Source organism: Pseudomonas petrae (assembly GCF_021728295.1).
Classification (GTDB): Bacteria; Pseudomonadota; Gammaproteobacteria; order Pseudomonadales; family Pseudomonadaceae; genus Aquipseudomonas; species Aquipseudomonas petrae.
In genome coordinates this window covers 57,672-115,342 of the sequence record NZ_JAKJXE010000008.1, presented here as the reverse complement: position 1 = coordinate 115,342, position 57,671 = coordinate 57,672, and the positions used below count along the sequence as shown (strand labels likewise).

The following is a 57,671-nucleotide window of genomic DNA, read 5'->3' as shown; positions in this document are numbered from 1 at the left end:
CAGGAGATCGCGCGGTGCAGGCCGGCGGCGTATCCGTCGATGAATTCGCTCGGCATGCGCTTGGGTTTGCCCGACGACAACTCGATGCAGACGAAGGTGGTTTGCGCACGCAGCAGGGTCACGCCGTCGCTGGGACGTTTCAGCTGAAAGCGGCGGGTCATCTTCAGGCGCTGGTCCCAGTCGACGATCCAGGTCGCCAGTTGCAGCTGGTCATCCTCATAGGCGCTGGCCAGGTAGTCGATCTCATGCCGGACCACGGCCATGGCCCGGTCGAGTCGGCGGTACTCGGTCAGGTCCAGGCCCAGCCGCTGGGAATGCCGCCATGCGCAGCGTTCTAGCCAAGTGACGTACACGGCGTTGTTGGCGTGACCCAAGCCGTCGATATCTTCCTCGCCTACCTGCAGATCGATGACGAACGGCGTTTCCAGATCCCAGACCATGTCTTCCTGCCCTATCAAATTCATCACCGGAGCAGTGTAACCAAAAGCATCGGACAAAACTGATGCCGACCCCAATGGCCTCTTCCCGGCTGAAGCCGGTCCTACGGGTGCGCGGTGTTTTCGTAGGACCGGCTTTAGCCGGGAAGGCGTCGGATGTCACACCGCAGAATCGATGGTGTCGCGCTGGCCTCTTCCCGGCTGAAGCCGGTCCTACAAAGGCGCGGGGATTCAGTGGGATCCCGTTTGAGCCAGGAAAGCGCTGCGCATTCCGCAGGACTGGCTTTAGCCGGGAAAGCGTCGGATGTCACCCCGCAGAATATGGTGTCCAGACCAGCCTCTTCCCGGCTGAAGCCGGTCCTACTACAGGAATGCAGGCGACACAGAATGTCCTGACTGACTCAGAGCACCGCCGACTTCGCCGCCCTCAGCACGCGATCCGACAGCTCACTCGGCCCCAGGGCTCGGGCGAGTGCCAGACCGCCGACCATCAATGCGATGTCGGCCAGGGTCTTGTCGGTTTCTTCAGGGCTGGCGGCGAGTTGCGCCACCATCAGTTCGACGTGTTCGGCCAGGGCGTTGCGGAAGTCGTCGGACAGACGCGCCATCTCCCCTATCGCCGTCGGCAGCGGGCACGCGTGCTCCTGGGCGTCGCGGTGCCTGCGCGACAGGTAGAACGCCGCCAACAGCGCGCGGCGTTCCTCACCTGGCAGTTGATCGTCGATGCCGGCGACCATCTCACGGCGTTCGGCCAGCAACTGGCTGAACGCTTCAAGCATCAGCGCTTCCTTGCTGTCGAAATGCGCGTAGAAGCCGCCCACCGTGAGCCCGGCTGCGCCCATGATCTCGTTGACGCTGGGCTCGATCGGGCCGCGCGCGATCAGTGCAGTGCTGGCAGCAGTAAGAATACGTTCGCGGGTCTGTGCTTTTTTATCGTTCATGACCGCCTCCGGGATGATGGCGATAATATTATCTTCATCATCTGCTTTGGCAAGGACGCATCAGGCATTTGAGATGACTGACAGGCGGATTAGATGAGAGATGAACGAAGACGAGGTAAACAAAGAAGGAACTGAGAACTCAAACCCCGGAAAAACAAAAGGGCCATTCAATAATCGAATGACCCTTGGTCTCGCAGAGCGAGAAATCGTGGCGTCCCCTAGGGGACTCGAACCCCTGTTACCGCCGTGAAAGGGCGGTGTCCTAGGCCACTAGACGAAGGGGACGTAACCCTTGCGTACCGCATCAGTGCTGGTTCCGAAGCGGGACAAACTTCAAGGCAATAAAGCGAACCTTGAAGCTTCTAATTTGGTGGAGCTTAGCGGGATCGAACCGCTGACCTCCTGCATGCCATGCAGGCGCTCTCCCAGCTGAGCTAAAGCCCCACAATACACTGACAGAGAACGCCGCGTTACCGCGTGTTTCTGCGTTGCCGTGTGGACGGGGCGCATATTAAGTGCGACCCACAAAGCTGTCAAACTCTTTTTCAAACAATTCCAAAAGAATTTTCCGGGATAACAATCACTTACCGCCTCCCGGAAAACCGGCTCACGCCGGGCCATTGGGCAATTGCTCAATGGCCCGGGCTCACTCAGGTAGCCACTCAGCCAATGGCGCCGAGCAGCTTTTCCCACTCTTTGTTCTCTTTCTTCGACACGCCGCCCAGCATGTCCAGCGTTTGGCGCAGACGGAAACGGGTCAGGTCCGGGCCCAGAATCTCCATCGCGTCGGTGACCGATACCGAGTTCGCCTGACCGGTAATGGCGGCAAACATCAGTGGCATGGCGTCACGCAACTTCAGCTCCAGGTGCTCGACCACCGCCTGAATGCACCCGGTGATCTTGTCCTTCTCCCACTGACGCAGGGATTCCAGCTTCCACAGAATCAACTGAATGACCTGGCGCACCTGTTCTGGCGACAGCTTCTTGTGCTCGAAAAGCCTGGCGTCCGGCGTCACGCCACCGGCGAAGAAGAAGCCGCCCAGCGGGGCGATCTGGCTGAAGGTCTCGACGCGTCCCTGAACATGGGGCGCGATCTTCATCATGTAGTCGCTGTTGAACGCCCACTTCTGCACGCGGGTGGCGAACTCTTCCACTGGCAGTTCACGCAGCCATTGGCCGTTGAGCCATGACAGTTTCTCGATGTCGAAAATCGGGCCGCCCAGGGACACGCGGGTCAGGTCGAAGTGCTCGACCATTTCGTCCAGCGAGAACTTTTCGCGCTCGTCGGGCATCGACCAGCCCATGCGGCCCAGGTAGTTGAGCATCGCTTCCGGCATGAAGCCCATGCGCTCGTAGAACGTCACCGAGGTCGGGTTCTTGCGCTTGGACAGCTTGCTCTTATCCGGGTTACGCAGCAGCGGCATGTAGCACAGCGCCGGTTTTTCCCAGCCGAAGTATTCGTAGAGCAGGATCAGCTTCGGCGCCGACGGCAGCCATTCTTCGCCGCGCAGCACGTGGGTGATGCCCATCAGGTGGTCGTCGACGACGTTGGCCAGGAAGTAGGTCGGCAGGCCGTCGGTCTTCATCAGGACCTGCATGTCCATGCGGTCCCACGGGATTTCGACTTCGCCACGGAGGAGGTCCGGCACCACGCAGACGCCTTCGCTCGGGACCTTCATGCGGATCACATGGGGTTCGCCAGCGGCCAGGCGGCGCTCGACTTCTTCTTTCGACAGCAGCAGCGCGCGGCCGTCATAACGCGGGGTTTCGCCCCGGGCGGTCTGCTCGGCGCGCATCTGGTCGAGCTCTTCGGCGGTGCAGAAGCACGGGAAGGCATGACCGGCATCGACCAGTTCCTGCACGTACTTCTTGTAGATGTCGCCGCGCTCGCTCTGGCGATACGGGCCATGGGGACCGCCTACGTCGGGGCCTTCGCTCCACTCGATGCCGAGCCAGCGCAGGGCGTCGAAAATCTGTTGTTCGGACTCGCGGGTCGAGCGCAGTTGATCGGTGTCTTCAATGCGCAGGATGAATTCGCCGCCATGCTGCTTGGCGAAGCAATAGTTGAACAGCGCGATGTAGGCCGTGCCAACGTGGGGGTCGCCGGTGGGCGATGGCGCGATGCGGGTGCGAACGGTGGTCATGGAAAATCCCGGATAGGTCGAACAAGCCGCGAATGTTAACAGGCGCGGCCTGCGCGGCTCCAGCCTCGGCGCTGACGGACTGCACAATCGTGGCGATGACGAGACGGGCGGCCCTGCCCTCAGCGCCCTGAGCGAGTTGCAAGGCGTCTCGCAACGCATGCCACGCCATCAGTGGCGGTCATGATCGCGACGATGGCTAGGTGCCAGACCGCCAATCCTGATAAATTTGCTTACATTCCAATCATCCAGAACGCCCATGCCCGCCCAACTCAAGCGCCGCCTGTTCATCTTCCTCGGGGTGGTCCTGCTGATCGCCCTCGCCTTCTTCGCCCAGTGGTACCTGAAGGGACGCTTTCACGAGTCCACCGACAACGCCTACGTACAGGGTGAAATCACCCGGGTGTCCAGCCAGCTCGGCGCGCGGATCAACGAGGTGCTGGTGCAGGACAACCAGCACGTGGAAAAAGGCCAGTTGCTGGTGCGGCTTGAGCCGGATGATTTCCGCCTGGCCATCGACCGGGCTCAGGCGACCCTGGCAACCCGCGAAGCGGAACGCCTGCAAGCCCAGAGCCGATTGACCCAGCAGTCGAGCCTGATCGCCGCCAGCGATGCGCAGGTGCAAGCGAATCAGGCGACCCTTGGGCGCACGCAACTGGACCTGGCGCGGCTGCAAAAGCTGCGCACCCCGGGCTTTGTCTCGGAAGCGCAGGTCACGACCATGACCGCCGACAGCAACGTCGCTCGCTCCCAGGTCACCAAGGCCCAGGCCGATGCCCAGAGTCAGCGCCAGCAGGTCAACGCGCTGAACGCCGAGATCAAGCGCCTCGACGCGCAGATCGCCACCGCCCGCGCCGACTTGGCTCAAGCGCAGATTAATGTGCAGCGCACCGAAATCCACTCGCCCCTCAGCGGGCTGGTCGGCCAGCGGGCGGCGCGCAATGGTCAGTTCGTTCAGGCCGGCGCGTATCTGCTGTCGATCGTGCCCGACGAGGACATCTGGGTCCAGGCCAATTTCAAGGAAACCCAGATCGAGCACATGGAGATCGGTCAGATCGCCCAGCTGACGTTCGACAGCTTTCCCGGCACGCCCATCGAGGGCCGCGTCGACAGCCTGTTTGCCGCCTCCGGTGCGCAGTTCAGCCTGCTGCCGCCGGACAACGCCACCGGCAACTTCACCAAGGTCGTGCAGCGCATCCCGCTCAAGCTGACCTTCGCGCCGGACAACCCGCTGCACGGCAAGATCCGCCCGGGCATGTCGGTGACCGTTTCGGTCGATATCCGGCCGGCGAACGACCCGCAACGTGGCCGGTGACGAGCTGATCCGCCCGGTCGGCGAACCGACCCGGCGCGACTGGATTGCCGTGATGAGTGTGATGCTCGGCGCATTCATGGCGGTGCTCGACATCCAGATCACCAACTCGTCGCTCAAGGACATTCAGGGCGCACTGTCGGCGACGCTGGAAGAAGGCTCGTGGATTTCCACGTCCTACCTCGTCGCGGAAATCATCATGATCCCGCTGACGGCCTGGCTGGTGCAGTTGCTCTCGGCGCGCCGGCTGGCGGTCTGGGTGTCGGTGGGGTTTCTGCTGTCGTCCCTGCTCTGCTCGATGGCCTGGAGCCTGGAGAGCATGATCATGTTCCGCGCCATGCAGGGCTTCACTGGTGGCGCGTTGATCCCGCTGGCGTTTACCCTGACCTTGATCAAACTGCCGGAGCATCACCGGGCCAAGGGCATGGCGCTGTTTGCCATGACCGCCACCTTCGCCCCTTCCATCGGCCCGACCCTGGGCGGCTGGCTGACGGAGAATTTCGGCTGGGAATACATCTTCTACATCAACATCCCGCCGGGGCTGGTGATGATCGGCGGGCTGCTTTACGGGCTGGAAAAAAAAGCCCCGCACTGGGAATTGCTCAAGAGCACCGACTACGCCGGCATCGTCACGCTGGGCGTCGGGCTGGGCTGCCTGCAGGTGTTTCTTGAAGAGGGGCATCGCAAGGACTGGCTGGAATCGAACCTGATCGTCGGCCTGGGCAGCATTGCGCTGGTGAGCCTGATCAGCTTTGTGATCATTCAGCTTTCCAAGGCGAAACCGTTGATCAACCTGGGCATTCTCGGCAACCGCAATTTCGGGCTGTCGAGTATTTCCAGCGTCGGCATGGGCGTCGGCTTTTATGGGTCGATCTACTTGCTGCCGCTGTACCTGGCGCAGATTCAGGGCTACAACGCGCAGCAGATCGGCGAAGTGATCATGTGGATGGGCGTGCCCCAGCTATTCCTGATTCCGCTGGTGCCGCAACTGATGAAGGTCATTTCGCCCAAGCTGCTGTGTACGCTGGGGTTTGGTTTGTTCGGGCTGGCGAGCTTTTCGTCCGGCGTGCTCAATCCGGATTTCGCCGGGCCGCAGTTCAACCATATTCAGATCGTGCGGGCGCTCGGTCAGCCGTTGATCATGGTGACCATCTCACTGATCGCAACGGCGTTTATTCAGCCCCAGGATGCGGGGTCGGCGTCGAGCCTGTTCAACATTCTGCGCAACCTGGGCGGCGCCATCGGCATTGCGCTGCTGGCAACGTTGCTGGATGCGCGGACCAAGACCTACTTCGACTATTTGCGTGAATCGATCTCCCCCGCCAACCCGCAAGTGGCCGAGCGCATGGCGATGCTCACCGACCGGCTGGGCAGGGAAACAGCGGCGTTGGGCAAGCTCAGCGAGATCGCCCATCAACAGGCAGCGATCATGGCCTACAACGACGCGTTTCATTTTGTCGGGATTGCGCTGGGGGTCAGCATGCTGGCGGTGTTGCTGACGCGGAAGCTGCCGTCGGGGGTCAAGAGTGGCGCGGCCCATTGATTAATCAGCGGTCTGGCGCGCGTCTGTAGGAGCGCGCTTGCCCGCGAAAGCGTCAGACCGGCCACCTCCTTGGTGATTTGAATCAATGCAATCTCTGTAGGAGCCGGCTTGCTGGCGAATGCTGTGTGTCAGTCGCCGGGGGGGTGACGGGTAGAACGCGTTCGCCAGCAAGCCGGCTCCTACGGATTGAATGGCGCCGTGACGACAGTCTGCGCCATCACGACAGTCCGCGCGTTCTCGCGGCATCACACCGCCAACAACCGCTCCCGCAGTTTGCCGATCTCGTCGCGCATCTGTGCCGCGGCCTCGAACTCCAGGTCGCGGGCCAGTTGGTACATCTTCTCTTCCAGCTGACGAATGCGTTTGGTGATTTCGCTCGGCGAGCGCAGTTCGGCTTCGTACTTGGCGTTTTCTTCGGCGGCCTTGGCCATGCCCTTGCGCTTCTTGCTGCGCGAACCGGGCACGGTGGCGCCTTCCATGATGTCGGCGACGTCCTTGATCACGCTTTTCGGCGTGATGCCGTTGGCCAGGTTGAAGGCGATCTGCTTCTCGCGACGACGATCGGTTTCGCCAATCGCGCGCTCCATCGAACCCGTGATGCGGTCGGCGTACAGAATCGCCCGGCCGTTGAGGTTACGCGCGGCCCGGCCAATGGTCTGGATCAGCGAGCGCTCGGACCGCAGGAAGCCTTCCTTGTCGGCATCGAGAATCGCTACCAGCGACACTTCCGGCATGTCCAGACCTTCGCGCAGCAAGTTGATCCCCACCAGCACGTCAAAGGTGCCCAGGCGCAGGTCGCGGATGATCTCGACGCGCTCGACGGTGTCGATGTCCGAGTGCAGGTAACGCACGCGCACGCCGTGGTCGGCCAAGTAATCGGTGAGGTCTTCGGACATGCGCTTGGTCAGCGTGGTCACCAGTACCCGTTCCTCGATCGCCACGCGCTTGTGGATTTCCGAGAGCAAGTCGTCGACCTGGGTCAGCGCCGGACGGATTTCGATCTGCGGGTCGACCAGACCGGTCGGCCGCACCACCTGCTCAACGATGCGGCCCGCGTGCTCGGCCTCGTAGCTACCCGGCGTCGCTGACACGAAAATGGTCTGCGGGCTGACGTTTTCCCACTCATCGAAACGCATCGGCCGGTTGTCCAACGCGGACGGCAGGCGGAAACCGTACTCCACCAGCGTTTCTTTACGCGAGCGGTCGCCCTTATACATGGCGCCGACCTGGGGCACGCTGACGTGGGATTCATCGATCACCAGTAGCGCGTCAGCCGGCAGGTAGTCGTACAGCGTCGGCGGCGGCGCGCCGGACGGACGGCCGGACAGGTAGCGCGAGTAGTTTTCGATGCCGTTGCAGTAACCCAGTTCGAGGATCATCTCCAGATCGAAACGAGTGCGCTGCTCCAGACGTTGCGCTTCCACCAGCTTGTTGGCGCCGCGCAGGTATTCCAGACGTTCCTGCAGCTCGACCTTGATGCCTTCCATCGCGTCCAGCAGCGTTTCGCGCGGGGTCACGTAGTGGCTCTTCGGGTAGAAGGTGAAGCGCGGCAGCTTGCGAATCACTTCGCCGGTCAGCGGATCGAAGGCGGAGAGACTTTCGACTTCGTCGTCGAACAGCTCGATGCGGATGGCTTCCAGGTCCGATTCCGCCGGGAAGACGTCGATCACGTCGCCGCGCACACGGAAGGTCGCGCGGGCGAAATCCATGTCGTTGCGGGTGTACTGCAGATCGGCCAGACGGCGCAGCAAGGCGCGCTGATCGAGCTTGTCGCCGCGATCCACGTGCAGAACCATGCGCAGGTAGGTTTCCGGACTGCCCAGACCGTAGATGCACGACACTGTGGTGACGATGATCGAGTCCTTGCGCTCCAGCAAGGCTTTGGTCGCCGACAGGCGCATCTGCTCGATGTGGTCGTTGATCGACGCGTCCTTCTCGATGAAGGTGTCCGACGACGGCACGTAGGCTTCTGGCTGGTAGTAGTCGTAGTAGGAAACGAAGTATTCGACGGAGTTGTTCGGGAAGAACGCCTTGAACTCGCCGTACAGCTGGGCGGCCAGGGTTTTGTTCGGCGCCAGCACCAGGGTCGGGCGCTGCACTTGCTGAATGACGTTGGCGATGCTGAAGGTCTTGCCCGAACCGGTTACACCCAGCAGGGTCTGGTGCGACAGCCCGGCGTCGATGCCTTCAACCAACTGACGAATCGCCTCCGGTTGATCGCCGGCCGGCTCAAAACGGGTAACGAGCTGAAACTCGGACATAACGTACCTCTGGACGGGCCGCTGCCAGATAAATCCTGCAGCAACGCAATTGAGCACGAACGGCTGATCCCGCCACGGAAAAGACGTACATAAAAGAAGTGATGGGACTACAGGTGGAGTCGACCGCGCCACCTTTCAAGCCACCCTCCGCAGATTAGTCCGCAGCACTGGACTAACGGTCGAAAAATTTCGCGAAAAACCCTGAAAAACCTGCCCGGGACTGTCGCCCGCAGTGGCGCGGGCCTTTATACTTGCTCCCCGTTTGTGCACCGCTCTAGTGCAATCGGCTGGAGCGACGCGACCCATTCACTCCCCCACTCAGAGCCCCCGCACAATGAGCCTGTTCTCCGCTGTCGAAATGGCACCACGCGATCCAATCCTGGGCCTCAACGAAGCATTCAACGCCGATACCCGTACGACCAAGGTCAACCTGGGTGTCGGCGTCTACAGCAACGAAGAAGGGAAAATTCCGCTGCTGCGTGCCGTTGTCGAAGCGGAAGAAAACCGGGTGGCTCAACACCTGCCCCGCGGCTATCTGCCGATCGACGGCATCGCCGCCTACGACAAGGCTGTGCAAACCCTTCTGTTCGGCGCCGAGTCGCCGCTGCTGGCCTCGGGTCAGGTGATGACGGTCCAGGCGGTCGGCGGCACGGGCGCGCTGAAGATCGGCGCTGACTTCCTCAAGCAGCTTTCCCCTGACGCCGTTGTGGCGATCAGCGACCCGAGCTGGGAGAACCACCGCGCGCTGTTCGAAACCGCCGGTTTTCCGGTGCAGAACTATCGCTATTACGCCGCCGCCACCCATGACGTGAACCGCACGGGGATGCTGGAAGATTTGCAGAACCTGCCGTCCGGCTCGATCGTCGTGCTGCACGCGTGCTGCCACAACCCGACCGGCGTTGACCTGACGCTGGAAGACTGGAAGAAGGTGCTTGAGGTGCTGAAGGCCAAAGGTCATGTGCCGTTTCTGGACATGGCGTATCAGGGCTTCGGTGACGGGATCGACGAGGACGCGGCGGCGGTGCGTCTGTTTGCCGACAGCGGCCTGACGTTCTTTGCTTCCAGTTCGTTTTCGAAGTCGTTTTCGCTGTATGGCGAGCGGGTCGGCGCGTTGTCGATCGTGACGGATTCGAAGGAAGAGGCGGCGCGGGTGTTGTCTCAGGTGAAGCGTGTGATCCGCACGAACTATTCGAACCCGCCGACCCATGGCGCGTCGATTGTGGCGGCGGTGTTGAACAGCCCTGAGTTGCGTGGCAAGTGGGAGGAAGAGCTGGGCGAGATGCGCTTGCGGATTCGTGGGATGCGTGAGGAGATGACGCAGCGTCTGGCGAATAATGCGGCGGGGCAGGATTTCAGTTTTGTCGCGCGGCAGCGGGGGATGTTTTCGTATTCGGGTCTGACGACGCCGCAGGTTCATCGTCTGCGCAGTGAGTTCGGGATTTATGCGTTGGATACCGGGCGGATTTGTGTGGCGGCGTTGAACAAAACGAATATCGGGGCTGTTACAGCGGCGATCCTGGCGGTTATCTAACCGCTTAGGATTTCAGATCGAGATCAGAAGCGTCTGCCTAACGGCAGACTGTTTCGCCTTCGGCGAGTTACTTTTGAAAAGCACCAAAAGTAACCAAAAGTGCCTGCTCTCGGTTGGGCCCTTCCTTCGTCAGGGTTCCTTCACTCCGGTCTCGCTCCGTGGGCCCGCCGCCATCCGCCATCCATGGCGGGGGGCGGCTCTCGCGGCATCCATGCCGCTCGGCCCACTCCACGAGACCTGCGTTCAGCCTGCACCAAAGTCGCGATTGGCGGTGTTTGAGCCTTTTGCGTATGAAGATCAAAAGCAGATCAAGGGCTTCCCGGCTGAAGCCGGTCCTACGAGTGCGCGCGGTGTTTCAGTGGGACCGGCTTTAGCCGGGAAGAGGCCGGTGTGGGCGCTGGCATTGCTGATCGTTCCCACGCTCCGCGTGGGAACGCATCCTGTGACGCTCCGCGTCAGATCCCTCGCCTGATGCACATCTTCTGCAGGACGCGGAGCGTCCGAGGCGGCATTACCACGCGGAGCGTGGGAACGATCGGAGATGAGCGTGCGGTAACCCCGACTGTAGGACCGGCTTTAGCCGGGAAGCTGTTGATCTGCTTTTGATCTTGATCTTCAAACACATAACGTCCAGACGACACCTATCGCGACTTGGGTGCAGGCTGAACGGAGGTCTCGCGGAGTGGGCCGAGCCGCATGGATGCGGCGAGAGCGCCGCTAGGACATGGATGTCCGTTCGGCGCGGGCCCACGGAGCGGGACCGGAGTGAAGGTACTCCGACGAAGGAGGAGCCCAACCAGGAGCAAAGCGTTTTTGGTTACTTTTGGGGCGCTTTTGCCAAAAGTGACCCGCCGTAAGGGCGGAACCGTAACAACAGCACACCGAGAAAACGGATATACACACAACCATCCGAAACGACTACGCCTTCTTCCTGTACGCCATCGAATCATCAATCCGCTTAAGTATGTACTCCCCCGCCGCCACTGCCGGATAAAGACTCGCCCCCGCCTCAATTCCCAAATCGCAAGGATCAACAACGGCCCCATACGTCGGGTCATAAAACGTCGCGATCGAATACCGCTCATGCCCTGACTGATTGATCACCCGATGCAAGGTCGACCGGAACCGATCGTTCGACCAACGCGCCAGCAAATCCCCCACGTTCACCACCAGACTGCCCTCGATCGGCGTCGCGTCGATCCACGCCCCGCTGCCCAACTCACGCACCTGCAGACCGCCGCTGTTGTCCTGATGCAACAACGTGATACAGCCATAATCCGTATGCGGCGCGACGCCGAACTGATCGGCTTCGGCCCGGGGTGGATGGGGCGGGTAATAGACCATCTGCGTCCGCTGCAAACGCTTGCCGTATTTCGGCGCAAAGAAATCGGGCTCGATGCCCAAGCCCACGGCCACTGCCTTCAACAGATCAGCGCCCGCCTTGCCGATCTCCTCGTAATACGCGTCCAGCGCCACCCGCAACGCCGGCATGTAATCCGGCCACTGGTTCGGCCCGCGCAACGCCTCCCCCGCCAGCACGCTCGGGTCATCCTCCGGCAACTCCAGGCCGATGCTGAAAAACTCCTTGAAATCCGGCTTGGTCGCCTCGTACATCAGCGCCCCGCCCAACGCATGCCAGCCGCGGTGGCGCTTGTTCACCGCAACCTGGCGCTTCACCTCCGGCGCGAAGGCGAAAAAGGTTTTTGCCGCCACCATGGTCTTGTCGATCACCTGCCGGGGCACGCCGTGGTTGATGATGTAGAAGAAGCCGCTCTCACTGCAGGCGCTGCGAATGGCTTCACCAGCACGGCGGATCGCGGCATCGTCGCCTTCGCGGACGCCGGCCATGTCGATGATCGGGAGGTTGGCGGTAACGGTCATGGCAGACTCCGGGCGCACGAAATAGACTGGGCGGTATAGACCGGATCAAGCATTTACTGTGCCGCGCCGTGTACCACGTTGTTCGGAGGACTGGCTTCAACCGGGAATGCGGGAGTGCGTCCACACTCAATTCTGCGGTGTGACATACGACGCTTTCCCGGCTAAAGCCGGTCCTACAGACACCTTGCGATCAAAGGACTGGCTTCAACCGGGAATGCGCCAGTGCGCGCACCCTCAATTCTGCGGTGTGACATACGACGCCTTCCCGGCTGAAGCCGGTCCTACAGACACCTCACGATCACTAGGTAGGACCGGTTCAGCCGGGAAGCTTTTAGCGTCCTTAATCTACCGGCGTCGATCAACTGGCCTGCATCTTGCCTCAGCTGTCTATACAGCCTCCCCGCTTTCAGGCACGCCTCACCCCTGACGCGAATTGATCGAGTGGATTCCATGAGCGACCTGCAACAAACCATTAGCCAGTTGCGCCAGGCCCTTGGCGATGCTCAGGTGCTGACCGGCGAGGCCATCAGCCCGCGTCATTACAGCGACTGGACCCGCCACGCGCCGGCCTGCCCTGCCGCGCTGCTCTTGCCGACCAGCACCGAACAGGTCTCCCTCGCACTGCGCATCTGCCACGCGGCGGGCCAAAGCGTAGTGCCCCAGGGCGGCATGACCGGGCTGGCGGGTGGCGCTGTTCCGCGCACCACCGATATCGCGCTGTCGCTGGATCGCCTGCGCGGCATCGAGGAGATCGACACGGCGGCCGCGACCGTCAGCGTGCGTGCGGGCACAACGCTGGAGGACATCCAGCACGCCGTGGCGGACGCCGGCTTTCTGTTTCCGCTGGACCTGGGCGCCCGCGGCTCGTGTCAGATCGGTGGCAACATTGCTACCAACGCCGGCGGCAATGCGGTGATTCGTTACGGCATGACCCGCGACCTGGTGCTCGGTCTGGAGGTGGTGCTGGCGGACGGGCGTGTGCTCGACCTGATGAACAAGATGATCAAGAACAATTGCGGTTATGACCTAAAACAGTGCTTCATCGGCAGCGAAGGCACCCTTGGGGTGATTACCCGCGCAGTGTTGAAAATGGCGCCGCCACCCGCCCCGGCCACCACGCTCCTCTGCGCCCTACCCGATTACCCGAGCGCCGTCGCCCTGTTGCGGCGGATTCAATCGAGCGTCGGCACGCCCCAGGCGTACGAGTTGATGTGGCAGGACTTCTTCCGCCTTGGCGTGTCGTGGCTAGAGAAGCCCGTCGCGCCGATGCCCGATCACCATCCGCTGTACGTGCTGCTGGAATCGTCCGCCCCCGGCAATGCGCTGGAGCAGACCCTTGAAGCGGCGATCGAGGCCGGCGAAGTGGTCGACGCCATTCTCGCGACCTCCCAGGCCCAGGCCCGCGGGTTGTGGAAGATTCGCGAGGCCACCGCCGAGTTTCCCCAGCGCATGGCGCCGCTGAATTTCGACATCAGCCTGCCCATCGGCCGCATCGGTGAGTTCGCCAAACGCTGCCGTGAGCGCATCGACGCACGTTGGCCGGGTAACCGAAGCGTGTATTTCGGCCACATCGGTGACAGCAATCTGCACCTGACCGTGGACTGCAACTCGCTGCCGCAGCCCGCGCCGGTGCTGGAGATCGAGGAGCTGGTGTACAGCGCCGTCGGCGAGCTGGGCGGCGCGGTGTCGGCCGAGCATGGCATCGGCCTGCTCAAGCGCGAGTTTCTCCATCACTCGGTCAGCGCGCAAGCGTTGCGGGTGATGGCTGAACTCAAGCGCAGTTTCGACCCCAACGGCATTCTCAATCCGGGGAAGATCCTCGGCTGATAACCACCTGCCGGTTGTATATACCGGTATGGCACGCTAACTGCAGTTGCAGACGCCAAAGCAACACCATGCACCCGTTGACCGAAGATCCCGCAGCATCGACGCAACACGCCGCATCCACCCAGGAGCCACCCCATGTCACTCGACTCTGTGTTCCGCAGGACATTTAACCGCTTGAGTATCGCTGCTGCACTGGCGCTGCTGCCTCTGGCAGTGCTGCCATCGTCGGCGCACGCCGATCAACTGGCCGATGTGAAGAAGGCCGGTGAGCTGGTGGTCGGCACCGAAATGCAGTTCGCGCCCTTCGATTTTCTCGAAGCGGGCAAGCAGAAAGGCTTGAATGCCGAGCTGTTCGAGGCGCTGGGACAGGAAATGGGGGTCAAGATCAAGTTCCTCGACCTGCCGTGGCCGAGCGTGCTGCCCGGCCTTGAGGCGAAAAAATTCGACGTGGTGGCCGGTCCGATCATCGTGACCAAGGCGCGCAAGGAGCGTTACCACTTCGTGTCGCCGATTGCCGAAGCGACCGTGGCCCTGCTCGCCGGGGCCAAGGACGACAGCATCAGCAAGCCTGAAGACATCGCCGGTAAAACCGTCGGTGCCGGCAAGGGCTCGGCACAGCTGGAAGAGCTGAAAGCCTTCGCCGCGACCCTCCCGCAGAAGGTCACCATTCGTGAATACGTCGACAATAATCAGGCCTACGCCGACCTGGCCGCCAAGCGCATCGTCGCCGTGGCCAACTCGCTGCCGAACATCTCCTTCGTCGCCGCGCAGAAGAGCAATCTGTACAAAGTGGTGCAGCCGCCGTTCGGCAAGAAATCCTACTTCGCCTACCTGGGCCGCAAGGACGCCGATGCCGACAGCCTGATCGCCGCGCTGGATGCTGCCCTGACCAAGATGCATGACGACGGCCGCCTGGCGGCGCTGCAGAAGAAATGGCTGGGCGCGGAAATGGACGTGCCGAAGGGTGATTTCGAACCGACGTGGTGAGGTTTGATTCCATTGCATCAAGCACGATGAACACCCCGGTCGCTCCTACAGGATCTGCCTCAAGCACACAGCGGAGTACCCACCGTGTTCGATTGGCCCTTGCTGCAGCAAAACGCGCCGCTCTTGCTTGGCGCCCTGTGGGTGACGTTGCAGGTGTCGATCGCCGCGCTGGTGTTCGGCTTTGTCATCGGCATCGTCGTCGGCAGCCTGCGCCTGTCGCCGATCCCCCTTCTGCGCCGCCTCGGTGGCGCCTACATTTTCGTGTTCCGCGGCATTCCGCTGCTGGTGCAATTGCTGTTCATCTATTACTTCCTGCCCCGGGTCGGCCTGCCGAACGTCTCGCCCACGGTGGCGGCGATCATCGGCCTGTCCCTGGCCGCCGGCGCGTACATCGCCGAGATCATGCGCGGCGGTTTTCTTGCGATTCCCGGCGGTCAACTGGAGGCCGCCGGGCTGTTGGGCATGAGCGACGCGCAGATGCTCATGCGTATCCGCGTGCCCCAGGCCGTGCGCCTGACGCTGCCGGCGCTGGTCAATGAAATGATTCTGCTGATCAAGGCTTCGTCGCTGGTCTCGGTGGTCGGGCTGGCCGACCTCACCCGCACGGCGCAGAACCTGGCGGCCAGCGATTACATGTTCGTCCAGGACTACCTGATGCTCGCCGGCTTCTACTGCCTGATCAACGTGCCGCTGGCGTATGCCGCGAGCCTGCTCGAACGAAGCCTGAAGGAGCGCACGGCATGACCTTCGACCCGAGCATTTTTACCGACCACCTGGGCGATATCGGATCCGGGTTTCTGGTCACCCTCGGCACCTGGAGCAGCGGCGTCGTGCTCGGCCTCGCGCTGGGCATGCTGATCGCGGTCGCTCAGGTGTTCGGCAACCGCTTCGTGCGCGCGCCATTGCGGGTGTTCATCGAGCTGATCCGCAGCACGCCGTTTCTGGTGCAGCTGTTTCTGGTGTATTACGGCGGGCCGTCGTTCGGCATCAGCCTCGACCCGATCCCCGCCGGCATCCTCGGCCTGGGGGTTTACGGCAGCGTGTACTTCGCCGAGATCTTCCGCACCGGCTTCGAGTCGGTCGCCCGGGGTCAGCTGGAAGCCGCCGATTGCCTGGGCATCACCCGCCTGCAATGCATCTGGCGCATCCAGGTGCCGCAGATGCTGGTGATGATTCTGCCGGCGCTGGTGAACATGGTCACGGTGTTGTGCAAGGAAACCGCCGTGCTGTCGATCATCACCATTCCCGAGCTGACGATGGTGCTTACCGGCATCGGTTCGGAGACCTTCGCCTTCGTCGAAACCCTGCTGATGTTGTGCATCGGCTACCTGATTCTGGTGGAGCTGTGCTCGCGGCTGGGCATGCTGCTGGAAACCCGCGTCGGCCGTTTCATGAGCAGGCAACCGCGATGAACAGTCTTCTGATACCCGGCGGCAACGTGGCCGCCCCGACCCGCGAAACGACCCGCGAATCCCTGGATGAACCTATGAAAACCAACGGCGATCAGTCGCCCGTGCTGACCCTGAGCCAAGTGGGCAAAAGCTTCGGCAATCTGCGCGTGCTGAAGGGTATCGACTTGCAGGTGCAGCGCTCGGAAGTGGTGTGCCTGATCGGCCCGTCGGGCTCGGGCAAGAGCACCTTGCTGCGCAGCATGGCTTTTCTTGAGGAATACGACGAAGGCGAGATCCGCATCGAAGGCCAGTTGCTCGGCTGGCAGGACACCGACAAGGGCCGTCGCCGCGCGCCGCAATCGCAGATCAACCAGGTGCGGCGCAACGTCGGCATGGTCTTTCAGCAGTTCAACCTGTGGCCGCACATGACCGCCCTCGGCAACGTCTGCGAAGCCTTGCGGCGGGTGCGCAAACTCTCGGCCGACGAAGCGAAAAAGCGCGGCATGGCGATGCTCGACAAGGTTGGCCTGGCGCACAAGGCCGAAACGTATCCCGCGCAACTGTCCGGGGGTCAGCAGCAGCGGGTGGCGATTGCCCGGGCGCTGGCGATGGAGCCGCACATCATGCTGTTCGACGAGCCCACCTCGGCCCTCGACCCGGAACTGGTGGGCGAAGTGCTGCAGGTGATGAAGACCCTGGCGAAGGAAGGCATGACCATGGTCGTGGTTACCCACGAGATGGGCTTTGCCGCCCAGGTCGCCGACTCGGTGATTTTTCTCGATCAGGGCGAAATCGTCGCACGTGGCACGCCCCAGCAGATTTTCCACAACGCCGAGCAACCCCGGTTGCAGCAGTTCTTGCAGAACTACCTGGACCGCAACGCGTTCTGGCAGGACGCCAAGGCGTGATGCGCTTTTTTTAGGGCCGTCAACGCACGCCTGTTCGGCAAGGGAGAAAAACGATGGACAAGCCGGCACCCCAGGCCCTTTATCGGCGGGCGAAATCCTTCGTTCACGGCAAGCTGTCGTCGGGGGAATGGAAGCCCGGCGACCTGATTCCGTCGGAGAACCGCCTGGTGGTCGAGCTGGGCATGTCACGGATGACTGTCAACCGGGCGTTGCGCGAGCTGACCGAAGAAGGCCGCCTGCTGCGGGTGTCCGGGGTCGGCACCTTCGTCGCCGCCTGCAAGCCGCAATCCAACCTGCTGCGCATCACCAACATCGCCGACGAGATCCTCGCCCGCGGCCATCGCTATCGCTGCCAGGTGCTGCATCTGGCACGGGAATCGGCGTCGATGCCCATCGCCTCGGCCCTCTCGCTGGCCACCGGCGCGTCGGTGTTTCACCTGTTGTGCGTGCATTACGAGGACGACGTGGCGGTGCAGCTGGAAGACCGTTACGTCAATCCCCACGCCGCGCCGGAGTTTCTGCAGCAACCCTTCGGCGATGAGCTGCAGTCAGCGCGTTACCTGTTGCGGATCATTCAGCCCGATGAAATGGAGCACATCGTCGAGGCCAGCCACCCGAGCGCCGAGGAGCTCAAGCATTTGCAGATCGAGCCCGGCGAGCCGTGTCTGGTGCTGATGCGCCGCACCTGGAACAGCGGCAGAGTGGTGACCTACGTGCGCTTGGTGCATCCGTCGTCGCGCTATCGGCTGGGCGGTCGCATGCCGGTGACCGGCGCCTATCGCGATAGCTGAACCGTCAGGCTGCCGGGCAGCACATTGATCGAACCCTTGCGCGCCATTGCCCTCGATATCTGTAAGTCCTGTGAACGGGACATGACAGCAGAGGTGCATATGGCTACCCAGAACAATGATCAAACCGTCAACCGCAACGACCCGGCGATCAATTCAGAGACGCCCGACAGCAGCCTGGCGCAGAACGATGCGCTGAAGAACCAGAGCGGTTCGCAGAGCCAGTCCGAGGACGGCGCGCAGAGTCAGGAGAACAATGGCAACCTGACCGGCGAAAACAGCTTCACCCCTGATTTCGAGCCTGAAGAGCATGAGTCGCCGGACACCACCAAAGAGGAACGGCAGACCGGTGAGCTGGATAAGGACATTGATACGGCGGGGGGTTGAGGTCGGTCACTTAATGCCTGCCTGACCCCATCTGGAGGAGCCGGCTTGCTGGCGAACGCGTCGGATCAGTTATGAAACGGGCGGCCGACACAGCATTCGCCAGCCAGCCGGCTCCTACAGTTGAGTGCAGCGTCGCCACTCCCGCCACTCCGCGCCGCACATCGTCGTCATCCGCTCTGTTCCGCGCATCTTTCATTGCATAGCACCCTAACAAAACGGCACCATCACGCTTTCGTCTGCGCCTGCAGACCTGCCTGAAGTTCATCCCCGGAGCGTTGTCGATAATGGTCCAGCCCGTCACTCAGGATGCCCCGCGCGTCGGTCATACACTCACACCTCGCGAATTCCGCGGCATGGCGGCGATTCTGATGTCCATCGCCCTCGCCACCCTCGACACCGCCATCGCCAACACCGCCCTTCCCGCCATCGCGGCTGACCTGAACGCCTCGCCGGCAGCGTCCGTGTGGATCATCAACGCCTACCAGCTCGCTGCCGTGGCCACGCTGTTGCCGTTCGCGGCGCTGGGCGGTGTGCTCGGCCATCGCAAGGTGTATCTGGGCGGGCTGATTCTGTTCGTGGTGTCGTCGGCGCTGTGTGCGCTTTCCTGGTCATTGCCCACGCTGACCATCGCCCGCGTGCTGCAAGGCATCGGCGCCAGCGCGATCATGAGCGTCAACGCCGCGCTGATCGGCTCGATTTTCCCCCACGAACGGCTGGGGCGCGGCCTGGGCATGAACGCGCTGGTGGTCGGCACGTCGTTTTCCATCGGCCCGACCGTGGCCTCGCTGGTGTTGTCGGTGGCAAGCTGGCCGTGGCTGTTCGCGATCAACCTGCCCATCGGCCTGTTCGCCCTGGTGTTTGCCTGGAATTCGCTGCCCGCGACCCGTCTCGGCACGCTAACGTTCGACCGCGTCACCGCCGTGCTCAACGTCATCACCTTCGGCGCGCTGATCTTTGCCTTGAGTCAGGCGGCACAGCTGGGTTCCATGACCAGCGTGCTGATCGCCCTGGCGATCTTTCTGGCAGGCGGCGCGTTGATGCTCAGGCGCGAGGCCGGGCACCCTGCGCCGATGTTCCCGCTGGATTTGCTCAAGCGGCCGATGTTTGCGCTGTCGGCCCTGACGGCGTTCTGTTCGTTCGCCACCCAGGGGCTGGCCTTCGTCTCGCTGCCGTTCTTTTTTGAAAGCACCCTGGGCCGCGATCCGGTGCAGACCGGGTTTCTGATGACGCCATGGTCGGTGGTGGTGGCGATGATCGCGCCGTTTGCCGGGCGCATGTCTGACCGTTATGCGCCGGGGCTGCTCGGCGGGATTGGCCTGGCCATCCTCTGTATCGGGATGATTTCCCTGGCAAGCATGCCGGCCGACGCCAGCGTGATGTCGATCATCGCGCGGATGATTCTGTGCGGCATCGGCTTCGGTTTCTTCCAGGCGCCGAACCAGAAAGCGCTGATGACCAGCGCGCCGAAAGAACGCTCCAGCGGCGCCAGCGGCACGATTGCGACGGCACGCCTGATCGGTCAGGCCACGGGCGCGGCGTTGGTGGCCTTGAGTTTCGGCATTTCCAACACCCACGGCCCGGTGCTGGCATTGAGCATCGGCGCGGGCTTTGCCGCAGTGGGCAGTGTGGCAAGCGGCTTGCGGCTGGTGACGAAGAACACGGCCAATCCGCGGGTTTAATTTTCGTCAATCAAGCCCGGGCAGGATCAGGCAATCATCGCGTAGGACTGGGTCATCGGTTTGGCGCGCAGGGTTCCTACCATGGGGGCCTACGACCAACGGCTTAGGCCTCGTGAGGAAACGCACAATGAGCACATCAAAAACCCTGTTCATCACCGGTGTCAGCAGCGGCTTCGGTCAGGCGTTGGCGCAACAGGCGCTGGCGGCGGGTCATACCGTAATCGGCACCCTGCGCAATGAAGACGCCGTGCAGGCATTCGAAGCCCAGGCACCCGGTCGCGCCCACGGCGTGCTGCTGGACGTCACCGACTTCGACGCCATCGACCGCGTGGTCACCGAGGCCGACAACGCGTTCGGGCCCATCGACGTGCTGGTCAACAACGCCGGCTATGGCCACGAAGGTATTCTGGAAGAGTCACCGCTGGAGGAATTGCGTCGGCAGTTCGACGTCAACGTGTTCGGCGCAGTGGCGATCATCAAGGCCTTTGTGCCGCTGTTCCGCCAGCGCCGCAGCGGGCACATCCTCAACGTCACCTCCATGGGCGGCTTCATCACGATGCCGGGGATTTCCTACTACCACGGCAGCAAGTTCGCGCTGGAAGGCATTTCCGAATCCCTGGGCAAGGAGCTGAAGCCGTTCAACGTATTCGTCACTGCGGTGGCGCCGGGTTCCTTTCGTACTGACTGGGCCGGGCGCTCGATGCAGCGTACCGCGCGGCAGATCACCGACTACGACGCCAGCTTCGACCCGATTCGCAAGGCCCGTGAAGAACGCAGCGGTAAACAGCCGGGCGATCCGGTTAAAGCAGCCGACGCGATGCTCAAGCTGATCGACAGCAAGAACCCGCCCGCGCATTTGCTCTTGGGCAGCGATGCACTGAAGCTGGTGCGGGAAAAGCTCGCGCAGCTGGAAGCCGAGTTTGCGGAATGGGAAGAGGTTTCGCGCTCGACGGATGGGTGACAGACGTAAATGCCGCCGACTGATGCAAAAACTGTAGGAGCTCGCTTGGTCTGGGCCGCATCCGGACGAAGGCGGTGTGTCTGTGACATTAGCCTCGTCTGACAAACCGCATTCGCGGGCAAGCGCGCTCCTACAGGGTGCGCGTCAGCCAGCAAGAGTGACGTCTGGTCCGACAACAGAAATAGGCTAAACCCCGCCGCGACTGAATATCCGAATGACTTCATCCAGATGTCCCGCCATCGCCTGCCTTGCGGCTTCCGCGTCGCGGTTTTGCAGGGCGTCGAGGATCAGGCGGTGTTCGTGCTCGGAGCGGAACGGCATGTCGTCGGAGGTGTAGTGCGCCTGCAAGCGCTGGAACATGCTGCCGTACTGATGCCCGAGCAGGTGCTTGATCATCAGCGCATAGGCCGGATTGCCCGAGGCCTGGGCGATGCGGATGTGGAACAACCGATCGCCCGGGTGGGTATGGGAATGCTCGCGGTTGTCGCGGGCGTTGCGTTCGAAGGCCTCGCGGATCGCTTCGAGCTCTTCATCGCTGGCGTTCTGCGCCGCCAGCGCGGCCGCTTCCGGCTCGATCAACCGACGGGCCTGAAGCAGGGCAAACGGCGGGATCTCCGCGCTGAAGTCCACCTCGATGCCCAGCTCCGGATCGACGTCCTTCCACTGATCGCGGGTGACCTGGGTCATCACCGGTTCATCGGACAGCTTCTGCCCCGGCGGTTCGCAGACCAGCACGCCATTGCCCACGCGCACATCCACCAGCCCGATCACCTCAAGGGCAATCATCGCCTCGCGCACCGACGCCCTGCTCACCCCCAGCATCTTCGCCAATTCACGTTCGGCCGGCAGGCGGCTGCCCGGGGGAAATTCGCCGCTGTCGATCAGCGCGCGCAGCTGATCCGCGATCTGGCGATAAAGTCTCTGGTTATCAATTACTTGGATTGGCATCGGGAATCGGCTCGGAAATTTACAGCGCACTGGATCGACAAATGACCTTGTTGCGGTCCATGACAAGTGCTAAAAACAGGACCAATGGCCTGACCATTGGAGCGCTGCAGTGAGCGGAGCATAGCAAAACCCAATGGGGTTCGCGTGCATCGTCTTCGCCTGAATGCGGGCTCTGTGGCCCGGTCAGCTGACCTGAGCCGCTCGATAGCCACACAGGTCGTCCCAACAATAAAAACAAGGGATCATCATGGACCTCACCGGTAAGCGAGTGCTGATCACGGCCGCCGCCCAGGGCATCGGGCAAGCCAGCGTCGAGGCTTATCTCCAGGCCGGCGCAGAAGTCTTCGCCGTCGACATCAACGGCGCAGCGCTGGACCACCTCCAGGGCGCCCACAAGCGTGTGCTCGACGTCACCGATCACGCCGCCATCGAGCGGCTGGCCGCCGAAGTCGGTGCGCTGGACGTGCTGTTCAACTGCGCGGGCGTGGTGCACAGCGGCAACATCCTCGAATGCTCCGACGACGACTGGCGCTTCGCCTTCGACCTCAACGTCACCGCGATGTACAAGATGATCCGCGCATTCCTGCCGGCAATGCTGGCCAACGGCGGCGGATCGATCATCAACATGTCGTCGGTCGCCTCGGCCATCAAGGGCGTGCCCAACCGCTTCGCCTACTGCGCCAGCAAGGCCGCCGTGATCGGCATCACTCGTTCGGTCGCGGCCGATTTCGTCGGGCAGAACATCCGCTGCAACTGCATTTGCCCGGGCACCGTGGAATCCCCCTCCCTGCGTCAGCGCGTGGCCGATCAGGCTGTGCGTGAGGGCCGGGAAGAGGCCGAGGTGTACGCGGCGTTCGAAGCCCGCCAGCCCATGGGACGCCTGGGTACGCCCGAGGAAATCGCCCAATTGGCGCTGTACCTCGGCTCGTCCGCCAGCGGTTTTACCACCGGCACCGCGCAGATCATCGACGGCGGCTGGAGCAACTGAGCCCGCCCGCCAATCCCGTGCAGCCCCATCACACCGAATTCTGATCACTCAATCCTGATCATTTACCCGATTATTTAACCGATTATTTAACCGATTATTTACCTGCAGAGGACACCCCATGAAATTGCTGCGTTACGGCGAACCCGGTCAAGAACGCCCAGGCCTGCTGGACAGCGACGGCCGCATTCGCGATCTGACCGATCTCATCGGCGACCTGTCGGGCAGCGCGCTGAGTCCGGAAAGCATCGCGCACTTGCAGTCCCAGGACGTCAACAGCCTGCCGCTGGTTGAGGGCAATCCGCGCCTCGGCCCGTGCGTGGGCAAGATCGGCAAGTTCATCTGCATCGGCCTGAACTACGCCGACCACGCTGCTGAAACCGGCGCGGATATCCCGAAAGAGCCGATCATTTTCAACAAGTGGACCAGCGCCATCGTCGGGCCCAACGACAACGTGGAAATCCCGCGCAACTCGAAGAAGACCGACTGGGAAGTCGAGCTGGGCGTGGTCATTGGCAAGGGCGGTCGGTACATCGACGAAGCCGATGCGCTGGAGCACGTGGCGGGTTATTGCGTGATCAACGACGTGTCCGAGCGTGAATTCCAGATCGAACGCGGCGGCACCTGGGACAAGGGCAAGGGTTGCGACACCTTCGGCCCGATCGGTCCGTGGCTGGTGACCCGCGATGAAATCGCCGACCCCCATCAGCTCAACCTATGGCTGGAAGTCGACGGCAAGCGCTATCAGAACGGCAATACACGGACGATGATTTTCCAGATCCCCACGCTGGTGAGCTACCTGAGCCAGTTCATGAGCCTGCAACCGGGCGACGTGATTTCCACCGGCACGCCGCCGGGCGTGGGCCTGGGCATCAAGCCGGAGCCGGTGTTCCTGCGCGCCGGCCAGACCATGCGTCTGGGCATCGAAGGGTTGGGCGAACAGCAGCAACTGACCGTCGACGCCTGACCTGTAGGAGTGACCGGGGTGGCGCTCCACCTTGCTCGCGAAGAGGCCAGTACGTTCTCTGCATCTTCATCGGCCGCAGAGAAGCCTCGCGAGCAAGCTCACTCCTACAAGGGTTTCATCCGTTTGAGATCCATGGGGTGCCAAGCAGACAGTTTCTCCCGAATTCCCAAGCAAGCGCGCTGCCCATAACCATGCCAAAGGGACCCGCCATGACCACCATCACCGCCTTGCGCGTTGAAGACATTCGTTTCCCCACGTCGCAATTGCTCGACGGCTCCGACGCGATGAACCCGGACCCCGATTACTCGGCGGCCTACGTCATTCTCGAAACCGATCACCCCACCCTTCAGGGCCACGGCCTGACGTTCACCATCGGCCGAGGCAACGAGATCTGCTGCGCCGCGATCAAGGCCCTGGCGGGCGTGATGGTCGGCTTGAAGCTGGAGTGGATCGCCGAAGACATGGGCCGTTTCTGGCGCCACGTCACCAGCGACAGCCAGTTGCGCTGGATCGGCCCGGACAAGGGCGCGATTCACCTGGCGACCGGCGCCGTGGTCAATGCCACCTGGGACCTGTGGGCCAAGTCCGAGGGCAAGCCGGTGTGGCAACTGGTGGCGGAAATGACCCCGGAGCAACTGGTGCGCTGCATCGATTTTCGCTACATCACCGACTGCCTCACGCCGGACGAAGCCCTGACGCTGCTGACCGAGCGCGCCGAGGGCAAAGCAGAACGGCTGCAAGCGCTGCTGGCCGAGGGTTACCCCTGCTACACCACGTCGGCGGGCTGGCTGGGTTACCCGGACGACAAGCTGCGCCGGCTGTGTCAGGAAGCGGTCGATGGCGGCTTTTCCCACATCAAACTGAAGGTCGGCCGCGACCTGCAGGACGACATCCGCCGCGTGCGCATCGCCCGGGAAGTGCTGGGGCCGGATCGCCATTTGATGATCGACGCCAATCAGGTCTGGGAGGTCGGCGAGGCCATCGACTGGGTCCGCGAGCTGGCGTTCGCCAAACCGTGGTTCATCGAAGAACCGACCAGCCCCGACGACGTCGAGGGCCATCGCACGATTCGTCTGGGCGTGCACCCGGTCAAAGTGGCGACCGGCGAAATGTGCCAGAACCGCATCGTCTTCAAACAGCTGATCATGCGCGGCGCCATCGATGTGGTGCAGATCGACGCCTGCCGCCTCGGCGGGGTCAACGAGGTGTTGGCGGTGATGCTGATGGCCGCCAAATACCAGCTGCCGGTCTGCCCCCATGCCGGCGGCGTCGGGCTGTGCGAGTACGTGCAGCACCTGTCGATGATCGACTTCCTGTGCATCGCCGGCACCCATGAAGGGCGGGTGGTGGAGTTCGTCGATCACCTGCACGAACACTTCGAAGACCCTTGTGTGATTCGCGATGCGGCGTACTTGCCGCCGACCGCGCCGGGGTTCTCGATTCAGATGAAGGCCGCTTCGCGCGAGCAGTACGCGTACAAGGGCTGAACACACCGCCGGACCCTTGTAGGAGCGCGCTTGCCCGCGAATGCGTCCGTTCAGACGCTGCTGAGTCGCCTGGCCCATCTGATTCGCCAGCAAGCCGGCTCCTACAGATGCGCGCGCCGTAGAGATTGCATCAGGCATGAAACGGACGGAGTACAACAACAATGTCGTCCCGACACTCAAGCGTTCCGGCACTGCCCTTGCGGGTGGATGCCCATCAGCATTTCTGGACTTACACCGCGCAGGACTACCCGTGGATCGACCCGCGCCATGGGGCGTTACGACGGGATTTTCTACCGGACGATTTGAAACCGCTGCTCGATCAGCAGGGCATCGATGGCTGCGTCGCGGTGCAGGCACGGCACAGTGTCGACGAAACGGACGCACTGCTGACCCACGCCGCCGAGCATCCGTGGATCTTCGGCGTGGTCGGCTGGGCGGACCTGCGCGCGGATGACCTCGACGCGCAACTCTCGCGCTGGGCCGACGCGGCAAAACTGGTCGGCCTCCGTCACCTGGTCCAGGACGAACCGGCACCGTCGCTGTTCCTCCACGACCCGGCCTTCGCCCGTGGCATGGGGCAAGTACAAGCCCGGGGACTGGCGTACGACGTGCTGATAAAAGACAAAGACCTGCACGCCGCCACCGACTTCTGCCAACGCCACGACCGGCATCACCTGGTCCTCGATCACCTCGGCAAACCCGATCTGTCCCGGGAAGACCCCGTCGCCTGGGCCGATCGTCTTGCCCCGCTGGCCGCCCTGCCCCATGTCGCCTGCAAGCTCTCCGGGCTGATTACCCAAGCCGACTGGCAGCGCTGGCGACCGGTGGAGCTGCTGCCGTATTTCTATCTGGCGCTGGAATTGTTCGGGCCGCAACGACTGATGTTCGGCTCCGACTGGCCTGTCTGTCTGGTGGCGGGCAATTACAGCGACGTGCACCAATTGTTCGAAACCGCCATCAGCTCGCTCTCCGTCGATGAGCAAAACGCGCTGCGCGGCGGCACCGCCATTCGCCTTTACGGCCTGCAAGGAAACTGCCCATGAATCTGCACCTGCAAGACAAGGTCATCATCGTCACCGGCGGCGGCTCGGGGATTGGCGCAGCCATCTCGCTGGGGCTGGCCGAAGAAGGCGCAATCCCGGTGATCTTCGCCAATCAGCCGCTGCCCGCCGAACTCGCGGCGGAACTGGACAGGCGCCAGCCGCAGACCCTGTTCGTCCAGGTCGAGCTGCGCGACGAGGCCGCTTGCGCGGCGGCGGTGAGCAAGGTGCTGGAGCGTTTCGGTCGCATCGACGGGCTGGTCAACAACGCCGGGGTCAATGACAACGTCGGGCTGGAGGCCGGTCGCAGCGCGTTCATCGAGTCGCTGGAAAAAAACCTCATTCACTACTACGTCATGGCGCATTTCTGCGTCGACGCGCTGAAGGCCAGCAAGGGTGCCATCGTCAATATCGGTTCGAAAACCGCCCTCACCGGCCAGGGCGGCACCAGCGGGTACACCGCGTCAAAAGGCGCGCAACTGTCGCTGACCCGGGAATGGGCCGCGTCTTTGCTGAGCGATGGCGTGAGGGTGAACGCGGTGATCCCGGCCGAAGTCATGACGCCGCTGTACGAACGCTGGATTGCCGGTTTCGACGACCCTGACGCGAAGCTGGCAAAGATCGTCAAGAAAATCCCCCTCGGCCAGCGCATGACCACGCCGACGGAGATTGCCGACAGTGTGCTGTTTCTGCTGTCCCCGCGAGCGTCCCACACCACCGGGCAATGGCTGGTGGTGGACGGCGGCTATACGCATCTTGACCGGGCTCTGACATGAGCACTGAGACACGCGCGCAGCGGTTCTGTCTGGCGCTGGACCTTGCCGATGACGAAAGTCTGATCGCCGAGTATGAGCAGTTGCATCGGCGCATCTGGCCGGAGATTGCCGCACACCTGCGCGGCCAGGGCGTGCTGGACATGCAGATCTGGCGGCTGGGCACGCGGCTGTTCATGGTCATGGACACGGCCCCCGGCTTTAGCGCCGACGCGATGGATCAGGCGTCGGCGGCCCATCCCAAGGTGCAGGAATGGGAGGCGCTGATGTGGCGGTTTCAGAAGCCGACGCCGTGGACCGAGCCGGGGAATAAATGGCAGCCGATGGCGCGGATTTTCAGCCTGTCGGATCAGCCGCCTTGAAGCGCTTCAATGGTAGGAGCGCGCTTGCCCGCGATTGTGCCGGCACATTCAACATCACTGGCGGCTGACGTATCGCAATCGCGGGCAAGCGCGCTCCTACAGGTCCGTGAAGTGATGCGATCCCGGCGTTAACCAAACATCCGCTTCATCACGCAGCACGCTTCAACAACAACAAAAAGGAGAGCGTTATGTTGACCAAACACAGCAAAGTCCAGGCACCAGCGTACCGGCACGCTGCGCCGTCGGTGCGGGTGGCGTTGATGCTGGTGACCAGCCTGTTTTTCCTCTGGGGCCTGTCGTACGGGCTGCTTGATGTGCTGAACAAGCATTTTCAGGAAACACTGCACGTCAGCAAGGCCCAGTCCGGGCTGCTGCAAGCCGCGTACTTCGGCGCATACTTCATCATCGCCCTGCCCGCCGGATTGTTGATGGACCGCTTCGGCTACAAGGCCGGGATTCTGCTGGGCCTGTGCCTGTACGCCGCCGGCGCGCTGTTATTCATGCCGGCGGCCAACGCGGCGAGCTTCCCGTTTTTCCTGTTTGCGCTGTTCGTCATCGCCCTGGGGCTGGGCTGTCTGGAGACGGCCGCCAATCCCTACGCCACCGTGCTGGGCGATCCGAAAGATGCGGAGCGGCGGCTCAACCTGGCGCAGTCGTTCAACGGCCTCGGCCAGTTCGTCGGGCCGCTGCTGGGGGGCGCGTTGTTCTTCGGCGGCAGCAACGCCGGCAGCGACAACAGCTCGCTGCAAACCACCTATGTGGTCATCGCGGTGATCGTCCTGCTGGTGGCGGCGCTGTTTGCGCGCACGCCAATGCCCGATTTGCGCGAGCAGGAATCGAGCATTCAACGCCACAACAACAAGACCCTCTGGCAGCACCGGGAATTCGTCGGCGGCGTGGTCACGCAGTTTTTCTACGTGGCGGCGCAGGTCGGCGTGGGCGCGTTTTTCATCAATTACGTGACTGAACACTGGGCGAGCATGACCAGCCAGACCGCCGCCTATTTGCTGTCGGTGGCGATGATCTGCTTCATGTGCGGACGCTTCTTCAGCACTTGGTTGATGGGTCGCATTCCGGCGCAGCGGTTGTTGATGGTTTACGCGTGGATCAACGTTGTGCTGTGCGCGGTGGTGGTCAGCGGCGTGGAAAGCGTGTCGGTGGTGGCGCTGGTCGCGGTGTTCTTCTTCATGTCGATCATGTTCCCGACCATCTTCGCCATGGGCGTAAAAAACCTCGGCCCGCACACCAAACGCGGCAGCTCGTTCCTGATCATGGCCATCGTCGGCGGCGCGCTGATGCCGTATTTCATGGGACTGGTGGCGGATCACTTCTCCACAGCGCTGGCGTACCTGCTGCCGCTGGGGTGTTTTGTGGTGGTGGCGTTTTATGGGCGTAATGGGTTGCGCGGGCGGGGGGCGTGATCTCGTTTTTGCGGCGTGAAGACCGACGCCTTCCCGGCTGAAGCCGGTCCTACAAATCGCGGTTCCACCCAGTCCCAATCGGTGTGCGCAATGCCTTTGTGAGACCGGCTTTAGCCGGGAAGAGGCCAGTTGCGACACCCTCACTTTTGCGGTGTGACGACTGGCGCTTTCCCGGCTAAAGCCGGTCCTACAAATCGCGGTTCCACCCGGTCCCACTGGCTGCACGCGATGCTCTAGTGGGACCGGCTTTAGCCGGGAAGAGGCCAGTGGCAGCACCCTCACTTTTGCGGTGTGACGACTGGCGCTTTCCCGGCTGAAGCCGGTCCTAATATCTGGTTTCAGCTAGTCCCAATCGGTGTACGCGACGCCTTAGTAGGACCGGCTTTAGCCGGGAAGAGGCCAGTGGTCACAGCCTCAACTTTGCGGTGTGGCGACTGACGCCTTCCCGGCTGAAGCCGGTCCCACTATCTGTACGCGGTGCCACTGACTGTACGCATTCCTCCCGTGGGACCGGCTTTAGCCGGGAAGAGGCCAGTGGTATCACCCTCACTTTTGCGGTGTGAAGACCGACGCTTTCCCGGCTGAAGCCGGTCCTACACTGTGAGCGGGCAGTCAGGACAACGGGCAATTGCCGCAGTAGTCGAGGCCGTTTACCCGGTAACGGATGCAGCACACGCGGCGTTGGCGCTTCAGTTCGTCTTGGCGGTCGACCTTGATGTAGCGCACCGGTTGAAACAGAGGGTTGCGGCTTCCATCGGGCAGGTATAGGGCGTTTAGCAGCTGGTGACCATGACTCACATCCGCATGGGGCATTGCGTTTGCGAGGACGCCCAACAGCCACTCGAAATAGTTGCCGGCGTTGCTCCATAGCACCTTGGGCGACAGGCTCACATGCCGGGCCAAGGCCTCAATGAATGGCCTGATGTGGTGGTCGAGTAATTCACCGAAACGCTCGAAAGGATCAGCCGGCGCGGGCATCCAGCGCTGTCCCGAGTGAGGCAGTTTGAAGCCGGCCGGCAGGCCATCGTCGTCGAGGATCAGCTGCAGATGATCGAGGCTCAGCGGCAGGCGCTGGTTGAGGATCAGCGACGCGGCCACCATCGGTGGAATCAGTTTGATGAAGTAGTGCTTGCTCCAGATCGACGCGAGTCCGCGCGGGTCGCTGTCGGGATAGGCAGTGCCAAATCGCGTCAGAACATCGTCCAGGTAGTCGCCGGTGAGAAACGTGCGCATAGGCACGCCCTCGAGAGGATCGTCGGGCAGCACGAGCACGTCGCGGTAGTGCTCGAAATCGGCAATGAACAACGGCGCCAGCGCAGGAATCATGGGGTGATTCCCTGCGCCGACGGCCTGTTCAATTGAGCGCGATCAATGGGACTGCTGCCGCGCCAGCACCCACAACCCCTGCTCCAGCGCCGGAAAAAGGCTGTTGTTGAAGTTGTTCCAGCGCAGTTCAAGGATGGTGTCGTCCGGCGCGATGGGCGTGTCGAGCACGTCGAACACAACCTCACCCGAGTCGATGCCGGTGTCGACGTAATGGAACGACGCGCCGGTCATGTTCACCACCGGAATGTCGACCATCTCCCGCGTGGTCCAGTCGACCACTTTCTTGCCCCGGGCGCCGTACAGCGCGTCGAGGGTGGCATACGCGCCGCGCCGCTCGTAAGGCGATTCCAGGCGCGTGATGCCGGGGTGCACGTTGAAGATGCGCCTGTGGAAATCAGCCCCTTCCCGCACCAGCTCATCGAGAATCACCAGCAACCCGTCCAGCACCACGATGTCGGCACCCAGCGCGTGCAGCCGCTCACCGAGACGTCGCTCGAAATCCGACTTGCCGGCCGGGCGCGCGCTGTCGCCCAACGGCAAGGCACGGTAGCTCGACGGCACGTTTTCCAGCAGGTCATCGACCTTGCGCCCCTGCACCGTCAGGCCCGCCGGGTAGAACCAGTGCGCGCCCTGCCCCGGCTTGAACCCATAGTCCTTGATGCTCTCGCGGTCGCGGGCCGACTCGGGGTTTTCGTCGTAGATGATCGCTTCCAGAGAGTAGTGATCGCCAAGGGCGGTGTCGTTGAGCGCCTTGACCAGATACTCCAGCGGCGAGGTCATGTAGCGCTGCTCGCCGTGGTAATCGACGTATTGACCGGCCTTGTCCGCCGCGGCGTTACGCAACGACAAGACGTAAACAAGTTTGGTTTTCTGCATGAATATCGGACTCAGGAAAGGGTGTGCAGGGTGTTGCCGCTGACGCCTTCGGCCATCGCGACCACGACTTTACGTTCCCCGCTGAACGGCTTGCGCGAGTGCGCCGTGAGCATGTTGTCGAGCATCAGCACGTCGCCGGTCTGCCACGGGAAGACCACTTCGCATTCGCTCAGCACGCCGCGAATTTCCGCCAGCGCGTCGGCCTCCAGCGGGCTGCCGTCGCCGTAGTAGACGTTGCGTGGCAGGCCTTCTTCACCGACGGTGTCGAGGAGGATTTCCTGCATGTCCTCGTCCAGGTTCGACAGGTGGAACAGGTGCGCCTGGTTGAACCAGACCCAGTCTTTGGTGCGCGGATGCTGGGCCACGCCTTGCACTAACTGCCGGGTGCGCAGGTCGCCGTCCTCGTTCCATTCGCACTGGATGCCACGGGTGCGGCAGTAGTCTTCGACGTCGCTGTGGCGGTCGGTGTTGAAGACCTGTTGCCAGGTCAGGTCCAGGCCGTTGCCGTAGTTGCGCACGTACATCAGGCGCTTTTCTTCAAAGCGTTTGCGCAGCGCCGGACTGATGCGCTGGAACACCCGGCGGCTGTCGGCAATCGGCGTCTCGCCTCCGCTGACCGCGGCTTTGGCGCAGTAGAAGAAGATGCGCATGGGCCATTCGGTGGTGTAGGCCTGTTCGTTGTGCAGCGGGATCGAGCGATGGGCCGGGTATTCGGTGGAGGTGTAGACACCTTTGCCATCGACCTGGCTGCGCGGGGTGGAGCCGAATTCGTAATTGAGCAGCGGGTGGCCGAAGGAGGCGGCAAACCGCTGGAAGCCTTCGACGCCTTCGGGAGTGAAGCCGCTGAAGAGGATGGCGCCGTCGCGTTCCAGCGAGTGGTCAACGAGGCTGCGCAGGGCGTCGATTTCGGCGGCCAGGGAGACGCCGGGCTGGCCGGGCTGGACGCGCAGGGGAAAGCCGGCTTCGAGGCGCAGGTGTTCGGGGGTGAGCATGCGCATGTTCATGGGCGATACGCTCCTGGGGCTGAAGGTGGTGGGTTCAGGCCATGGCCTTGCGCAGGCTGAGGGGGCGCATGTCGGTCCAGACGCTTTCGATGTGGTTGAGGCAGGTTTGTTTGTCGCCTTCGACGCCGACGCTTTTCCAGCCGTCCGGGATGGCTTTGTAGTCGGGCCAGATGGAGTACTGTTCTTCGTGGTTGATGACGACCCGGAACTGTGTGTTTTCGCTGTCGAAGCTCATGTGGAAACCCTCGTGGTGTTGGAACGGCGCAGGTAAGCGCGCCTTACCTGAAAGACGAATGAGGGGGCTAAGTGGTTAGTCTTTTTTGCGAAAAACTTGAAAGCAGATCAAGGGCGTCTGCCTGGGGGCAGACTGTTTCGCCTTCGGCGACTTACTTTTGAAAAGCACCAAAAGTAAGCAAAAGTGCCTGCTCCTGGTTGGGCCCTTCCTTCGTCAGGGTTCCCTCACTCCGACGACGCTCCGTGGGCCCGCGCCGAACGGACATCCCTGTCCTGACGGCGCTCTCGCGGCATCCATGCCGCTCGGCCCACTCCGCGTCGTCTGCGTTCAGCCTGCACCTAAGTCGCGTTTGGCGGTGACTGGGCTTTTTGTGCACCAAGATCAAAAGCAACAGCATTCGCGAGCAAGCTCGCTCCGACAGGGAGGGTGTCCGCCCATAGATATCCGGTAGTTTCGTGATCGTTCCCACGCTTCGCGTGGTGACGCCGCCCAGGACGCTCCGAGTCCCGTCTTTGGTGGGGTGACGCGGAGCGTCACAGGATGCATGCCCACGCGGAGCGTGGGCACGATCAATACAGGGAGGGGTGCCATCAGCAAAAATTGTTGGCGCCTGGGCTGGCCTCTTCCCGGCTAAAGCCGGTCCCACTAATTAGACCACGCGCGCCTGTAGGACCGGCTTTAGCCGGGAAGCCGTTGCCGTTGCCGTTGCCGTTGCCGTTGCTTTTGATCTACATACGCAGGAAGTCCAGGCGACACCCATCGCGACTTGGGTGCAGGCTGAACGGAGGTCTCGCGCAGTGGGCCGAGCCGCATGGATGCGGCGAGAGCGCCGTCAGGACATGGATGTCCGTTCGGCGCGGGCCCACGGAGCGGGACCGGAGTGAAGGAACCCGACGAAGTCGGGCCCAACCAGGAGCAAGCACCCTTGGTTACTTGGGGTGCTTTTCCAAGTAACTCGCCGAAGGCGAAACGTCTGCCCTTAGGCAGACGCTCTTGATCTTGATCTCTCGCTACGCAGAACCTAAGGAGTTACCAACGGAACGCAACTGTCCCCAGCACCGTCCGCTCTTCGCCCCAATAACACCGACCCGCGTTATTGCAGCCGCTCACATACTCCTTGTCGAAAAGATTCTTCGCATTCACATCCACCGACCAATGCTTATCGATGTCATACCCCACCAACGCATCCACCAGCGTCACATCCCCCGTCTTCAACTTCCCGTACAGACTCGGTGCCGTATACGCGAACGTATTATCGAAATAACGCACCCCGCCACCCACACGGAAGCCGCTCATCGGACCATCGAGGAACCGATACGTCGCCCACGTACTGGCCTGATTACGTGGCACGCCGGTCAACTGATGATCCTCGTACAACGAACCCGGACTGTCCTTCGTCACCCGCGCATCGGTGTAGGTGTAAGACGCCGTCAGGCTCAGGTTCTTCGTCACATCACTGTTGACCTCAAGCTCCACGCCCTTCGACTCGCTCTTGCCGATCTGACGGCTGAAACCGTTCGAACCGGCAACCACGTCATGGGTCTTGGTCAGGTCAAACACCGCCGCGCTGAACGTCGTGTTCCAGCCAGTCGGCTCGTACTTCAGGCCCATCTCGTACTGCTCGCTGAGAATCGGATCGAGCAGCTCGCCGTTCGGTTGTGACGACTGCTGCACCGGCGTGAACGCCGTCGAGTAACTCACGTACGGCGAAATACCGTTCTCGAACTGGTACATCAAACCGGTCTGCCAGCTGAAACGATGGTCCCAGCCGTCCAGATCCGCAGCGCCGCTGGTGGTGCCGGCGCGGTTGCGGTACTGGCTGTTGACAAAGTCCTGACGACCGCCCAACAGGTAAATCCAGTTGTCGTACTTGCTCTGCAACTGGCCGTACGCGCCGTACATCTGCTGGTCCAGCTGCGAGTTCTGAACCGTCGCGATCATGCGCGGATCGCCCGACGGGAACACCGGGTTGAAGGCGTTGTACGTACCGCCGTTGCCGGCCGCCCAGTCCTGGTTGAACGAAGTGCGGTCGTAGCTCGCGCCCAGCAACACGGTGTTTTCCAGCGCGCCCGAGGTGAAGTGGCCTTCGAACTGGTTGTCCAGCGAATAGGTGATCGACTTGTTGTCGCGATCATAAGCGGTGCTGGTCAGGGTGCTGCCGAAACCGGCGTTGTTCAGGTTGTTCGGCCAGGTCTCGTGACGGTCCAGGCGCGACTCCATGAAGCGCGAGTTCTGACGGAACTGCCAGGTGTCGTTGAGCTGGTGCTTGAACTCGTAACCCAGGGTCCAGGTTTCGCGCTCGAAGTCGTCCCAGTTCGGGTTGCCGTTGAACTGATCCTTGCCGATCTTGCCGTTGACATTGTTCAGCAAGGTGCCGGCCGCCGGGTAGCCGAGCAGCAGCTTGGTGCGGTCGCGCTGGTAGGACGAGAGCAGGGTCAGCGCGGTGTCTTCGTCGAAGTTGAAGGTCATCGACGGCGCGATATAAATGCGATCGTCCAGAACCGAAACCACCTGGGTGTCGGCGTTGCGCCCGAGCATGACCACGCGGCCGAGGATGCGGTTGTCGTCGGTCAGCGGGCCGGAGACGTCGAGGGACAGTTGGCGGCGGTTGTTGCTGCCGTAGCTGAACTTGGCCTCGCCCTGAGCGGTTTCGGTCGGGCGCTTGCTGACCAGATTGACCAGCCCGCCCGGCGCGTTTTCGCCGTAGAGGATCGAGCTTGGGCCACGGAACACTTCAGTGCGCTCCAGGCCATAGGGTTCGGTGGTGGTGTCGTAGCGGTTGCCTTGCAGACGCAGGCCGTCCTTGAGCAGGCCGTAACCGTAGTCGGTGGCGTTGTAGCCGCGAATGGAGAACAGATCGCCCGCGAGTCCATCGCCGACGGCAAAGGGCGGGGCGAAGATGCCAGGCACGTAACCGAGGATGTCGGTGAGGGTTTGCGAGCCTTGATCCTGAATACGCTGGCGTGTCACCACTGACACCGAGCGCGGGGTTTCCGACAGCGGTGTGCTGGTCTTGGTGCCCGCCGTGCTGTTCTTCACCTGATAGCCAACGGTTTCCTGGCCTTCGGGCGCTTCGCCGGTGACCACCGAGTTCTGCAGTTCGATGGTGGCGCCCTGCTCGGCCTTGACCGGGGCATCCGCAGCCCATGCGGCGCCGTGGCAGGCGACCGTTGCGACCAGTGCTGCCAAGGCGTTGACCTTGAATTGACCCTTGTTATTGCTCGCCATCCGAACTCCCCCTCCCTTTAAATCACACGGGGCAATGCCCCAAAGTTGACTGCTTGTGTCAAAAAAGCGTGAAAATGTAACAGAGAACGTTTCTCATTACTATTCTTATCGTAAAAAAGGGCGGAGGCCACTGCTGGTCCTACGCCCTGTTTCAACGCTGTTACAACAAGGGTTTAACGCTGTTTGACGGCCGCTGAAACGGCCGACGCAAAGATGTCGGCGATCTGGTCGATCTGCGCCGCAGTGACGATCAGCGGCGGCAGGAAGCGGATGACCGACGAGTGCCGCCCGCCCACTTCGATGATCAACCCGCGTTGCAGGCATTCGCGCTGGATGGTCGAGGCCAGCGCGCCGCTGTGGGGGAAGTGGCCAAGGGCGTCGGGGCGGCCCTCGAGATCAACCATTTCCACCCCGAGCATCAAGCCCATGCCGCGCACATCGCCCATCTGCGGATAGTCTTTCTGCAGCGAGCGCAGGTGCCCGGTCAGGCGTTCGCCCATCGCTGCAGCATGCAGGTCCAGTTGCTGTTCGCGGACGATGCGCAATGTGGTGGAACCGGCGACCATCGCCAGCTGATTGCCACGGAAAGTGCCGGCGTGGGAACCCGGTTTCCACACGTCCAGAGACTTGTTGTAGACCACCACGGCCATGGGCTGGCTGCCGCCGATGGCTTTGGACAGCACCAGCACGTCCGGCACGATGCCCGCGTGTTCGAAGGCGAACGGTTTGCCGGTGCGGCCGACGCCACACTGGATTTCGTCGAGAATCAGCGGCACGCCTGCATCGCGGGTGATGCGGCGGATTTCCCGCAGCCAGTTCGCCGACGTCGGCACCACGCCGCCCTCCCCTTGCAGCGTTTCCAGAATCATTCCGGCGGGCGGCAACACGCCGCTTTCCGGGTCGGTCAGCTGGTTCTCGATGTAGTGCAGGCCGATGCGCTCGCCGGCCTCGCCCCCGACGCCAAACGGGCAGCGGTAGTCGTAGGGAAACGGCAGGAATTGCGCGCCGCCGGCCATGCCGTCCAGATAGGTTTTCGGCCCGAGGTTGCCCATCAGTGCCAGCGCGCCCTGGGTCATGCCGTGATAGGCGCCGTGGTAGGCCATCAGGTTGCTGCGTCCGGTGGCGGTGCGCACCAGCTTCAGCGCCGCTTCCACCGCGTCGGTCCCGGCCGGGCCGCAGAACTGAATGCGCGCGTCTTTGGCGAATTCCTTCGGCAGCAACGCGAACAGCTCGTTGATGAAATCGTCCTTGGCTTCGGTCATCAGGTCCAGGGTGTGCAGCGGACGCTGGCCGTCGAGGGTGTTGCGCATGGCCTGGATCACCTCGGGGTGGTTATGCCCCAGCGCCAGGGTGCCGGCGCCGGCCAGGCAATCGATGAACCAGCGCCCTTCGCTGTCCTGCACGTGAATGCCCTGGGCGCGCTTGAGTTCCAGGGGAATGCGTCGCGGGTAGCTGCGGGCGTTGGATTCCACGGCGGCCTGCCGCTCCAGTCGCGGGGTCGGCGCAAAGCGGTAGTCGGCATTGGCGACGGCGATGTCCGGGCTGCCCGACAGCGCCTCGCTGTGGCGGGCGGCAATCGGCGTCACGTTGTGTTGGCTATGCATGTTCGTGCTCCTGGAAATCGTAGGAATGAGGGCGTTCGTTAACCTGCGCGAGGGCCTCGGCAAGCTGAGTGATGAACGGCTGATCACGGACGATCGAAAGGTGGTCGGCGTCGATCCACGCCGAAACCTGCAAGCGAACACCCATGCCCTGCTCCAGAAGAGCCGGTGCGTTATCGTTATTTTCCGGCGAGCCCTCGGCCCACCAGGCGTAGACCGGCACGCGGAGGGCGTGGATCTCGCGGCATTGATTGGCCAACTGGCGCATGTGCCGCTCGACGCCGAGCAACTGTTGCCAGTGCGCGTCGGCTTCCAGACCCTCGTCATCGGCGTCGAGAACCGGGCTTTCTGGCACGGCAGGCCGCGGCTGACCGGCGCCCGGCACGTAGCCGTCGATCAGGCCGACGAACTCGACGCGCTTGCCGAGTCGGGTCAGCAGCCGCGCCATTTCCAGCACCAGGGTCCCGCCCATGGACCAGCCGGTCAGCCGGTATGGGCCGGACGGCTGCTGTTCGAGCAGCGCCTTGACGTAGTCGCAGGCCATTTGCTCGATGGAAATGTCGCGCCACTGACCGTCCAGCACCTGGCGGTTCTGAATGCCCCACACGTCCCACTGCGCTGACAGCCGCCGGGCCAGTGCGTAGTAACCGACCACCGTGCCGCTGACCGGGTGCACACAGAACACTGGCGGCTTGTCGCTGGCGCCGCTGCTCAGGCGGATCAGAGGATTCGGTGCGCCGTCGCGGCTGACCGGCAGGCTTTGCGGTGCAGTCGATTGCGGCGCGGCAGGCTGTGCGAATGGCAGGCTTTCCAGCAACGCCACCAACGTATCGCGATAGGCCGTTTGCAGGCGCTCGATGGTCTGGCGCTGATAACGCTGACCGCTGAAACGGAAGGTCAGCCCCAGTTGCCCGGCGAAGACCTGGCCGTTGATTTCCAGCTCGCGATTGAGCGGCGTGGACGGATCGACCAGCGCCCCCACCGACACCTTCGATGGCGAGAAGCGGCCATCGCCAAGGTCCTGATCGAACTGACCGAGGTAGTTGAACACCACCTTGGGTTCCGGCAGCGCGGCCAGTGACTGACGGGCCGAAGCGTCGCCCAGATAGCGCAGCAGACCGAAGCCAACGCCCTTGTCCGGCACGCCACGCAGGCTGTCGCGCACGCCAATGAGGGTCTGGCGGATATCGTTTGCCGCACGCACCCGCAGCGGGAACAGGCTGGTGAACCAACCCACCGTGCGACCGACCTCCAGACCGTCAGCCAGGGCTTCGCGACCATGGCCTTCCAACGCGATAAGCGTGTCGGGCTGGCCACTCCAGACTTTCAGTGCCTCAGCGAGCACGGCCAACAGAATTTCATCGGTGCGCGCCGCCAGTGCCGCCGGGGCTTCGCGCAGCAGTCGACGGGTCAGCCCGGCGTCCAGCAGCAGTTCGCACTGTTCAAGGTCCTGTTGCGTGGCGCGGCCTTCAGGGTGGTCCACCGGCCAGAGCGGCTCGGTGCTGCCGACCTGTTCCAGCCACTGCCGCACTTCGGTTTGACGTTCAGGCGCTTGGGCCGCATCGACCAGATACCGGGCCCAGCGTTGGAAGCTGCTGGATGTCGGCCCGAGATCAACCGCACTGCCCGAAGCGACCTGCGCGTAAGCCCGCGCTAGATCTTCCAGCAGCACCCGCCACGACACGCCATCGACCACCAGGTGATGAGCGACCAGCAACAGCTTTTGCCCCTCGGGCATCTGCGCCAGCACCACGCGCAACAGCGGACCGTCGTGCAGATTAAGGCTGCGCTGAGCCTGTTCGCACAGCGCGGTCATGGCGCGGTCGTCGGCCACGTCACGCAGCCACAAGCTGTCAGCGGCAGGTGTTGCTCGATACTGCTGCTGCCAGCGACCGTCCGCATGATGATGGAAACTCAAATTCAGCCCGTTGTGATGACCCAGCAGCGCGTCCAGCGCCTTGCTCAACAGCGGCGCTTCCAGCGGACGCTGCACGTCCAGCAAAAGCGCCTGGTTGAAGTGCGCGCGGTTGCTCATCGGTTGCTCGAAGAAATGCGCCTGAATCGGCGTCAACGGCAGCTCGCCCTGCGGCGCGTCCTCAACCGGCAGCGCTGCGCTGGCCTCGATGACCGTGAGGCGCAGGGCCAGATCCTTGAGCCGCGGATGGCTGAACACGTCTTTGGGCAGCAGCTTGAAACCGACCTGACGCAGACGGGTGATGACCGCCAGCGACTGGATCGAGTCGCCGCCCAGTTCGAAGAAGCTGTCCTGACGGCTGACGGTCTCAACGCCCAGCAACTGCTGCCAGACCCGCGCCAGCTCGACTTCGCGCTCACCTTCCGGCGCTTCGAAGGCCTGACTGCCGAGCTGCGGATCTGGCAATGCGTTGCGATCCAGCTTGCCGTTGGGCAACTGCGGCAGACGCTCCATGACCACGATGTGCGCCGGGACCATGTATTCCGGCAGGGTGTTTTTCAACTGATCTTTGAGGCTGTCTTCAGACAGACCGTTGCCGTCAACGTAGCCGCCGACATAACCCAGCAACTGCTTGCCATTGCCTTTGTCGCGGACGATGACCAGCGCTTCACGCACGCCATCGCAGGCCTTGAGCGCCGCTTCGATCTCGCCGGCCTCGATGCGGAAACCGCGGATCTTGATCTGGTGGTCGATACGACCGAGGTATTCCAGCAGCCCTTCGCTGTTCAAACGCACACGGTCGCCGCTGCGATAAATGCGTTCACCGGCGCGGAATGGATGCGGCAGGAAGCGCTCGGCGGTTGCGCCCGGACGATCCAGATAACCCCTGGCCACCGCGCCACCCAGGTACAGCTCACCGGCAATGCCCTGAGGCAGCGGATTAAGGTCCGCGTCCATCACATAGCCCTGACGATCCCCCACCAGATCACCGATCGGCGCGTAGGCCGTGGTGAAATCGGCGGTCTCGGCAGACGCCAGCCACAGCGTCGGCGTAACCACCGTTTCCGTCGGCCCATAGCCGTTGATGATCCACAGCGGCTGCAGGTTGCGAATGACGTCGTGGAGCATCTCGCGGCTGAAGGCTTCACCGGCAAAGCAGTAGGTTTTCACCCCCGGGCCCTTTCCCTGCACACCCGCCCAATCGGACAGCTGACGCAGGTAACTCGGCGGGAACGAGGCGACGGTGATGCCTTCGCGAATCAGCGTGTCGTAGGTCTGCTCGACGCTCCACAATTCCTGGTCGCGCAACACCACGCGGGCGCCGTAACACAGCGGCATCATCCAGCCTTCGTGGGCGCCATCGAAGCTGATCGACAGGAAGTGGAACTTGCGATCCTCAGGCGTGAAGCGGTAACGCTCGCCAATGGTCTGGATATGCATGGAGATATCGGCGTGGGCGATGGCTGCACCCTTTGGCTTGCCGGTCGAACCCGAGGTGTAGATCAGATAGGCCAGTTGCTGCGGGTGAATGACAACATCGGGCGCTGTAACCGGCTCGGACGAGCAGTCCAGTTCGTCCAGATTGAGCAGCGGCACATCACCGACCGGCACACGATCCAGCGCGGCGTCGTGGCTGATCAACAGCTTCACGCCGCCGTCTTCGAGCATGTAGCGCAGGCGCTCGGTCGGGTAATCCGGATCGAGCGGGATGTAGGCGCCACCGGCTTTGAGCACGGCATAAAACGCCAGCCACAGATCGATCCCGCGCTCCATCGCGATTGCCACCCGCACTTCGGTGCCGATGCCCCGGGCGCGCAAGGCGTGGGCCAGCTGATTGGCGCGGCGGTCGAACTCGGCAAAGGTCAGGCGCTGCTCGCCATGGACCAGCGCGATGGCATCAGGGCGGATGCGCGCGTGGTCGGCGATCAGCTCATGAATCGGTCGGTCGACGTAAGGCGAAAACGGCGGCGTGTGCCACTGATCCAAGGCGGCCAGGTCCGTCTCGCCGAGCAACGGCAGGTCACCGATGGCGGCGTCGGGCTGGGCGCAGATCGCCCGCAGCAGCGTGACCAGTTGCTCGAACAAGCGCGACACGGTCGAAGCGTCGAACAGGTCGGTGGCGTAATCGAGGTAGCCGCTGATACTGCCGTCGCGGTGCTCGAAGGTGCCCAGCACCAGATCGAATTGGGCGCCTTTGATGTCCCACTGCCGGGCTTCGCAGCTCAGGCCGTCGAACTGCAGCAGCGACATATCCGGCTGTTGCTGGTGGTTGTAGCTGACCTGGAACAGCGGGTTGACGCTGAGGCTGCGCGCCGGTTGCAGCGCTTCGACCAGTTGCTCGAACGGCAGGTCCTGATGGGCGTGGGCGCCGAGCAGGTTGTCCTTGACCTGGGCCAGCAGCGCGGTGAACGGCTGGTCGCCGCTGACCTGGGCGCGCAGCACCAGGGTGTTGACGAAGAAGCCGATCAGGCCCTGGGTCTGCACCTCGGCACGCCCCGCCACCGGCACGCCGATGCGCAAATCGCGCTGGCCGCTGAGGCGATAGAGCAGCGTGTCGAACGAGGCCAGGAACAGCATGAACAGCGTGGCGTCGTGGGCTTTCGCGGTGTGGCGCAGCGTGTCGGCCAGATCTTGCGGCAGCACAAAGGCATGCCGCCCGCCTTTGCCGTCGCGTTCGGCCGGGCGCGAACGGTCCGCCGGCAACTCCAGCACCGGCTGCTCGTCACCCAAGGCTTCACGCCACCAGCTCAACTGGCGCTCTCGTTCGGTGCCGCTCAGGTGTTCGCGCTGCCAGCTGGCGTAGTCGGCGTAATGCACGCTTAGCTCGGCCAGTTGCACGTCGCTGCCCTGGGCGAACCGGCGATAGAGCGCGGCGAAGTCTTCGAGCATGACCTGCACCGACCAGCCGTCCGAGATGATGTGGTGCATGCACAGCAGCAGGCGCCACTGATCGTCCGCCACCCGCGCCAGGGCCACCCGCCACGGCGCGCGCTCGGCGTCGAGGTCGAACGGCTGATTCATGAAATCCTCTGCCAGCGCGTCGAATGCGGCTTCCGGCGCCGCGTTGTCGCGCAGGTCGTGACGGGCGATGTGCACGCTGCTGACCGGCAGAATCCGTTGCTGCGGCACCGCCTCACCGTTTTGCATCGGGGATGGGCGGAAACAGGTGCGCAGGGTTTCGTGACGGGCCGCCAATGCGTCGAAGGTCTGCTGCAGGGCGTCGAGTTTCAGCGCGCCGCTGAGGTTGAGCACGCACGGCAGGTTGTACGCGACGCTCTCGGGCTCCAGTTGCGCGAGGAACCACAAGCGCTGCTGGGCGAAGGACTGCGGCGCGAACTCCCGCTCGGTGCGCGGGCGCAGGGCCGGCATCGCCGTGGCGCCCGCCTGGGTGTTCAGGTAGTGAGCGAGTTCAGCCAGCACCGGCGACTCGAACAGCGCACGCAAGGGCAGCTCAAGCTTCAGGTCACGGCGGATCTGCGCCACCAGTTGAATGCCCAGCAGCGAATGCCCGCCCAGGGCGAAGAAGTTGTCCTGACGACCGATCTGCGCAACGCCGAGCAACTCTTGCCACAACCCAGCCAGTTGAGTTTCGACCCCGGCCAGCGGCGCTTCAAAAGTGCGCTGCTGGATCTGTGGGTCGGGCAGCGCTTTGCGGTCGAGCTTGCCGTTGGCGGACAGTGGCAGTTGGTCCAGCGTGACGAAGTGCGCCGGGACCATGTAATCCGGCAGGCGCTGTTTCAGTTGGCTGCGCAGGTGTTCTTCGTCGAAGTCCTCGGCCACCAGATAGGCAACCAGCTGCATGCCAGTGCTGAGGTCACGGGCGATGACCACCGCTTCGCTGACCGACGGGTGATCCAGCACCGCCGCTTCGATCTCGCCGATTTCAACCCGCAGGCCGCGCAGTTTGATCTGGTGATCCAGACGGCCGAGGTATTCCACCACGCCATCGGCACGCCAGCGGGCCAGGTCACCGGTGCGATACAGCCGCTCGCCGGTGCCGAATGGGCTGGCGACGAAACGCTCGGCGGTCAGGCCGGGGCGCAGATGGTAACCGCGCGCCAGGCCGTCGCCGTCGATGTACAGCTCACCGGGCACGCCGATGGGTTGGGGATTCAGGCGGCTGTCGAGGATGTGGATTTGAAGGTTGTTTATCGGGCGGCCGATGGGCACGGAAACGCCAGGCTCATCAATGCAGGTCCAGTGAGTAACGTCGATGGCCGCTTCCGTCGGGCCATACAGGTTGAACAGGCCTGCGTTTGGCAGGCGCTGAAGAGTTTCCCGCGCCAGATCGGCAGGCAGAGCTTCGCCGCTGCACACGATGCGTTTGAGGGACGCGCAGCCGCTTAGATTGTCCTGGGCCATGAAAGCCCCAAGCATCGACGGGACGAAGTGCAGCGTGGTGATCTGCTGTTTTTCGATCAGCTTGTTGAGGGCAACAGGATCTCGATGATCGCCCGGTTGAGCGATAACCAGACGCGCGCCGACCATCAACGGCCAGAAGAACTCCCAGACCGACACGTCAAAACTGAACGGCGTTTTTTGCAGCACCGCGTCTGAGGCGTCGAGTGCATAAGCGTCCTGCATCCAGGCCAAGCGGTTGAACAGCGCCGCGTGAGTGTTGCCGGCGCCTTTGGGTTTCCCGGTCGAACCGGAGGTGTAAATCATGTACGCCAGTTGCTCGGGGTGCCGCTCAACAACCGGCGCGGAGACTGGTTGACCAGACACTGAAAGCAGATCCAGATTCACCACCCGCAGGCCTTCAACAGCCGGCAAATCATCGATCACCGCACCGTGGCTCAGCAGCAAACCAATCCCTGCGTCTTCGAGCATGTAGCGCAGGCGATCCGCCGGATACTCCGGATCAAGCGGCACATACGCCCCGCCCGCTTTCAGCACCGCATACAGCGCAACCACCATTTCCAGCGAACGCAACGCCGCCACCCCTACCAACGATTCGCGGCCGACGCCCTGTTCGCGCAGATAATGGGCCAGCTGATTCGCGCGCTGATCCAGTTCCTCATAACTCAGTGCCTGACCGCCAAAGCGCAAGGCTTCCCGCTCAGGATGCAACTGCGCCAGCCGCTCAAAATGACGATGAACAAAAGGTTCGAAGCCCCACTCCCGCGCCGTGTCATTGACCGACGCCAGTTGCGCGCGGTCTTCATCATCCAGCAGTTCAAAGTCGCCAATCGCCGCCTCAGGCTCCTCCAGCAACTGCGTAAACAGCTGCTCAAAGCGAGCATGCAAACGCTCGATGCTGCCGTGATCGAACAAATCCGTGGCGTAAGTCCACGAACCAACCAGCCCGCCCTCGGCGTCTTCGTGGGTGTTCAGCGCCAGGTCGAACTGGCTGCTGCCGTCGTCGAGCGGCAGCACCTCGGCGCGCAGGCCGGGCAAGCCAGCGAGTGACTCGAAATTCTGCTGCTGGTGGTCGTAGGCCACCTGAAACAACGGGTTGTGGCTCAGGCTGCGCGCAGGTTGCAGCGCCTCGACCAGTTGCTCGAACGGCAAATCCTGATGGGCTTGTGCACCGAGGGTCCGCGCTTTGGCCTGTTCCAGCACCTGGCGATAGGTCAGCTCGGCAGACACTTCGGCTCGCAGCACCTGGGTGCTGACGAAAAAGCCGATCAGCCCTTCGACTTCCAGCCGCGAACGGCCGGCAATCGGCACGCCAATGCGCAGGTCGTTCTGCCCGCTCAGGCGGTACAGCAACACTTGGTACGCCGACAGGATCGCCATGAACGGCGTGACGCCCTGCTGTTTCGCGAACCCGCGCACGCTCTGGCTGAACGCGGCATCGAAGGCGAACAGCACGCGGTCGCCGCGATAGCTTTGCTGGGGCGGACGCGGCCGATCGGTCGGCAGTTCCAGCACCGGGTGCTCGTCGCCCAGTTGCTCGCGCCAGTAGCTCAACTGCCGCTCGCCCTCGCCCGCCGCCAGCCATTCGCGCTGCCAGGCGGCGAAGTCGGTGTATTGCACGGGCAACGGCGCGAGTTGTGGCGCGCGGTTTTCCACAGCCGCGCGGTACAGCTCGCAGAATTCCTGCAGCAGCACGCGCACTGACCAGCCGTCCGAGATCATGTGGTGCAGGCACAGCAGCAAACGCTGTTCGTCCGCCGCGACACGCACCAGCGCCAGCCGCCAGACCGGGCTGCGGGACAGGTCAAACGGACGCTTGACGAAGGCTTGGGCCAAGGCGTTGAAGGCGGTATCGATATCCCCTTCATGACGGATATCCATCCGTTCGATCTGCACCCCTTGAGCCTCTTCGATCTGTTGCATCGGCACGCCATCGACCGCCATAAACCGCGTGCGCAGTACTTCATGGCGCGCGGTCAGGCCGTCGAATGCCGCCTGCAACGCGGCCTCGTTCAGCTCGCCGCACAAGCGCACGGCGCCCGGCAGGTTGTAGGCATGGCCGGCGGGTTGCAGCTGATCGAGGAACCACAAGCGCTGCTGGGAAAACGACTGCACGGCGCGGTCCTGCTGGCGTGGGGTCAGCTCAAGGTGGGTGGCGTCGGTGTGGGTCATGCCCGCGATGCGCTGGGCGAAATCACTGAGGCGCGGCGCGTCGAACAGCACGCGCAACGGCACGCTCAACTGATGTTCATGGCGCAGCCGGGAGATCAGCTGCATCGCCAGCAGCGAGTGGCCGCCCAGTTCAAAGAAGTGATCGTTGCGGCCCACGGCGTCGATGCCCAGCAGTGGCTGCCACAGCGCCGCCAATTGCTGTTCAAAGAGCGTTTGCGGCGCCTGATAATCGCTGGAGATCACCTGAGGATCGGGCAGCGCGTTGCGGTCCAGCTTGCCATTGGGCAACTGCGGCAGACGCTCCATCACCACGATATGCGCAGGCACCATGTATTCCGGCAGCGTGTTTTTCAGCTGCTGCTTGAGGCTGTCTTCGGCCAGAGCGTTGCCGCTGACATAACCCAGCAGGAGCTTTCCGTTCGCGCCATCGCGGACGATGACCAGGGCTTCGCGCACGCCTTCACAGGCTTTCAACGCCGCTTCGATCTCACCGGCCTCGATGCGGAAGCCACGAATCTTGATCTGGTGATCGATACGGCCGAGGTATTCCAGCAGCCCTTCACTGTTGAGGCGCACGCGATCGCCGCTGCGGTAAATGCGTTCACCGGCGCGGAATGGATGCGGCAGGAAGCGCTCGGCGGTCGCGCCGGGACGGTCCAGATAACCCCGGGCGACGGCACCGCCCAGATAGAGTTCGCCAGCAATGCCCTGGGGCAGCGGGTTCAAATCCGCGTCCATCACGTAACCCTGACGATTGCCCACCAGATCACCGATCGGCGCGTAGGCGGTGGCAAAGTCAGCGGTCTCGGCAGAGGCCAACCACAGCGTCGGCGTGACCACGGTTTCCGTTGGGCCATAGCCGTTGATGATCCACAGCGGCTGAAGGTTGCGAACTACGTCGCGGAGCATTTCGCGGCTGAAGGCCTCACCGGCGAAACAGTAAGTCTTCACGCCAGGGCCCTTGCCCTGAACGCCCGCCCAGTCGGACAGCTGACGCAAGTAGCTCGGCGGGAACGAGGCCACGGTGATGCCTTCGCGAATCAGCGTGGCGTAAGTCTGCTCGACGCTCCACAATTCCTGATCACGCAGCACCACCCGGGCGCCGTAACACAGCGGCATCATCCAGCCTTCATGGGCGCCGTCGAAGCTGATCGAGAGGAAGTGGAATTTGCGGTCCTCCGGCGTGAAGCGGTAGCGATCGCCGATGGTCTGGATGTGCATCGAGATGTCGGCGTGGGCGATGGCCGCGCCCTTCGGTTTACCGGTGGAACCCGAGGTGTAAATCAGGTACGCCAGTTGCTGCGGGTGAATCATCACATCCGGCGCTGTAACCGCCTCAGACGAGCAATCCAGCTCATCGATGTTCAGCAACGGCACATCACCCACCGGCACACGACCCAGCGCCGCATCATGGCTGATCAACAGCTTCACGCCGCCGTCTTCCAGCATGTAGCGCAGGCGTTCGGTCGGGTAATCAGGGTCGAGTGGGATATACGCCCCGCCCGCCTTGAGCACCGCATAAAACGCCAGCCACAAATCAATCCCCCGCTCCATGGCAATCGCCACCCGCACTTCGGTGCCAATGCCCCGCGCCCGCAGCGCATGGGCCAGTTGGTTGGCACGACGGTCGAACTCGGCAAACGTCAGACGCTGCTCGCCATGGACCAGCGCGATGGCGTCGGGGCGAATGCGTGCGTGATCAGCAATCAGCTCATGGATCGGCCGATCAACGTAAGGCGAAAACGGCGGCGTGTTCCAGGCGTGCATGGCGTTGATGTCGCCCTCGGTGAGCATCGACAGGTCGCCGATGCGCGCCTCGGGGAAGCGGCAAATGCCGTCCAGCAAGGCCTGGAAATGCCCGCACAGGCGCGAGATCTGTTCGGCGCTGAACACGTTGCTGTGGTAATTGACGTGAACATGGGCGTGCTCGCCCGCCACCACCGCCAGGCTCAGCGGGTAATGGGTCTTGTCGCTGAGTTCGACGGAACCCAGGTTGACGCCGTTGGCCTGCTTGTCCCGCAGCACCGCGTCCACCGGGTAGTTTTCGAACACCAGCAGGCTGTCGAACAGGTCACGACCGGCGTGGCCCGCGTAACGCTGGGCCTCGAACAGCGGCGTGTGTTCGTGCTCGCGCAGCTCCAGGTTGTGCGCTTGCAGGTCATTGAGCCAGTCGCCGACCTTCTGCTGCGGTTGCGGCGCCTGCACCAGCGGCAGGGTGTTGATGAACAGCCCGAGCATGCGTTCGATACCCGGAATCTGCGCGGAACGACCTGACACCGTGGCGCCGAACGCGACGCGCTGCTGCCCGGTGTAGCGCTGCAACAGCAGCACCCACACCGCCTGAATCAGCGTGTTGATGGTCACTCGCTGGCGGCGGGCGGCGCTGTTCAGCATTTCGCTGTTCAGGTCCATGGAAGTGACCCGCACCTGATTCGGCAACGGCTCGCCGGTGCTGGATGTCGGCGCGGTCAGCGCTGCGGCCATCATCGTTGGCTGGTCGAAACCGGCCAGGTGGGTCTGCCAGAAGGTCTTGCTGTGCTCGGCGTCGCGGCTCAGCAGCCATTCGACGTAGTCGGCGTAATGCCCGGCGGGCTGCGGCGTGGCGTCGGACATCGCCGCCTGAATCACTTCGCCCAGCACCGCCGCGCTGCTCCAGCCATCCAGCAGGATGTGGTGGAAGGTCCAGACCAGTTTCCACAGCGTCTCACTGTGGCGAATCAGCAACACGCGCATCAGCGGCGCGGCGTGCAGGTCGAACGGGGTTTCGCGCTCGGCCACCAATACGTCGGCCAGTGCCTGATCGCTGCTGCGCAGGTCAAGTTCGCGTACGACCAACGCGGCATCGCGACGAATCAGTTGGACCGGCTGTTCGCTGCCAGGCACGCGCAGGAACGCCGCACGCAGGATCGGATGACGCTGAACTACCGCCGCCCACGCCGATTTGAAGCGGGTCACCGGCAGGTGCTCGATGTCCAGCGCCACCTGATTGATGTACAGGTCCCGGGCGCTGCCCTGATCGGCCATCTCGCTGCCGCTCAGCTCGGTATGGAACAGCAGGCCTTGCTGCATTGGGGTCAGCGGGTACATCTGCTCGATGTCCCAGGCGGCGACCGGCAGTGCGTCGAGTTGTGCCTGAGTCAACGCTAGTGCCGGGAAGTCCGACGGAGTGACCGCAGAGTGGTGGCGGCAGTGTTCGATCACCTCGTCCAGCGCTTCGCCGTAGGCGTCGAGCAGGCGTTGAATCGACGCTGCCTCATGGCGTTCGCCGCTGTAGCTGCAGGTCAGGCTGAACTGGCCGTCACGGATCTGCGCATCCATGGACAGCTCGCCATTCAGCGGTGCATCGCCGGCGCGCTGGGCACCGCTGCCCTCCTCGGCCAGGCGGAATAGTCCGCTGCTGCTTTGCAGGCGGCCCATGTAATTGAACAGCACGCAGCCGTCCAGCGCCGGCAAGGCTTCGCCGCGCAGATGGCGCAACAGGCCATAACCCAGGCCGCCGTGGGGCACGGCGCGCAGGGTTTCCTTGGTGTGTTTGAGCGCGGCGTCGAGGTCGTCGTGGGCGCGCAGGCTGACCGGGTACAGGCTGGTGAACCAGCCGACGGTGCGCGCCGGATCAACGCCGTCGAACAGGTCTTCGCGGCCGTGGCCTTCCAGGGCGATCATCGCCTGGGCCTCGCCACTCCAGCGCTTCATCGCCCGCACCAAAGCAGTCAGCAAGAGGTCGTTGATCTGCGTGCGATACGCCGCCGGCGCTTCACTGATCAATTTTTCGGTGCGGGCGGCGTCCAGATGCAGGTGCAGCTGACGCACGTTGCCTTGTCGCGCTTCGCCCCGGGGATTGGCGCAGGGCAATGCGGGTGCTGAGGGCAGGTTGCGCCAGTAATCAGCTTCGGCCAGCACGGCGTCGCTGTAGGCAAAATCGAGCAAACGGTTCGCCCAGCGCTGGAACGATGCGGTCTTGTCACCGAGGTCGATGGTGAGGCCCGCCTGGGCCTGGGTGTAGGCGTTTTGCAGGTCTTCCAGCAGGATGCGCCAGGACACGCCGTCGATGACGAGGTGATGAACCACCAGCAAAAGACGCTCGCCGCCTTCGGCCAGGGTGAAATGCACGGCGCGCAGCAGCGGGCCGTCTCTCAGATCGAGGCTGGCCTGGGCTTCGTCGCAGGCTGCATTGAGTTGCGCGAGGCTGGATTCACGCTGCCACAACAGGCGGTTTTGAGCCTGCTCGTCAGCGGAAAGCTCGTTGGGGCAAAGCTCGGCGCGATAGCGTTGCTGCCACTGGCCGTTATCCTGCTGCACAAAGCGCATCCGCAGCGCGTCGTGATGGTTGAGCACTGCGGTCAAGGCCTGGGTTAGCGCCGGGAGCTCCAGCCCTTCGCTCGGGTTCAACAGCAGCGACTGGTTCCAGTGGCTGCGTGTGCGCATCGGCTGCTGAAAAAACCAGTGCTGAATCGGCGTCAGCGGGATGTCGCGCTTCAGCTCGATGCGCTCGACGACCGGCGCATCCTGACTGACCACCTGAGCGACCTGGGCCAGCTCGGCGATGGTTTGGCGTTCGAACATCTGCCGGGGCGACAGCACGATGCCGACCTTGCGCGCGCGGGAGATGATTTGCAGGCTGAGGATCGAGTCGCCGCCGAGGGCAAAGAAATTGTCCTGGCGACCGATCTGCGCGACGCCTAGCAAGTCTTGCCACAGCGCGGCCAGTTGGGTTTCGACCCCGGCCAGCGGCGCTTCGAAGGCCCGCTGCTGGATCTGTGGGTCGGGCAGCGCTTTGCGGTCGAGCTTGCCGTTGGCCGACAGCGGCAGTTGGTCCATCGTGACGAAGTGCGCAGGGACCATGTAATCCGGAAGGCGTTGTTTGAGCTGGGTGCGCAGGTGTTCTTCGTCGAAATCGTCGGCGACCAGATAGCCCACCAGCTGCATGCCAGTGCTGAGTTCACGGGCGATGACCACCGCTTCGCTGACCGACGGGTGATCCAGCAGCGCCGCTTCGATTTCTCCGATTTCAACCCGCAGGCCGCGCAGTTTGATCTGGTGATCCAGACGGCCGAGGTATTCCACCACGCCGTCGGCACGCCAGCGAGCCAGGTCGCCGGTGCGGTACAGACGCTCGCCTTTACCAAACGGGCTGGCGACGAAGCGCTCGGCAGTCAGGCTGGGGCGCAAATGGTAGCCGCGCGCCAGGCCGTCACCGCCGATGTACAGCTCGCCCGGCACGCCGATGGGTTGTGGATTCAAGCGGCTGTCGAGGATGTGGATGTGCAGGTTGGCAATGGGGGCGCCGATGGGCACGGAAACGCCCGGCTCGTCGCGGCAGGTCCAGTGGGTGACGTCGATCGCCGCTTCCGTCGGGCCATAAAGATTGAACAGGCCTACGTTCGGCAGGCGCTGCAGGGTTTCCCGCACCAGATCGGCAGGCAAGGCTTCGCCGCTGCACACGATGCGTTTCAGGGACGCGCAGCCGGTGAGATCGTCCTGAGCCATGAAGGCGCCGAGCATCGACGGGACGAAGTGCAGCGTGGTGATCTGCTGTTGCTCAATCAGCAATTTCAGCACCAGCGGATCGCGATGATCCCCCGGCTGGGCCACGACCAGCCGAGCCCCCACCATCAACGGCCAGAAGAACTCCCAGACCGAGACGTCAAAACTGAAGGGCGTTTTTTGCAGCACGGCGTCCGAGGCGTCTAGGGTGTAAGCGTCCTGCATCCACGCCAGACGGTTGAACAGCGCCGCGTGGGTGTTGCCGGCGCCTTTGGGTTTGCCGGTCGAACCGGAGGTGTAAATCATGTAGGCCAGTTGCTCAGGGTGCAGATCAACCAATGGCGCCGTGACGGGGTAATCCGCCAGCGCCAGATGATCCAGATTCACCACCCGCAGGCCTTCGGCGGACGGCAGGTCATTGATCACTGCATCGTGGCTCAGCAGCAAGCCAATCCCGGCGTCTTCGAGCATGTAGCGCAGGCGATCAGCCGGATATTCAGGGTCCAGCGGCACATACGCAGCACCCGCTTTCAGCACGGAATACAGCGCAACAACCATTTCCACCGAACGCAACGCCGCCACGCCCACCAGCGACTCGCGGCCAACACCTTGCTTTTGCAGGTAATGGGCCAGTTGATTGGCCCGCTGATCCAGTTCCCGATAACTCAACACCGCATCGCCAAAGCGCACAGCTTCCCGCTCGGGATGCACCTGCGCCAGACGCTCAAAGTGGCGATGAACAAAGGGTTCGGAACCCCAATCCCGCGCCGAGTCATTGACCAACGCCAACTGCGCACGGTCCTCAACATCCAGCAATTCAAAATCACCAATCGCAATGTCCGGCCGCTCCAGCAGCTCGGCAAACAGCTGTTCAAACCGCCCATGCAGGCGCTCGATGCTGCCGTGATCAAACAGGTCGGTCGTGTAGTTCCAGTTGCCCGCCAGTTCACCCGCCGCGTTTTCCCAGGTGTGCAGCGCCAGGTCGAACTGCGCGCTGCCGTTGTCCAGCGGCATCAGTGTCGCGTTGAGGCCGGGCATCAATTGCAGCGCTTCGTCCTGGCGTTGCTGATGGTTGTAGAGCACCTGAAACAGCGGGTTGTGACTGAGGCTGCGTTCCGGCGCCAGGGCATCGACCAGTTGTTCGAACGGCAGGTCCTGATGGGCCTGGGCACCGTGGGAGGCCAGGCGAACGCCATCGATGATCTGGTTGAAGCTGGCGTCGGCCTGTACATCGCCGCGCAGAATCTGGGTATTGACGAAGAAGCCGATCAGGCCCTCGGTTTCGGCGCGCTGACGCCCGGCAATGGGTACGCCAATGCGCAGATCGGTCTGCCCGCTCATCCGCTGCAACAGCACTTGATAGGCCGCGAGCAGGACGGTGAACAGCGTCACGCCGCGCTGCCGGGCCAGTTCGCGCATACGGCCGGACAGCGCCGCGTCGAAGCTGAACGGCAGGCGCGCGCCACGGAAACTCTGGCGCGCCGGGCGCGGACGGTCCGCCGGCAATTCCAGCACCGGCGGCTCGTCGTCCAATTGTTGCTGCCAGTAGGCGAGTTGCCGATCACCCTCGCCCGCGTCCAGGCAGGCGCGCTGCCACAGGGCGACATCGGCGTAGCTCAGAGGCAGCGGTGGCAGTGAGTCATTATCGTTTTGAATGGCAGCGCGGTAGGCCTCGACGAAGTCCAGCAGCAGCACTTGAATCGACCAACCGTCGGCGATGATGTGGTGCAGACAGACCAGCAGCACGTGCTCATCCGAGCCGCCTTCGATCAACGCCACGCGCCACAGCGGGCCCTGGGCCAAGTCGAACGGGCGTCGGGCGAAGGCCTCGGCCAGTGCCTGCACCTCGCCTTCGTCGTCTGCGCGCAGACGCTCGAATGGCAACGATTGATCAGGTTGAATCACCTGCTCCGGCGTGCCGTCTTCAGCGGTGGCGAACACCGTGCGCAGGCTGGCATGACGCTCGGCCACGCGCTCGAACGCCGTTCGCACGGCCCCAACATTCAGCTCGCCCTTCAGGCGCAAGGCACCCGGCAGGTGATAGGTGCTGCTGCCCGGTTCCAGTTGTTCGAGAAACCACAGACGCTGCTGGGAAAACGACGCCGGGCTGCGCTCGCCCGCTACACCCGGCGGCACCGGCAGCGACGACGCATCCAGGCCCTGCTCACGCAGCTTGTTCAAAAACACCCGACGCTGAGCGCTGCCAAGGCTGAGGAAACGCGTGGCCAGGGCCAGCAGCTTGCTCTGTGAAGTCATGCTCGGTTGCGACATCAGTTGCTTTCCTCCAGCTCATTCATTAACGCGTCCAGGGCATCGAGCCGGTCGAGTGTCAGGGTCTGCCCCTGCAAGGTGTCGATCAGCGCCGCCTGGGCGGCGACGGTGGTGGCTTCGAAGGCCTGGGCCAGCGGGATGCTCACCCCGAGGCGCTCGCGAATGCGCGACAGCAGCCGCGTTGCCAGCAACGAATGGCCACCCAATTCAAAGAAGTTGTCGTGACGACCGACCTGCTCAACCTTCAGCAGGCTCTGCCACAGCTCAGCAAGGACTTCCTCACGCTCGCCTTCGGGCGCTTCGAACACGCGTTCTTCCAGGCTCGGCGCCGGCAGCGCCTTGCGGTCGAGCTTGCCGTTGGCGTTGCGCGGCATCTGTGCCAGCACGACGATGTGCGCCGGCACCATGAACCCCGGCAGGGTTTGCGCCAGTGCGGTTTTCAGCACGTCACTGGAAAGCGCCTGCTGCGCCTCGGCAACCACATACGCCACCAGTTGCGGACCGTGGGGCGTCGGTTGCGCGCTGACCACGGCGTCATGCACCGAGGCCTGGGCCAGCAGCAGGTTTTCGATTTCGCCCAGCTCGATGCGCTGGCCGCGGATCTTCACCTGGAAGTCCGCACGGCCGACGTATTCCAGCGCGCCGTCGGCGTTCCAGCGGGCCAGGTCGCCGCTGCGATACAGCCGCGCACCGGCCTCGCCAAACGGATCCGGCAGGAAGCGCTCGGCAGTCAAGCCAGGCCGCGCGGCATAGCCACGGCCCACACCGACACCGCCGATGTACAGCTCGCCCACCACACCCGGCGCGGCCAGTTGCAGGTTGGAATCCAGCACGTACAGGCAGTTGTTGTCGGTGGGCCGGCCAATCGGCATGTTGGCGTTGAGTGCTGGCGCTGCGGTCAAGGTGTGCAACGCGACATCGTCGGCACACTCAGCCGGACCGTAGGCATTGACCAGCGGCACCTCGGGGTAGCGCGCAAACCAGCGCGCGGCGAGGTCGGTGGTCAGCGCTTCCCCGGTCGGCAGCAGCCAGCGCAAGGCATCGAGCCGCTGGGGCGCGACCGCGAGCATGGCGTCGATCACCGCCGGCACGCATTCCAGCACGCTGACCTGATTGGCCGCGACTTCCTCCAGCAGGCGTTGCGGGTCCTGCACCACGGCGTCCGGCAGAATCTCCACGCGCCCGCCAAACAGCGGCGCGGTGAGGAATTGCCACACGGAAATGTCGAAGCCGGTGGCGGCGGTCTGGGCAATCACATCGCCCTCGCCCAGACGCAGGTACGGCAGCTTGGACATCTGGTTGTTGAGCATGCCGCGCTGATTGACCATCACCCCTTTCGGCTCGCCGGTGGAACCGGAGGTGTAGATGACGTAGGCCAGTTGCTCGGCCGTCGCGTAGCGGCCCGGGTTCTCGTCGGCGGACTGATCGGCGCCAGTCAGCATGTCCTCAAGCACCAGCACGCGGGGCTTGCGTTCGGCCAGGGCAACAATCGCCTCGACCTGGGGCAGACACTCCCGCGGCGTCAGCAACACTGGCGCGGCGCTGCTCACCAACATGCGCGCGCTGCGCCCGGCCGGATGGCGATCATCCAGCGCCAGATACGCCGCACCGGCCTTGAACGCACCGACGATCATGCTCAACAACGGCAGGCCGCGCGGTGCGAACAGCGCCACCACGTCGTCGCCCTGTACGCCAGCCGCGATCAGGCCGTGACCGATGCGGTTGGCCTGACGATTGAGTTCGCGGTAGCTCAGGCTCTGGCCCTGACAGCGCGCTACTTCCTGGGCTGGATGGGCCAGCACCCGCGCTTCGAAACGCTCCAGGTAGCTGATGTCGTACCAATGCTGTTTCACCGGGCCGAGACCTTGAGCCAGCAACTGTTCGCGCTCGTTGTGCTCAAGAATCTGCAACTGACTCAGCGTTTGTTCGGGGTTGTCGATCAGCTGCGTCAGCAGGCGGCGGAAGTGGCTGACCAGCGCACCCATATCGGCGTCGTTGAAATGCCGGGTGTCGTAGGTCAGCTGCAATTGCAGGGATTCGCCCGGCAGCAGTACCACGGTCAACGGGTAGTTGGTGTGGGTGCGGTTGGCCAGCGGCTTGATGCGGTATTCGTTCACGGCCTGCTGCACCTCGGCGCCCAACGGAACGTTCTCAAAGACAAACAGGCTGTCGAACAGCGGCTGACCGCGCGGGGTGTCGGCGAGCAACTGAATGTCGGCTAGGGACAGGTGTTCGTGCTGACGCATGTCGGCGTTCTGCCCCTGCAAGGCGTTGAGCAGCTCCAGCGCCGAGGCGCCGATACCGGGCCGGCGGATGCGCAGCGGCAAGGTGTTGATGAACAGCCCCAGCGCGCCTTCGATGCCTTCCAGCTCGGTCGGGCGACCGGCCACGGTCACGCCGAACAGCACTTCGTCGCGGTCGGCATGGCGCATCAGCAACAAGGCCCACGCGGCCTGCACGAAGGTGTTCGCCGTCAGGCGATGCTGACGCGCTTGCTCGGCCAGCTTGGCGGTCTGCTCGGTGCCCAGCGCCAGGGTCACGTCGCGCATGTGCGCTTCGCCCTGCCGGTTGCGCTGCGGACTGTGGCGATACGGCAGCGGCGTGACGTCAGTGAACCCCGCCAGCGCGTTGCGCCAGTAATCGCGGCTCACCGCTTCGTTCTGCTCGGCGAGCCAGGCGAGGAAGTCGCGATACGGCCGCGCCGGCGGCAGGCTGACCTGACGCCCGTCAAGGAAGGCGCGGTAATGGGCGAAGAACTCAGTGAGCATCAGGCCCCGGCACCAGGCGTCGATCAAGGCGTGGTGGTGGCTCTGGACGATGCGGAAATCGGACTCGCCGAACTTGATCAGGCGCAGGCGCAGCAAGGGCGCCCGGGCAAAATCAAAGCCCTGCTCGCGCTCGCTTTTCAGCAAATCATCAAGCTCGGCCTCGGCGGCGTCGCGGGACAGATGGCTGAGGTCGATCAGTTGCACCGGCGACGGCACGCGGCGCATCACCACCTGCCGCTGCACGCCGCTTTCCAGACCATGAAACGCAGTGCGCAAGGCCGGGTGGCGCTGCACGACTTGCTGCCAGGCGAACTTGAACGCCTCGAAATCCACGTGGCTGCCGACGTCGTACTGGTCCTGCATCAGGTAAATGCCGTTGCCCTGCTCCAGCAGGCTGTGCAGCAAAATCCCCTGCTGCATCGGCGCCAGCGGCAGGATGTCTTCGATCTCCCGCGCAGGAATGCCGAGGGCGTCGAGTTGGGCCTGATTGAGGCCGGCCAGCGGGAAGTCCGACGGCGTCAGGCCTGCGTGAGTTTCATCGCTGCAATGGGCGATCAGCTGCAGCAACTGCGCTTCATACAGCGCCACCAGTTGCTCGATGCTGTCGCGGCTATAACGCTCGCGACTGAAGGTCCAGTCCAGTTGCAACTGGCCGTCGCGCACCTGACCGTCAACCGCCAGGGCATTGACCAGCGGCCCTTGGGGGTCGCGCAGATGGCCCGGCGTGCGGCTCGACAGGGAGAACAGCGCGCCCTCGCTGTCGTCGAAACGGCCGAGGTAGTTAAAGGTCACGCCCTGGCCGATCAGCTCCGGCAAATCGGCCTTGGCGATGTACTTCAGCACGCCATAGCCAAGGCCTTTTTCCGGCACGGCGCGCACGGTTTCCTTGACTGCCTTGAGGGTGGCGACCCCGTCATCCGCGGCGTCCAGCGCCAGCGGGTACAGGCTGGTAAACCAGCCGACGCTGCGGCTCAGGTCCAGGGCGCCGGTGGCGTCCTCGCGGCCATGGCCTTCGAGGCTGATGACGTGGCGACGACGACCGCTCCACTGCCACAGCGCCTGGGACAGCGCCGCCAGCAGCAGGTCATCGATGCGCGTGCGGTACGCCGCCGGGGCGTCGCTGAGCAGGCGGCGGGTGGCGGACGCGTCGAGGGTCAGGTGCAGGGTTTCGCTGTCGCCGACAAGGCTTTCAACCGAGGCATCGCCCGGCAACATGGCGTCGGCGGCGTTCAGCCCTTGCCAGTACGGCAGTTGTTGTTGCAGCTCAGGGCTGCGCGCCAGGGTGCTCAACGACTGCGACCAGGCCTGGAAGCTGGCGGTTTTGTCGGCCAGGGTTACGTTGTTCCCGGCGGCCAGTTGTTTGTAGGCGAGTTGCAGATCTTCCAGCAGCACCCGCCACGACACGCCGTCCACGGCCAGGTGATGGATCGCCAGCAACAGCCTCGCTTCACCCGACGGCAGGCGCGCATGGACC

General features: G+C 63.2%; 33 protein-coding genes and 2 tRNA genes (2 of these 35 cut by a window edge). 19 read left to right on the top strand and 16 right to left on the bottom strand.

All coding sequences use genetic code 11. The features are described 5' to 3' along the window. The 5 genes from L4G42_RS15520 to gltX form a co-directional block, all read right to left on the bottom strand. On the bottom strand, positions 1-440 hold the 5' portion of the coding sequence (locus L4G42_RS15520; RefSeq protein ID WP_237254836.1) for an acyl-CoA thioesterase. 1 nt of this gene lie to the left of the window's left edge; the window shows 440 of its 441 coding nt (coding positions 1-440); the start codon lies at positions 438-440; only part of the stop codon is in view: it crosses the left edge, with 2 bases visible at positions 1-2. A gap of 398 nt (positions 441-838) precedes the next feature. Beyond that, on the bottom strand, positions 839-1,378 hold the full coding sequence (locus L4G42_RS15515) for a TetR/AcrR family transcriptional regulator (protein WP_237254827.1): 540 nt from the start codon (positions 1,376-1,378) through the stop codon (positions 839-841). Between the two features lie 209 nt (positions 1,379-1,587). After that, positions 1,588-1,663: transfer RNA gene (locus L4G42_RS15510), tRNA-Glu, on the bottom strand. Between the two features lie 83 nt (positions 1,664-1,746). After that, positions 1,747-1,822 (bottom strand) — tRNA-Ala (locus L4G42_RS15505). 218 nt (positions 1,823-2,040) lie between these two features. Then, entirely contained in the window at positions 2,041-3,522 is a 1,482-nt protein-coding gene (gene gltX / locus L4G42_RS15500) for a glutamate--tRNA ligase (protein ID WP_237254826.1), read from the bottom strand. A gap of 256 nt (positions 3,523-3,778) precedes the next feature. On the opposite strand from gltX, the gene L4G42_RS15495 reads away from it, so the two are divergent. Together L4G42_RS15495 and L4G42_RS15490 are read left to right on the top strand one after the other, a co-directional pair. Beyond that, a complete protein-coding gene (locus tag L4G42_RS15495) occupies positions 3,779-4,834 on the top strand; it encodes an HlyD family secretion protein (protein WP_237254825.1) in 1,056 nt (351 codons plus the stop codon). Then, entirely contained in the window at positions 4,824-6,374 is a 1,551-nt protein-coding gene (locus tag L4G42_RS15490; protein WP_474001584.1) for an MDR family MFS transporter, read from the top strand. The genes L4G42_RS15495 and L4G42_RS15490 overlap by 11 nt, the downstream gene beginning before the upstream one ends. Positions 6,375-6,619: 245 nt before the next feature. Here L4G42_RS15490 and uvrB read toward each other — a convergent pair whose 3' ends face one another. Beyond that, on the bottom strand, positions 6,620-8,635 hold the full coding sequence (uvrB, locus tag L4G42_RS15485; protein WP_237254824.1) for an excinuclease ABC subunit UvrB: 2,016 nt from the start codon (positions 8,633-8,635) through the stop codon (positions 6,620-6,622). Positions 8,636-8,969: 334 nt separating this feature from the next. Here uvrB and L4G42_RS15480 point away from each other — a divergent pair, with 334 nt between their 5' ends. Next, positions 8,970-10,166, top strand: coding sequence for an amino acid aminotransferase (locus L4G42_RS15480; RefSeq protein ID WP_237254823.1), 1,197 nt, complete (start codon positions 8,970-8,972; stop codon positions 10,164-10,166). A 918-nt stretch (positions 10,167-11,084) separates the two neighbouring features. Here the strand turns inward: L4G42_RS15480 and L4G42_RS15475 are convergent. Then, a complete protein-coding gene (locus L4G42_RS15475; RefSeq protein ID WP_237259481.1) occupies positions 11,085-12,047 on the bottom strand; it encodes an isopenicillin N synthase family dioxygenase in 963 nt (320 codons plus the stop codon). A gap of 450 nt (positions 12,048-12,497) precedes the next feature. On the opposite strand from L4G42_RS15475, the gene L4G42_RS15470 reads away from it, so the two are divergent. From L4G42_RS15470 to L4G42_RS15430, 9 genes are all read left to right on the top strand, one after another. Next, positions 12,498-13,874, top strand: coding sequence for an FAD-binding oxidoreductase (locus L4G42_RS15470; protein WP_237254021.1), 1,377 nt, complete (start codon positions 12,498-12,500; stop codon positions 13,872-13,874). Between the two features lie 135 nt (positions 13,875-14,009). Beyond that, the gene (locus L4G42_RS15465) at positions 14,010-14,861 is read left to right on the top strand and encodes a transporter substrate-binding domain-containing protein (RefSeq protein WP_237254020.1); all 852 of its coding nucleotides are present in this window, start codon (positions 14,010-14,012) and stop codon (positions 14,859-14,861) included. Positions 14,862-14,945: 84 nt separating this feature from the next. Further along, a complete protein-coding gene (locus L4G42_RS15460) occupies positions 14,946-15,605 on the top strand; it encodes an amino acid ABC transporter permease (RefSeq protein ID WP_237254019.1) in 660 nt (219 codons plus the stop codon). Continuing rightward, positions 15,602-16,273, top strand: coding sequence for an amino acid ABC transporter permease (locus L4G42_RS15455; protein WP_237254018.1), 672 nt, complete (start codon positions 15,602-15,604; stop codon positions 16,271-16,273). The genes L4G42_RS15460 and L4G42_RS15455 overlap by 4 nt, the downstream gene beginning before the upstream one ends. 74 nt (positions 16,274-16,347) lie before the next feature. Further along, positions 16,348-17,160 carry an amino acid ABC transporter ATP-binding protein gene (locus L4G42_RS15450; protein WP_237254027.1) on the top strand — a complete coding sequence of 271 codons (813 nt, stop codon included), beginning with the start codon at positions 16,348-16,350 and terminating at the stop codon, positions 17,158-17,160. A gap of 53 nt (positions 17,161-17,213) precedes the next feature. Beyond that, on the top strand, positions 17,214-17,951 hold the full coding sequence (gene hutC, locus L4G42_RS15445; RefSeq protein WP_237254017.1) for a histidine utilization repressor: 738 nt from the start codon (positions 17,214-17,216) through the stop codon (positions 17,949-17,951). Between the two features lie 99 nt (positions 17,952-18,050). Further along, on the top strand, positions 18,051-18,335 hold the full coding sequence (locus tag L4G42_RS15440) for a hypothetical protein (protein WP_237254016.1): 285 nt from the start codon (positions 18,051-18,053) through the stop codon (positions 18,333-18,335). A 353-nt stretch (positions 18,336-18,688) separates the two neighbouring features. After that, a complete protein-coding gene (locus tag L4G42_RS15435) occupies positions 18,689-20,014 on the top strand; it encodes an MFS transporter (RefSeq protein WP_237254026.1) in 1,326 nt (441 codons plus the stop codon). A gap of 127 nt (positions 20,015-20,141) precedes the next feature. Next, complete coding sequence (locus L4G42_RS15430) at positions 20,142-20,975, top strand: oxidoreductase (RefSeq protein WP_237254015.1); 834 nt, start codon at positions 20,142-20,144, stop codon at positions 20,973-20,975. A 186-nt stretch (positions 20,976-21,161) separates the two neighbouring features. Here L4G42_RS15430 and L4G42_RS15425 read toward each other — a convergent pair whose 3' ends face one another. Beyond that, complete coding sequence (locus L4G42_RS15425; protein ID WP_237254014.1) at positions 21,162-21,923, bottom strand: FadR/GntR family transcriptional regulator; 762 nt, start codon at positions 21,921-21,923, stop codon at positions 21,162-21,164. A gap of 247 nt (positions 21,924-22,170) precedes the next feature. Here L4G42_RS15425 and L4G42_RS15420 point away from each other — a divergent pair, with 247 nt between their 5' ends. The 7 genes from L4G42_RS15420 to L4G42_RS15390 all read left to right on the top strand — a co-directional run bounded on the left by L4G42_RS15420 (position 22,171) and on the right by L4G42_RS15390 (position 28,958). Beyond that, positions 22,171-22,911, top strand: a complete 741-nt coding sequence (locus tag L4G42_RS15420; RefSeq protein WP_237259480.1) for an SDR family oxidoreductase — start codon at positions 22,171-22,173, stop codon at positions 22,909-22,911. A gap of 118 nt (positions 22,912-23,029) precedes the next feature. Next, positions 23,030-23,875: a fumarylacetoacetate hydrolase family protein gene (locus L4G42_RS15415; RefSeq protein ID WP_237254012.1), complete on the top strand. Its 846-nt coding sequence runs from the start codon at positions 23,030-23,032 to the stop codon at positions 23,873-23,875. Positions 23,876-24,084: 209 nt separating this feature from the next. Next, entirely contained in the window at positions 24,085-25,362 is a 1,278-nt protein-coding gene (locus tag L4G42_RS15410) for an L-fuconate dehydratase (protein WP_237254011.1), read from the top strand. Positions 25,363-25,523: 161 nt separating this feature from the next. Next, positions 25,524-26,405, top strand: a complete 882-nt coding sequence (locus tag L4G42_RS15405; RefSeq protein WP_237260928.1) for an amidohydrolase family protein — start codon at positions 25,524-25,526, stop codon at positions 26,403-26,405. After that, complete coding sequence (locus L4G42_RS15400; protein ID WP_237254009.1) at positions 26,402-27,178, top strand: L-fucose dehydrogenase; 777 nt, start codon at positions 26,402-26,404, stop codon at positions 27,176-27,178. The genes L4G42_RS15405 and L4G42_RS15400 overlap by 4 nt, the downstream gene beginning before the upstream one ends. Then, the gene (locus tag L4G42_RS15395) at positions 27,175-27,537 is read left to right on the top strand and encodes an L-rhamnose mutarotase (RefSeq protein WP_237254008.1); all 363 of its coding nucleotides are present in this window, start codon (positions 27,175-27,177) and stop codon (positions 27,535-27,537) included. The genes L4G42_RS15400 and L4G42_RS15395 overlap by 4 nt, the downstream gene beginning before the upstream one ends. A 188-nt stretch (positions 27,538-27,725) precedes the next feature. Further along, positions 27,726-28,958, top strand: a complete 1,233-nt coding sequence (locus tag L4G42_RS15390; RefSeq protein ID WP_237260926.1) for a sugar MFS transporter — start codon at positions 27,726-27,728, stop codon at positions 28,956-28,958. Between the two features lie 612 nt (positions 28,959-29,570). Here L4G42_RS15390 and fhuF read toward each other — a convergent pair. The 8 genes from fhuF to L4G42_RS15350 form a co-directional block, all read right to left on the bottom strand. Beyond that, positions 29,571-30,284 (bottom strand): siderophore-iron reductase FhuF, encoded by a 714-nt coding sequence (fhuF, locus tag L4G42_RS15385; RefSeq protein ID WP_237254007.1) that lies wholly within the window; start codon positions 30,282-30,284, stop codon positions 29,571-29,573. A 42-nt stretch (positions 30,285-30,326) separates the two neighbouring features. Further along, the gene (locus tag L4G42_RS15380; protein ID WP_237254006.1) at positions 30,327-31,160 is read right to left on the bottom strand and encodes a formyl transferase; all 834 of its coding nucleotides are present in this window, start codon (positions 31,158-31,160) and stop codon (positions 30,327-30,329) included. A gap of 11 nt (positions 31,161-31,171) precedes the next feature. Beyond that, positions 31,172-32,164, bottom strand: coding sequence for a TauD/TfdA family dioxygenase (locus L4G42_RS15375; protein ID WP_237254005.1), 993 nt, complete (start codon positions 32,162-32,164; stop codon positions 31,172-31,174). Between the two features lie 34 nt (positions 32,165-32,198). Further along, positions 32,199-32,399 carry an MbtH family protein gene (locus L4G42_RS15370; protein ID WP_065986085.1) on the bottom strand — a complete coding sequence of 67 codons (201 nt, stop codon included), beginning with the start codon at positions 32,397-32,399 and terminating at the stop codon, positions 32,199-32,201. A gap of 1,029 nt (positions 32,400-33,428) precedes the next feature. Further along, entirely contained in the window at positions 33,429-35,627 is a 2,199-nt protein-coding gene (locus L4G42_RS15365; protein ID WP_237260924.1) for a TonB-dependent siderophore receptor, read from the bottom strand. A 173-nt stretch (positions 35,628-35,800) separates the two neighbouring features. After that, positions 35,801-37,231, bottom strand: a complete 1,431-nt coding sequence (locus tag L4G42_RS15360; protein WP_237254003.1) for an aspartate aminotransferase family protein — start codon at positions 37,229-37,231, stop codon at positions 35,801-35,803. Then, positions 37,224-53,429 (bottom strand): non-ribosomal peptide synthase/polyketide synthase, encoded by a 16,206-nt coding sequence (locus L4G42_RS15355; RefSeq protein ID WP_237260922.1) that lies wholly within the window; start codon positions 53,427-53,429, stop codon positions 37,224-37,226. Before L4G42_RS15355 ends, L4G42_RS15360 begins: the two co-directional genes overlap by 8 nt. Further along, positions 53,429-57,671 carry the final stretch of a non-ribosomal peptide synthetase gene (locus L4G42_RS15350; protein WP_237260920.1) on the bottom strand. Its footprint extends 5,528 nt past the window's final position, so only the last 4,243 of its 9,771 coding nucleotides appear in the window; its start codon lies beyond the right edge, outside the window; the stop codon is at positions 53,429-53,431. Before L4G42_RS15350 ends, L4G42_RS15355 begins: the two co-directional genes overlap by 1 nt.

Bases quoted from the DNA above. Each gene is read 5' to 3' on its own strand.
- L4G42_RS15515 (WP_237254827.1), bottom strand. From the start codon at position 1,378: ATGAACGATAAAAAAGCACAGACCCGCGAACGTATTCTTACTGCTGCC.
- gltX (WP_237254826.1), bottom strand. From the start codon at position 3,522: ATGACCACCGTTCGCACCCGCATCGCGCCATCGCCCACCGGCGACCCC.
- L4G42_RS15495 (WP_237254825.1), top strand. From the start codon at position 3,779: ATGCCCGCCCAACTCAAGCGCCGCCTGTTCATCTTCCTCGGGGTGGTC.
- uvrB (WP_237254824.1), bottom strand. From the start codon at position 8,635: ATGTCCGAGTTTCAGCTCGTTACCCGTTTTGAGCCGGCCGGCGATCAA.
- L4G42_RS15480 (WP_237254823.1), top strand. From the start codon at position 8,970: ATGAGCCTGTTCTCCGCTGTCGAAATGGCACCACGCGATCCAATCCTG.
- L4G42_RS15475 (WP_237259481.1), bottom strand. From the start codon at position 12,047: ATGACCGTTACCGCCAACCTCCCGATCATCGACATGGCCGGCGTCCGC.
- L4G42_RS15470 (WP_237254021.1), top strand. From the start codon at position 12,498: ATGAGCGACCTGCAACAAACCATTAGCCAGTTGCGCCAGGCCCTTGGC.
- L4G42_RS15465 (WP_237254020.1), top strand. From the start codon at position 14,010: ATGTCACTCGACTCTGTGTTCCGCAGGACATTTAACCGCTTGAGTATC.
- L4G42_RS15455 (WP_237254018.1), top strand. From the start codon at position 15,602: ATGACCTTCGACCCGAGCATTTTTACCGACCACCTGGGCGATATCGGA.
- L4G42_RS15450 (WP_237254027.1), top strand. From the start codon at position 16,348: ATGAAAACCAACGGCGATCAGTCGCCCGTGCTGACCCTGAGCCAAGTG.
- hutC (WP_237254017.1), top strand. From the start codon at position 17,214: ATGGACAAGCCGGCACCCCAGGCCCTTTATCGGCGGGCGAAATCCTTC.
- L4G42_RS15440 (WP_237254016.1), top strand. From the start codon at position 18,051: ATGGCTACCCAGAACAATGATCAAACCGTCAACCGCAACGACCCGGCG.
- L4G42_RS15435 (WP_237254026.1), top strand. From the start codon at position 18,689: ATGGCGGCGATTCTGATGTCCATCGCCCTCGCCACCCTCGACACCGCC.
- L4G42_RS15430 (WP_237254015.1), top strand. From the start codon at position 20,142: ATGAGCACATCAAAAACCCTGTTCATCACCGGTGTCAGCAGCGGCTTC.
- L4G42_RS15425 (WP_237254014.1), bottom strand. From the start codon at position 21,923: ATGCCAATCCAAGTAATTGATAACCAGAGACTTTATCGCCAGATCGCG.
- L4G42_RS15420 (WP_237259480.1), top strand. From the start codon at position 22,171: ATGGACCTCACCGGTAAGCGAGTGCTGATCACGGCCGCCGCCCAGGGC.
- L4G42_RS15415 (WP_237254012.1), top strand. From the start codon at position 23,030: ATGAAATTGCTGCGTTACGGCGAACCCGGTCAAGAACGCCCAGGCCTG.
- L4G42_RS15410 (WP_237254011.1), top strand. From the start codon at position 24,085: ATGACCACCATCACCGCCTTGCGCGTTGAAGACATTCGTTTCCCCACG.
- L4G42_RS15405 (WP_237260928.1), top strand. From the start codon at position 25,524: ATGTCGTCCCGACACTCAAGCGTTCCGGCACTGCCCTTGCGGGTGGAT.
- L4G42_RS15400 (WP_237254009.1), top strand. From the start codon at position 26,402: ATGAATCTGCACCTGCAAGACAAGGTCATCATCGTCACCGGCGGCGGC.
- L4G42_RS15395 (WP_237254008.1), top strand. From the start codon at position 27,175: ATGAGCACTGAGACACGCGCGCAGCGGTTCTGTCTGGCGCTGGACCTT.
- L4G42_RS15390 (WP_237260926.1), top strand. From the start codon at position 27,726: ATGTTGACCAAACACAGCAAAGTCCAGGCACCAGCGTACCGGCACGCT.
- fhuF (WP_237254007.1), bottom strand. From the start codon at position 30,284: ATGATTCCTGCGCTGGCGCCGTTGTTCATTGCCGATTTCGAGCACTAC.
- L4G42_RS15380 (WP_237254006.1), bottom strand. From the start codon at position 31,160: ATGCAGAAAACCAAACTTGTTTACGTCTTGTCGTTGCGTAACGCCGCG.
- L4G42_RS15375 (WP_237254005.1), bottom strand. From the start codon at position 32,164: ATGAACATGCGCATGCTCACCCCCGAACACCTGCGCCTCGAAGCCGGC.
- L4G42_RS15370 (WP_065986085.1), bottom strand. From the start codon at position 32,399: ATGAGCTTCGACAGCGAAAACACACAGTTCCGGGTCGTCATCAACCAC.
- L4G42_RS15365 (WP_237260924.1), bottom strand. From the start codon at position 35,627: ATGGCGAGCAATAACAAGGGTCAATTCAAGGTCAACGCCTTGGCAGCA.
- L4G42_RS15360 (WP_237254003.1), bottom strand. From the start codon at position 37,231: ATGCATAGCCAACACAACGTGACGCCGATTGCCGCCCGCCACAGCGAG.
- L4G42_RS15355 (WP_237260922.1), bottom strand. From the start codon at position 53,429: ATGTCGCAACCGAGCATGACTTCACAGAGCAAGCTGCTGGCCCTGGCC.